Source organism: Actinocorallia longicatena (assembly GCF_039534125.1).
Taxonomy (GTDB): Bacteria; Actinomycetota; Actinomycetes; order Streptosporangiales; family Streptosporangiaceae; genus Actinocorallia; species Actinocorallia longicatena.
The window spans coordinates 117,489-174,573 of the sequence record NZ_BAAAUV010000011.1 but is presented as its reverse complement, the minus strand read 5'-3'; the positions used below and the strand labels follow the sequence as shown (position 1 = coordinate 174,573).

Genomic DNA, 57,085 nt, shown 5'->3' with positions numbered 1-57,085 from the left:
TCCGACCACGATGACGTCCTTGTCGGCGAAGCGCCGGAAGTCACGGTGGTCGCTGCTGTGGCTGACCAGCGCGGCGGACAGTCCGATCAGCTGCTCCGGGATGTGGGCGAACGGACGGGCGCCGAGGGCCATGGTCACCTTCGGGGCGAGGAGCTTCTTCCCGTCCAGGAGGGTGACGGTGAAACCTCCGGTGGCGAAGTCCACGGCGACCGCCTGCGTCCGCTCGATGTGGGGGATGTTCTTGGCGGCGAACCATTTGCCGTAACGGGTGAAGGTGTCGATGGGGATGGGCTGGTCCGGCGGGGCGGGAATCTTCTGGTCGCGGTGGTAGTCCTCCAGCCGGCTGCCTTTGGCCGGTGTTCCCAGGCTCGAGGCATGCCGTTCCGATTTGAGGCACATGCCCTCGGGCATGTGGTTGTCCCAGAACTGCATGGGGGTGCCGACCACCATGGTCTCCAGCCCGGCGTGGTTGGAGTAGGCGCCGACCGACAGGCCGTAGGGCCCGGCCCCCAGGACGATGGAATCGACCTTGCAGCTGCTCATTTCCGCTCCTTATTGCTTTCTAACGTCTCTTCTAGGGGTCTGGAGGACTGCCGGGGTCCGTCTATCCGCTGCGGCCGGGAAAGAACTTCCGCAGCCGTTCGATGATCGCATTCGTGCTGTGCGCGATCATCGAGATGAAGGGTTTGAGGTCGGCCGTGTCGAACCAGGCCAGTTCCCCGCGGCGGACGGCCCTGGCGAGCGCGCTGGGGCGGTATTTCCGCGGCGACCTGCGAACGTAGTGGTTCTCGACGAGGTAGGTGCGGCCGAACCGCGGGCCCGGCGAAGCGGGGAACGTTCCGTTCGCGATGTCGATGTGCATGGCGCGCACGGGGTCGATGCCGGAGCGGTCGGTGAAGAGCCTGAACTGTGCGCCCGCTCTGGGGTTGAAGTCCAGCAGGAAGTACTTCCCCGAGGCCTTGTCGTACCGGAAGTCCAGATCCACCAGGCCCTTGTGCCCGATGGACTCGACGAGCCGGTGTGCGACGTGCTCGATCTCCGGATTGTCCTTCCACTCTCCGAGCACGGTATGTCCGGCCTCCTGCGGGTGGGCCGCGATCTTGCGACCGACCCCGCCGAAGAGACATCGGGATGAGGAGCTGAAGTACCCCTGGAAAAACCAGTCGGATCCCGCTTCGGGGGCTATTTTGCGTTGCAGGATCAGTGGTGAGGCAGGGCTGCCTTCCGACCAGAGCGCATGGGCCTGTTCTCGCGTGCGGATCAGCATGGTGCTGCGCTGACCGGATCCCGCCGCGATGAGCCATGGCCGTGCCCATTTGGCGATGAGGGGTAGGCCGAGATGACCGACGGCTGCGTCGATCTCGGCCGGAGATGTCGGTACGTAGGTCTCTGGATAAGGTGTGCCAGACTTCTCGCAGTGATCGGCCAGTGTCGATTTATCGGCGAGCTGACGGGTTAGGGACGATTCTCCCGGAGAGATCAGGAAATGGTTTCCGACCTCGGGATTCTCGGCGATGAAGATGGCGGCCGCGTCATCCATGGGGATCAGCACGGCCGAGCGCCCGATGGCGGCGGCGGAGCGGGCCAGATCGTCCATGAGCTGCTGTGGCTCGGCCGAGCGCGGCCACGGGTGGGCCTGGTGGAGGTAGCGGGACCTGGCGATCGGGACACGCCGGTTCTCGACGTGGGCGTGCACCTCCACGCCCGCCCTGCCGAGCGATCGGATGGCACCGAGGGTCCCGTGATGGAAGGTGTTGGGGTGGGTGCGGAAGAGGAGCGCCGGGAACTTCACGTTCAGGCCGCTACCGTTTATGTGAGGAGGAGACACCGAAAGTACCGACAAATCCTTAGTCGAGGCTAACCCTGATATATCGAATGTTTGACCACAGTACAGAGATGGCTGCCAGGTGTTCAAAGCGAAGATCGATGGGCATGACACCAGCATGCTGAAGACCGGTATCGGCGTTGCACTGATCGCTTTGTCTGCTTTTCTGGGCGTTCCGCTGGCGATATCCGTATCCGGCTCGGACGCCGTGGCTCCGTCGCGGGAAGTTCCTCTGGGAGCCTTTCTCGGCTCGGGCGCCGAGGGGGTCAAGCGGATCGCCGGTTTCCAGAAATGGCTCGGGAGCCATCCGGTGACGGTCGGCCACACCTATCTTCCCGGGGAGGCATGGGGAGCGATCGAAGGCTCCTTCGACATCCTCGACCCGTGGACGGCCTGGAAGGCAGAGGATTCTCGCCGCATGCTTGTGGTGAACGTTCCCATGATGGCCTCGAATGAGATTAGGTTGCCGGACGTGGTCGTCTCTGACTTGCTTCAGGGCGGGGCCGCTGGTGCTTTTGACCGCCATTATCTGCGTTTGGCTGAACGACTCGTCTCAAGGAAGGCAGGCGATTCGATCATCGTTCTCGGCTGGGAGATGAACGGCGCCACTTACAGCAGCCGATGCCGCCCCAACCCAGACATGTGGAAAATCTATTGGCGGAGGATCGTCACGGTCATGCGCTCGGTCGCCGGAGCGAGATTCCGTTTCGATTTCACCCCCACACGAGGTATCGATGCCATTCCCTGGACCATGTGCTATCCCGGTGACGACGTAGTCGACATTATCGGCTCCGACGCCTACGACCAGCCCGCCGGGAAAAAATTTGACTACTTCATTCGGGAACCTTATGGTCTGGCAGCCCATGCGAAGTTTGCAAAAGTGCACAAGAAGCCCATGTCCTTCGCCGAGTGGGGCATGTTCTATAACGGCGACAACCCGAGCTATGTGCGCGGAATGTACAAGTGGATCCATTCTCACAATGTCGTGTATCAGACCATCAGCGACTACTGTCCGCATGGCGTCTGGCGATGCTCGGCGAACCCGCGAGCCTCATCGGTCTACCGGTCGCTGTTCGGTCAGCGGCCGGGAGCGCCGATCTCCAGGCCCTCCCTGACAACGGCGGTGCCGCCCTCCAGCAACCCGGCGGTCACCCCTGCCAGAAGTCCGAGTGATGCCACGACATCGAACTCCCCGGCGGCCAGCCCGGCCGCCACGCCCTCCCGGTCCGCCAACGACTTGTCGGTCAGCCTCTCCGACAGGGCCGAGGCCAGTCCGTCCACGTCATCGACCTGTACGCGCACTCCGACCTCGGGAGCGACGACCTCGGTGAGACCGGGGACATCGGTCACGACCAGCGAGCGGCCGGTGGCCAGGGCTTCGAGCGCGGTGAGCGGAAGCCCCTCCCAGCGAGAGGGCAGCACCACCACGTCCGCGCACTCGTACCAGCGCCGCGGATCATCGACCGCCGGCACCAGACGCGCCCCTGAGAAGGAGTCCTGCTGAGCCGCGCCGCCGGGCCACTGGCCGTCACCGACCAGGAACAGTTCGGCCCCGGGGCAGGCGCGCCGCACCTGCGGCCAGGCGGCGAGCAGGGTGTCCTGGCCCTTCTGCCGGGTGAGGCGGCCGACGCACACCGCGATGCGCGCGTCCGGGGAGAGTCCGAGCTCGCGCCTCGCGGCCGCTCTGGCGGCGTCGTCCGCGGGCCGGAACCTGTTCAGGTCCACGCCGTTGCGCACCACGCGGTAGCGGGCGTCGACCTTCTGGTCGTGTCCCAGCCACTGCTCTCCCGCCCCCACGCAGATCACGACGTCCGCACGCCGTGCGGCCGCACGCTCCCAGGCGACGCACAGCGCCCGCAGCGGGCCTCGGGCGGCCAGCCATGACCAGCCGTGCGGCTGGAAGATGGTCGGCTGCGCCGACCTCGTGATCCTTCCGGCGAGTCCGGCCTTGGCCGAGTGCAGGTGCACCACATCCGGCCGGTACCGCCGTATCAAGCGGCGCAGCTCGGCCGCCTCACGCAGAATCGTCGAGCCCGGCGACCGCTTCGCACGCCAGGGCAGGTGGCTGATGTTCCGGGCGGCGAGCGTCGCGGGAAGCCAGCCCGCATCCGGGCAGGCGACCGCTACCTGCCATCCCCGCTGAAGCTGATCCGCCGCGACGGCCGCGACGTAGACGGCGACCCCTCCGGTGGTCGGCTGCGTGACGTGCAGAATACGAGGCGTGCTCTCCGTCATCATCGCCTTCGCCGCGCCGTGGGCGTGCCGGCCCGGTTCCGAAGCCGGCGCAGCAGGGCGCACACGGCTCGACGACCGCGCAGCGCGGTCACATAGCACTGGGCCGAGTTCGTACGGCCAAGGATGATCCTCTCGTTGCACACGGCCTCCGGCAGCCACTTCTCCTTGTAGGCCTCGCCTCCTCGCAGCATGCTGAAGCGCGGCTTCTTCAGCGCCTGACCGAGATGCAGGTTCTGGCGCAGCAGAAGGAGAGAGACCTCGATGCGGTCGCGCAGGTCGGGAACGGCTCCGTAGAGGTAACCGCCGATCATGTCGTTTCCGATGATGACGAGATCTGCCGCGACGACGCGCCCGTCCAGCCGGTACTCGTGCAGCGCCGCCTGACCCTGCCGGATCATCTGCTCGGTCGACTGGGCGAGATGCCCCGCGAACCGGCTTCGAAGATGCTCCTGATTGACGCCGCGGCCCCGCCACTGCTCCTCATGCAGGCGCAGCAGCACGTGGACGGACGCCTCGGCGGCCTCGGGACCAACGGAGTCCACGATGATGCCGCTGGCCTGGATCGCCCGGAGGCGTGCGCGCATCTTGCCGGCCGTCCGTGAGGGGAAACGGCGCAGGAAGGCATCGGGTTCCATCACCGGAACCTCCATGCACAGCGACGCGGGCAGCACCCACGAGCCGCCCGGCCACCGCTGGGCGACCGCGTGGGCGACCGAGCCGGGACGGACCTCCCCCAGATCGATCGCCTGCCAGTGCCGCAGGCTCGTCAGGGCTCCGATGAGCGCCTCGAGCGCGCCGGGCCCCGCCTCCTCGTCCAGGAGCAGATCGGTGAAGTCGGCGAGCGCTCCGCCGAGCGGGAGGAGCACCGGCAGCCCGCCGCGTCGTGCGCTCATCAGCGGTGCCGCCGCCACGAGGCGGCCCTGGTGCCGGACCAGGACCAGGCGGAGGTCTCCCGACTTCCCGTAGTGGTTCCACCAGGAAGCCAGCCATCCCTGCGACTGGAAGGGGGTGGCAGCGGAGCATCGGCGGTAGAGATCGCGCCAGTCGTCCGCCAGGGTGATGAACGCGTCGTCATCGCGGTTGACCTCCACCACCCAGCCGGACTTCGGGTTCGACGAGGTGTGCCGGTCGACATCGGGAGCCAGAGTCATCGGCTGGTCTCCATGGCCTGTTCCCGCCCGCCATCGGTTCCCTCGACGATCTCGGCCGTGCTCTGCCCCGCCTGCCTCGGCACGGCACGGGCCGCCGGCCTCCTGTGCAGACCCGGCTGGCGGGCGATCAGCAGGACGGCCAGCAGCCCCCCGCTCGCGCCTCCGATGAGCACGCTGAGCATGAGGCCGGGCGAAACGGGCCGGGGAGACTCCACGGCCTGGTTCATCATCACCAGATGGACACCGGTCTCGGCGCGATGGGTGTTGGCGAACGTCACGAGAGCGCTCGCGGCGGTGTTGGCGTAGGCGACCGCGCGGTAGGGGCTGTCGGCCCGGGCGCCGAGCCGGATGAGCGGCGTCTCCGGGGAGGCGGAGGCCTTGACGTGCTCAGCGAGATCCACCGACGACGGCAGGATCGCCGCCGTGGCCGACCTCAGCGCACCCGACTGCGTCGCCAGCCGTCCGTAGACCTGGGCGAAGTTGACGGCGACGGGCGAGCCGGGGTCCTTGTCCGCCACGACGATCACGTCCGCGTTCGCCGCGTAGACCCGGGGGCTGAGGAGGCCGTACACCGTTCCCGCCACGACGCCGAGCACCAGCAGCGCCGCGGCTGTCCCGAACCTCCACCCCACGCCCCGCGACTTCAGGAGATTGCGCATCGTGTACTCCTAGACATTCTTCGTAGTGTTCGATGAGGACGGCAGAGCGGGCTCGGCCGCCGGAGCGGCGCCGTAGATCTCGAGAAGGCCGCTGACCTGCCGGGGCACTCCGTAGTGACCGGCGGCGGGCGGCACCGGGAGCCTGACCTGACCGCGTGCCCGCCGCCGCTCGAGCGCGCGGGCGATCTCCGCCGGATCATCGGTGATCTTCTCGGTTCCGGAGCACATCTCCGCGGGCAGGTCCTCCAGCGCAGGGCAGGCGTAATACAGGACCGGGAGTCCGGACGCCGCGCCCTCGAGGACGGCGAGGTTGAACGTCTCCTCCGCGGAGGTGGACACCAGCACGTCCATGGCGTCGAGCATGGACGGCACGTCGGCGACGTCGCCGGTGAACATCACGCGCCCGTTCAGGCCGTGCCTGCCGGCCAGGGCCTGGAGTCTCTCGCGTTCGGGACCGTCTCCGACGATGAGCAGGGTGCCGCAGCGCGTCCCGGCGAAGGCCTCGATGGCGAGGTCGACCCGCTTGCCGGCCGCGAGCCGCCCGACGATGCCGACGACGTAGTCGTCTTCGGCGATCTTCAGGCGGCCGCGGACCGCGGCGCGGCGATCGGGCCGGAAGCCGAAGCGCTGTTCGTCGATCGCGTTGGGGATCATCGCCAGGCGCCGGGGATTCACCCGCCAGGCGGCCAGCCGCCGGTAGACGGTCGGTGACACCGCGATCGTCATGGCGCCCAGCCGCTCCGAGGCCAGGTAGAGCATCTGGACGGCGAGGCCGGCCTTCCGGCCCTCCAGCAGGTTGTCGCCCAGCGAGTGCTCCGTGGCGACGATGCGGGGGGTGCGGGCCAGCCACGCCGCCAGGCGCCCGAAGACGCAGGCGCGGAACAGATGGGTGTGGACGACGTCGTAGCGGCCCCTGCGGATGAGGCGTACCAGGCGCGGCAGCGCGGTCAGATCGCGGTTCCCCCGCATGTCCAGCTGATGGACCCGGACGCCCTCGGCCCGGATGGCCTCGGCCACCGAGCCGGCGTCGCACAGGACCGCGACCTCGCAGTGGACCGGCAGATGACGCACCAGCAGCAGGAGCTGATGCTCCGCGCCGCCGGTCTCCAGGCCGGTGATGATGTGCAGGACACGCTTCATACTCGTGTCCTCCACCGGCATTCGTGGCGCAGGAACTTCGCCCGGAGCCGGTAGGTGGTGTCGCGCTCGCCGATGTAGGTGCGGGGCAGCGCGAACCGTCCCGTCTCCTCCGACGGCCAGATCGCGCAGGCGTAGTCGTATCCGGCCCGTTCGACGGCCTCGGCCTCCCGGGCCGAGACATGGCCGTAGGGGTAGGCGAAGCCCGTCACGGGCTCGCCGATGATCTCCTGGAGGACCTCGCGGCTGCGCACGAGTTCCTCCTCCACCTCGTGCTCGTGCGCCTCGGTCAGCGCGACATGGTTGAGACCGTGGGAGGCGACCTCCATTCCCGCTTCGGCCGCCTCGCGGATCTGCTTCTCGGTCATCAGCGGGCGCTCTCCGCCGTCCCAGGTGTTGTGGCCCCCGATGCGCTGGGCGACGACGAAGACCGTCGCCGTGTAGTCATGCTCGTGGAGGGCGCCGATGACCTGGTCGTTGAAGTCGGCGAACCCGTCGTCGAAGGTCAGGCCGACCAGCCCGCGGGCGTTTCCCGACTCCTTCGCCGTCAGCAGCTCCCGCATGCTGACCCCGCGCAGGCCCCGGGCCTTCAGCCACCGGAGCTGCCGCCCGAATCGGCCCGGCGTCACCGTGACCTGAAAGGGGTCCTCTTCGTACTCGTCGACCGAGTGGTACATCAGTACCAGCGGCATCTTGGCTGTCTTCATTGTGCTCTTTCTCGGAGTTCAGGCCCGGGCCAAGGCGGTCTTGTGCAGGCCGGCGATCGTGGTGACGCTGCCGAAGACGGCGGCGACCGCCGCGGCTCCCACGACCAGCACCAGCAGGGCGGGCGCCGACGGGGGGAGCAGGTGGGAGACGAAGTAACCGGCCGCCGACGCTCCGGCCGCGGTCAGGATGAGGCCGGCCAGCCGTGGCAGGACGCGCTGCGCCGACACGCGGATGGAGGACCGCAGGAACCAGAACAGCAGTCCCGCCGCCACGCTGATGCCCACGGCGTTGGCGAGAGCGAGGCCGATCGCGCCATAAGGACCCACGGTCAGCGCGGCGACGACGGCGGTGGCGATGAGCCCGCAGCCCGTACCGGCCGCGGGCTTCCAGTGCCGAGCGCCATCAGCGAAGAAGGCCCGCGCCAGAACGCCGATCATGGCCTGTCCCAGCAGTCCCAGTGAATAGACCCGCAGGCACAGGGCCGTGGCGGCGGTGTCCCGGCCGCTGAACCTGCCGTGCTCGAACAGCAGCTCGACCGCGGTCGGCGCGAGGGCCACCAGGAAGGCGATGGCGCTGAGCACGAGCGCACCCACCAGGAGCAGGTCGGCTTCCACCCGGCGGCGCACACCGTCGTGGTCGCCGTCGACCGAGGAACGCGCCAGTTTCGGGAAGGTGACGGTGACGATCAGCAGGGAGGCCACCATCGGCACCTGGGCGATCTTCTGGGCGTAGTTCAGGTGGGACAGCGACCCCGCCGCCAGTGATGAGCCGAAGAACCGCTCGACGAAGACCTGGGCCTGACGGCTCAGGGTGTAGGCCACGATCGGAACCACCGACAGCAGGGTCAGCGAGGTGACCGCGCCCCGCGTGACGGCCGGCACGCGTACGCGCCGGAGGAAGCTCGGCAGCTGGACGCCGACCATGAGGAGGCCCCCGATCGCCACTCCCAGGGCGGCCGCCACGACGCCGAGCGTGGAGTGCAGGGTGGCGATCGCCGCCAGGATGCCGATGTTGTAGGCGAGGTAGATCCTCGACGGAGGGCCGTAGTCCTCATGGGCCCGGAGCGTGGCGCTCATGTATCCCGCCAGGCCGAAGCAGGCGACCGCCGCGGAGGTGTAACGCATGCAGGTCGTCGCGAGGTCGTGCTGCGGAAGACCCGGCGCCAGCAGTTCGGCGATCTGGGGGGCCAGCCACGCCGTCGCCAGCATCACCGCGACCAGCGACGCGCTCAGCCGCGGGAGCGTGGCCCTGATCAACGGCCGGACGCTTCCGTGCTCCGCCACCGCTCGCGTGACGGCCGGCACCATGAGAAGGGCCATGGCGTCCTCGATCAACAAGGGCGAGACCGTTTCGGGGATGGTCCAGGCGACCAGGAAGGCGTCCGTGTCGCCGCTGGCCCCGAACAGATGCGCCATCGTCAGGTCCCGGAGGAACCCGAGCGCCGTTCCCGCGGCGATGAAGCTGCCGGACAGCAGCGTCGCTCGCAGAATCGCGTCGCGGCGGAACCGCTGGAGGGTGGCGTTCATCGGGTCGCTCCGTGACATGGGGAGGCGGGAAGGGAGGGCGTGGGCCGGGGACCTGCGGGAGGTGCCGCATCGTGCTCGGGCGTCCGGCGTTCGTCGGCTCGTGAGGCGATGGCCGCGCTGAGGCCGAGCACGGTGGCCAGCAGGACCGAGGTTGGCCCGCCGAGGTCGGAGTAGACGAAGTTGACCAGCAGCCAGGTGAGCAGGCCCGCCGCGATCACGCCGGGCATCTTGCCGGCGGAGCCGAGGCGGCGCCGCAGCCGGGCCAGGAGCGTCACGATCAGGGCGGCGAAGATCGAGGCCCCGACGATGCCCTGCTCGCACAGGATGAGGAGGTACTGGTTGTGGGGTGAGAGCAGAGGCTCGCGCACGAACCCGTTGACCGCGTCTTCGGTGTCGCTCGCGGCCGACAGGTCCAGGGGCGCGTAGGCGTCCCGGAAGGCGGCGAACTGCTTCGGCCCCGTGCCCGTGATCGGGTGGTCGACCCAGATGCGGTAGGCGGTGGACCACAGGTTGTAGCGGTCGCTGACCGACTGATCCGGGCTGCTGGTGAGGTCGGTGATGGACTGGAGCCGCGTCGCGATCAGGCCGGTTCCGTCAGCGGCGGGCAAGGCGCACACGACGAGCAGCGCACCACCGACGATCATGATGCGCAGGGCCCGATAGCCGAAGCAGACCAGGCAGACCAGGACGGTCGCGGCCGCCACGGAGATCCAGCTGCCGCGGCTCAGCGAGCACACCAGGGCGCCGATCTGGACGACGATGACGGCGAGGAGCGCGGCTCTCCGTCTTCCCCGCGCGGAGAAGAAGGAGCAGAGGGTGACGATGAAGCCGATGCCGACGACGGTCGCCATGCCCATGACGTCGAGGGCGCCGAAGGTGCCGACCGCCCTGACCGGCTCTCCGGCGTAACTGGCCCCGTTGCGGCTCAGCGTCTGCCAGATGCCCAGTGCCGCTTCCAGGAAGCTCGCCAGGCCCAGCGCTCCGCACAGGATGGCGACATCACGGCGATCCTCGATCGCCACGATCACGGCGGCGGGGATCGCGATGAAGATCTGCACGAACCGGATGTAGCCGGGCAGGCTGGTGGCGATGTCCTCCGAGGCCAGCGTGACGCATCCGGCCCAGGCGACGAGAAGGGACAGGAAGACGGCCGGGCCGGGGCGCATTCTCCGCCCGTGCCGAACGCCGGCCCAGCCCACCACGACCACGGCGGCCACCGAGGAGACATCCGCCGGGGAGACGTGGAAGGAGGCCTCCAGGTTCTCCCGGCCGGCCGGGACGCAGGCGCTGAGCACGACCGCGGCGATCGCCCAGATCGGTCTTCGCAGGACCGCCCGGCCGCACTCGCGCGCGGCCCGCCACAGGGACACCACGAGCAGGTCGGAGGAGTGGTTCCGCCATCGGGAGGAAGGGAGTGCGGGATTCATCGGGCCTCCTGCGCGGGCCGCGGTCGCGGGTCCGTCACTTCTCCGCCCTGCAGAAGACCTCTTTGACCGTCATAAGGATGATCTTGATGTCGGACCAGAAGGACCAGGTGTCGATGTACTGGTTGTCGAAGCGTGCGCGCAACGCGATCGAGGTGTTCCCTCGCATCCCGTTCACCTGAGCCCAGCCGGTGATCCCCACCGGCACGCGATGGCGTGCGTCGTAGCCCGGAATGATCTCGCTGAAGTGCGCCACGAAGTGCGGTCGTTCGGGCCGGGGGCCGACGAGGCTCATGTCGCCTCGGATCACGTTCCACAGCTGGGGCAGCTCATCGAGGCTCGTCCGGCGCAGGAAACGTCCGACCGGGCCGATCCTGCCGTCGCCCGAGATCGACCAGCGGGTCTCCGCCTCGTGGTCGTCGGCGGGCTGCATGGTGCGGAACTTCAGCACCACGAAGGGCCGGCCGTGCTGCCCCACCCGCGTCTGACGGAAGAGCACGCCCGCGCCTCCCTCCCACCGCACCGCCACGGCGCAGGCGAGCAGAAGCGGCCATACCGCGGCCATCGAGGCCGAGGCCGCCAGCACGTCGAAGGCCCGCTTCGCCGCGCGGGAGAGCCCGCGCGAGGCCGGTGGGCTCAAGGTGACGCAGGCGAAGCCGCCGATGTGCTGCACCCGCGAACGGGAGATCGCGCTCATGGCCAGCGGTGAGGGGATGACGCGCACGTCGATGCCGAGGGCTCTCGCCACCCGGACCGCCTCGGCGGCCTCGGCGTCGGTCACCTCCTCCAGCACGATGATGGCCGACTCGACGTCGAGGATCGGGGAGGGCGTCGCCGAGCCGCGGGCCGTCCGGCCGAGAAGTCCGTCGACGCCCGGCTGGGTGGGGTCGAGATTGCGCAGCCGGCCGATCGGAGCCAGGCCGTGTTCGGGACGGGCGTCCAGCGCCGAGGCGACGGCGTCCGCGACGGGTCCCGCTCCGACGATCACCACGGGCGTCCCGCTGGTGATCCTCGAACGATGCTGATCCAGAATCACCCGGCCCGCCACCGATGCCGTCGCGAACAGGGTGAGCATGCCGATGATCTGCGGACCCGCCGGCGGGGAGAGCAGGCCGGTCTTCGCTTCGTGCGCGATCACCAGTGATGCGGCGGCCAGGAGTGCCGCCCTGCTCAAAAGCGTGACCGTGTTGCGCACGGTCAGATAATTTCGCCGTCCGTACAATTGGGCTTCGAAATTTACGACACAAAGCAGAATCGCCGCCATTGCGGCCCATTCCAGACTTCCCGTGCCGAACCAAACCGCAACCGATGCGGCCGTGAGATCGACCGCGGCCGACCACAGGCCTCGCGCCAGGCGTGCCGATCGGCGCTTTCGCGATGAAGCGGGTGCCGGGACTGCGCTGCGTGGAGAAGGTACGAGGCCGGGCGCGGCAGCCGCGGAGTCGGCGCCCTCCTTCACGATCACACCAGCAGACGTTCCGTGCGCCACCATCTGGTCGTCCTCTCACATGCCCAGCCATGATCAGCGACGAGTTCGGTCCCGGCGGAGCGCCATAGAAGATTCATTCCGCGCTTCCATTTCAATCCCTCACACGATCCCGATTCTCGATTAGAGGCGAGCATTCCACTACGGGAGGACCGGGGGCCGGGATCGGCTGGAAGCTTTATCTAGTGAGAACTCAAACTTGAGCTTGCTCGCAGCCGGCCCGTAATCGTGAATCACGGGGCGTCTTCCGGGGCTTTGTTCGCTTCGGGCGATGCGTACCGTTCATCCGCTCGAAAGGACGCCCTGCGACTCCTACGGATAAGCGCGACAGCAATGAATTGACCAAGGAACGCCAATCCTGACTCTTTCCCCGACGGCGCTCCGCAGATCGTGTTATCAATTGACGCAGTTCGCATCTCCTCCCGGAGAACGAGCTGAATCGATCCCAAGTGAGCTGGAGGCTCAGAATGATGAAGCGGCTTGCTGCTACCGGCATCCTGACTGGTGCGATCGGTGGCGTCCTGTTCGGCGCCGCTGCCCCGGCGATGGCGGGCGACGACGACCCGAGCACCGTGCAGATCATCGGCGTTCAGACCTGCCGTGGCATCGACGTCGCCGGCATCGGTGCTGCCATCCACAACATCCTCGGCGTGACCGACGAGAGCGGCGACTGCGTCAACGGCTCCACGGTCGTCGACCGCGACTAACCTCAGCCGCGCGAGGGGAGGATGGCACCGCGCTCATCCTCCCCGGCTGATCAACGGCTGCGCTGACTGACCGTTCTCCTCGGTCGGCGCGGCCGTATTTTCATTTCCGCCGTCGCGTCGTCCTCTGGACGTCCGGCTGCGCCGCCCGGCCGCCCATGTCATCCGTGACAGTCAGCTTCATTTCCCGGCGCTCTCCCCCATGGCCGCCGATGCCCTTCTGCGCGTCGTGCCGATGAAGCGCCCCTCTCGAAACCGCGGCGGGTCTCCCCATCCCGGCCGCCGTGCCTCCTCGCCCTTCCGTTTCCGCCGCATCTCCCGGTCATCGGGCGAAGGGGCTCACGGAAACGCCGTCGCTCGTGGGCGACGTGGGCGCCCGCCTCCGGGAACGCGGACACCCCATCGGCACGCCTCCGGACGGCCTTCGCTCCGGTAAGCGGACCCAGCGGAGATCAGGGTCCAGAGACGACGGCGTCATCGCTTCCCGGAAACCGGGACGGCCTGTTCGGCGACGACGACCAGTCTCTTCGCGCTGGAACCGAGCGGATGACAGGTGACCAGCGTCAGATAACGGCCGCTAGAGCCTCGGAGCGTGCCGAAGGACCCCGGGTCGACGATCCTCCGGTCGCTGGAGGAGGTGACCCGGATCTCGACCACCTTGTAGGTGTAGGTGCCCGCGGAATCCGCCGCCTCGATCCTGTCCCCTCGCTTCAGGAGGTGCAGGTCGTGGAACGGCGCCGGGCGGGTGGTTCGGTGGCCGAGGGCGACGAAGTTGCCCGGCTCCCCGGCGGAAGCGGTTCCGGGGTAGTGCCAGGACCCCAGATCGAGGGACTCCTCGGTCCGGCCCTCGTAGACGGCGATCTCGCTCTTCGCTCCCAGCGCGGGGATGTGCAGCATCGCCATCATGACCGGCGCGCTCACCATCGCGGGTCGGCCGGGAACCGCCCGCCCGGGATCCGACGCCGCCGCCCGCGAGCACGAGGATCCGAAGAGGGATGCCGAGACCACCGTGGCGCTCATCAGGAGAAAGATCGATTTCTTCATGCCGCCTCCATCATTGAAGAACAAGAAAGGGGGCGCCCCCGTGGCGTCCCCTTCAACCGATCCCCAGGTCCCCGCCGTCAGGGAAGGCGGCGAGGACCCGGGATTCGACGATCATTGAGGCCTCTGCGGGGACGGCGTCGCCGCTCCTGCAGAGGCCTCGGTGTTTCTCATCCGCTTCGACCGGCTGAACGCCGGGTGGTTCTAGCCGAGGAAGCGCCCGCCACCGACCATGAGCGGCAGGCCCTGGACGAGCTTGTGGATCGGGTTGGCCTCGTCGGACTCGGACTGGCCGCCGTTGACCTCGGTGTCGGTCGGCACGGGCAGGATCTTGGAGACCGCCTCGAGCGGGTTGTGGTCGGCCTTCTTCGCGACGGCCTGACGCTGGGTCGAGGGCAGCGACCAGTGCTTGGTGCCGTTGGTGACGCTGGCGCTGCCGACGCAGCCGGCCTTGGAGGTGCCCAGGACCGCGGCGGCGTTGCCGCACAGGTTGACCGGCACGTTGATCGGCAGCTTCGCCTGGTTGCCGCCCAGGATCGAGCCCTTGCCGGAGCTCTTCATCTTGTCGTCGCTGCGCTCGTTGACGACGTGGGCTCCGCCGATGCAGCCGGCCTTGGCGGTGCCGAGGAGCGCGGCGGAGTTGCCGCAGACGTTGATCGGCACGTTGACCGGCACGTTGAGCTGGTTGCCGCCCAGGATCGAGCCCTTGCCGGAGGTCGTCATGCCGTGGTCGTCGTCGCCCCAGCTGGCCTTGCGCTCGTTGACGACGTGGGCTCCGCCGACGCAGCCGGCCTTGGCGGTGCCGAGGATCGCCAGCGCGTTGCCGCACAGGTTGATCGGGATGTTGATGGGGGCGTAGAGCTGGTTGCCACCCAGGATCGAGCCCTTGCCGGAGGTCGTCATGTCATCGCCGTCGGAGGCCTGGCGGGAGTTGTTCACCGAGGAACCGTGGACGGAGAAGGCGGACGACTTGCCGAGCGCCGAAACGGCGTTGCCGCTGACGTTGAGGGGAGCGGCCACGGGCGCCGTGAGCTGATTGCCACCCAGGATGCTGCCGGCGCCGTTGGACGTCGTGTCGGCGTTCGCCGCCCCGGCTCCCATGATGGCAAATCCAGCGGCCACGAGGGCGGCGCGGCTTGCGAACTTGATCCAGCTCTGCATGGTTTCTCCTTGATGTTGTCGAGCGGCCAAGATGCCAGCGCACAGCCGATGGATCTTGGCCGATCGAAAGTCTTAAGTATTCGTACTGTGGCGTCACCTTCATCGAGGTGTCTCGATGGGTCTCGCCTTCTCAGGACTCACGGCCGCCCGACGCAGACAGGCCGCGAGTGAGACCAACAGTTATGCCACTTCCGGGTGCCTCCATGCTGCTCATCAGAGCAGGCTTGATGAAAACTCGACTCATCGTGCCCGTTCTTAAAGCGCGCCTCCCGGAAAGCTGAACTCAGGACGATTTCGGATCTCTCACCTCAGGGATTGACGTGTCGGCCTGGTGTCCCGGCCGCCGCTTGCAGGGCGTCGCCCCTGATCGTCCAACGGAAGCTAGCACAGTTCATAAGTGTGATTCGGCCCCCGGGAGGGAGAATGGAAATGGATGCCCATTACTGGCTGGCCGTTTACTTTCTAGGCCCGCGTTTACCCCGGCCCCGGACGAAACAGACTTCTTCCGCCATCTTTGCCTTTTGGTCGATACCACTCGGCCAAAACCGCCAGAGGCCAGGTAATCGACCACGAGTAAACGGCCCCACAAGAGAATTGCATCTTTGGGCAGGCTGATCACGAATGGTTGACATCACACTTCCGCTGTCATCCAATTGCCGACAACCGCCGCCGGACCAGCGCATGGGGCATCGGCGGCCCTTCAACCCGAAGCAAAATGGAGACACCATGATCAAGCGTATGATCGCGATGACGGTTCTGGCCGCCGGCGCCGGCGCCGGCGCGCTGGCCTTCTCGGCCCCCGCCATGGCGGGCGACGACCCCACGACCGTGCAGGTCATCGGTGGCCAGACCTGCCGCGGCCTGGACATCGTGGGCGTCGGCGCCGCCATCCACAACGTCCTCGGCGTCACCCACGAGCAGGGCCACTGCGTCAACGGCTCGACGGTCGTCGACGACTAGAACCACTTTCCGAGCAGGGTGCCAGAGGTCGAACCTCTGGCACCCTGCTCGTGTTTACGGGGCCGGTTCCCGTACGGGGCCTGCGGGGCAGGGGCCCCAGGTGGTGCGGATGAGGGACTGTTCGGTCGTGGCGAGGTGGAGGGCCGCGGACAGCCAGGCGCGGGCGAAGGGGGTGGGATCGGGGTCGTTGAGGCGGCCGAAGGGGTCCCGGGTGCGGCGGTTCGCCTCGGTGGTGAGGGTGGTGGTGAGGGCGGCGGCGGTGCGGAAACCCGCCCGGTGGAGGAGGTGGGCGGTGGTGTGGGGGTCGGCGGCTCGGGCGGGTTCGGCCACCGCGCGGCGGCCGCCGGCGACCGCCAGTTCGATCAGGCGGCGGGCGCGCCAGAGGGGTGAGGTGGAGAGGGGGTCCTGGGCGGGCGGCATTCCGGGGGGCGGGGGGAGTTCGGCCACGGGCGGGAAGTGGGTGCCCTGGAGGCGGTCGTAGCCGAGGTCGGCGCGGTTCCGCCATTCCGGGGGAAGGCGGAGGGTGGCCTCGGCGTCCGGGACGGGTGCCACCGCCAGGGGGATCAGGGTGGCGGCGCGGTCGGGGTCCAGCCGGGCGATCACGCGGATGCGGAGCCCCGGACGGGAGGCCAGTTGACGGAGGTTGGCCGTGTGGGCCAGGTCGGGATGACGGTCGGCGGGGGTCAGGCGGACCAGGAGGGGGTCGGAGGTCTCCGAGGCCGGGGGGTCCGCCAGGGTCAGGATCTGGTCGCCGGAGGGGCCGATGACCGTCAGGTCGCAGGCGATCAGGTCGCGGGATCGGGCGGTGGCGGTGTCGGGGTCGGCGCCGGGGGCGGTGGAGAGGCGGGCGGTCACGGTTGCGGACAGGGGGCGGGCGAAGAGGGCCGAGGGCCAGTTCGTGCCGGGGATCGGGGTCGCCCGGACGCCCTTGCCCGAGCCCAGGCGGCCGTCGGGGGAGATCGTCGCTCCGGCGATCATCAGGCCGCCGCGGGACAGGCCTGCGTGGTCCAGGGTGGCGCCACCGATGGTCACCGGGGCGGCGGCCGCCCCCCGGGCCCGGGCGGGACCGCCGGGCTTGACGTCGGCGATCGTGAACCAGCGGCCGTCCTCGGCCAGGAGATGGGTGACCACGCCCGCGTACCCCGTCGCGCTGATCACCGGCTCGCGGCAGATCCCCTGGACGCGCAGGGCGCTCCCGGGCTCGTAGGCGCGGCGGGCGGTGCCGATCAGCGCCGGGTCGGGACGGGCCGCCGCCAGCAGGCCCGCGGTCAGGAGGAGCTCGCGCAGGTCGGCGGTCAGGTCGGCCAGACGGTGGCCGTCGCTGCGGGAACGGGCGGAGCGCAGGCCGCGGACGACGCGCAGGGCGGCCGCCTCCGCACGGAAGAGGCCCGCCAGCCGGGCGGTGTGGGCGGCGCGGAGCAGTTCGGCCTGCGGGACCGCGCCCGCCGCCGGGATTCCCGCGGCCAGCGCGGAAGCGGCGGCCGTCCACAGTGCGGCCGCCGCCGCGACCTGGGCGGCCGTGACGGCCACCGGCTCCTCCTCGGCCGTGTCGCCGGGCACCGTCACCGCGGAGGACTGCGGTTCCGCCGGGGCCTGCGCCTCGGGAACGGCGTCGGCGACCGGGCAGGCCACCAGGACGGCCGCACGGTGCAGGCAGCGGGGCGCGAGCAGGCAGGTGCAGGTCGCCTGCCCGGGATCGGTGATCGCGCCGGACGGTCCCGGGGCCAGGGTCACGGTGGCGTCCTCGCCGCAGAGGATCTCCACCGCGTCCTCCCGCCGGGTGACGGGAACCGTCCTGTACTGCTCGGCGGCCGCGTCCAGCTTCTTGCGCAGCCGGGAGGTGAGGCCCTCCACGGCGGAGGCGACCACGTCCGGTACGGCCGGCGGGAACGGGCTCAGGGCGTCAGAGGTCATCGGGTCTCCCCACGGAGGCGGTCGCCGACCCAGCGGGCCAGCGCGAGCGGGCTGAGGGCCGCCACCGGCATCCCGGCGGCGACGAGCTGCCGGGCCACGGGCTCGGAGTAGCGCGGGTTCCCGGTGTCGTCCAGGGCCGCGCAGCCCATCAGGTGGGCCCCCGACGCGGCGAGCGCCCGGACCTCGCCGAGCAGGCCGCCCAGCGGATAGCCCTCCTCGAAGTCGCTGACCACCGTGATCAGGGTCCGGCTCGGGACGGTCATCAGCGACCGCGCGTGGGCGAGCCCGGCCGCGATGTGGGTACCGCCGCCGACCTGCACCTCCAGCAGCAGTGACAGCGGATCCGTCACCCGGTCGGTCAGATCGATCACCTGGGTGGAGAACGCGAGGAAGTGGGTGGACAGGGTGGGCACCCCGCCCAGCACGGCGGCCGTGAGGGCCGACCAGATGACGGACGCCTCCATCGAGCCGGAGACGTCCACGACGAGGATCAGCCGCCAGTCGGCCTCCCGGCGCGACCGCGTGCTGAACACCGGGCGTTCCGGCAGCACGACGGTCCGGCCGTCGTCGAGCCGGTGGGTGTGGGCGAGGTTGGCGCGCAGCGTCCGGGGCAGGTCCAGCCGTCCGCCGGGGCGCCGGGTGGGGCGCGGCGTCGCGAGGCCGGTCAGCGCGGGACGCATCCGCGTGGCGAGTTCCCTGGCGAGCTCGTCCACGAGCCGGCGCACCAGCGGGCGCAGCCGGGCGAGCTGCTGCTCGGGCATGCCGCCCGCCAGGGAGAGCACGGACGTCAGCAGCTCGACCGACGGGCGCACGGACCCGGGATCGAGCTCGGCGAGCACGTCCGTGCGGCCGGCGTCGACGGCCTGGGCCAGGACCTCCTCCCGGACCTCCGCGCCGAACAGGGCGTCGAGTTCTTCCGCCCACTCGCGGGCGGTGGGGAAGGACGCCTCCTGTCCCGCGCCCGTCTCGGCGGCGAAGTCGCCCGCGCCCTCGCCCTTTCCCGCGCCGTACAGCTCGTCGAGGGCGTGGGCGTGGCGGCGGGCGCCGCCGGAGACCCGGTCGGTCTCCCGGCCGAGCAGCAGCCGCCACCGGTCGGTGGTGCTGAGCCGCCGGTCGGCGCCGCCCGCGGTGTCACGGCTCCGGGCCGGGGCGGCGACCGGCTCCCCGGCCTGTGCTCCGTCCTGCGGCCAGAGCGTGTCGAGCACCGAAAGGGCCTCCGCGTCGGCGGCGGCCCACAGGGCGAGCAGCTCGGCGGGGGCGTCGAGGGACAGGTCGATCCGGTCGCCGACGCGTTCGGTGACCGTCTCCAGCAGACGGCCGCGGGCGGCGGGCGCGAGGGCGTCGAAGCCTCCGCGCAACGCGGGCAGGCGGTCCAGGAACTGCTGGTCGGGCAGGCCGTCGATGCGGTCGATCATCGGGTCGAGGGCGGCCGGAGCGCTCTGCAGCAGCGGTCCCGCCGCGACGAGCAGGCCGCCGAGCCGGCGGGACAGGCGGCGGCGCCCGTCGGGTCCGGTGGCGTTGTCGATCCAGGCCGCGACGCGGACGCCGAGCGTCTGGGAGTCGTCCAGGTCGAGCAGCACCCGGACGGCCAGCGCGACGCCCTGCACCATCGGGGAGCCGACCCGCGCCAGGCTGTCGAGTTCCGCGCCCATCCGCAGGCCGAGATGGTGTTCGGCGGCCCGGGCGGCGAAGTCGACGAGCGCGACGGCGTCCTCGGGCCGGTCGCTTCCGGCCAGTCCGGGCAGCGTCCTGACGGCCGCCTCCAGCAGGGTCTCCGTCAGCCCGGACGCGTCCCGCAGGATCTCCGGGGTCGTGCCCGGCAGATGCCCCCTGAGCAGCGCTTCGAGCAGGTCGAGCCCCTCGATCAGCTCGGGGAGGGTTCCGGTGGCGGGGAGGGTGTCGGCGGCGGCCGCGAGCCTGTCCGCGACCAGGGCGGTCAGGTCGCAGTGGGCGGCGGCGCCGAGCCCGGTCAGGATCTGCGCGCAGGTGGAGCCGCCGTCCGCGGCCTCCCTGCGGAAGGTCTCACCGAGCGTTCCGGCCGCGGCCTGGGCCGCCGTGACGCCCCGCACCCCGGCCAGGTCGAGCCGCACCGGCACCGCGGGGGTCCAGGCAAGGCGCCACTTCGTGGAGAGCGCGGACCCGTCGCCGACCCCGCTGACCTGCACGGTCTCGCCGTAGCCGACCCCGCACACCGCGAGCCGCCGCAGCAGGATCTCGCGGCGCCGGTCCAGGTCGGACCTGAGCGGATCGAGCCGCACCTCCCGGGGCTCGGGCGCGTCGGGGCAGGGCAGGCGCAGGGCCGCGAGCTCCCCCTCCACCGACGGCCCCAGCCCGGAACGGGGGGTGCCGGGGGCCACCCGGCCGCGCTCGGTGCCGACCAGCACGGTCTCCAGCGCCCTGGCCAGCGCCCGTCCGCGGCCCAGGGGCTCGCCCTGCCCGAGGACCGTCGTCACCGCCTCGACCAGCTCGCCCCGGCCCGGCGCGGGCAGGCCGCGGAGCCGGGCCAGGTCACCGGCGAGCCGGAGGGCCTCGCTCGCCTCGCCGGTCCCCGCGGTGTGCCCGGCGGCCCGCAGCGCCCGGCAGACGCCGGTGATCGCCCGTGCCGCCGCCTCTTCGACCCGGCCGGGGTCCCCGCCGGACTCCAGGACGGCCTGCTGCCAGCGCGGATCACGGATCCCCGCCGGATAGCCCGACCGCGAGTCCAGCAGGTCGAACGTGTACGGAACCAGCGAGGTGGTCCGTTCCCCGCCCTCCTCGCCCTCTCCTGACGTGCTCGGCGTCGCCGCCAGGGCCGGGGCATGGAACGCCCCGATGACGGCCGCCACGCGCCGCCCCCCGGACGCGGCCCGTCCGATGACCCGGCGCATGTACGCCTCGCGGGCCAGATCCACGGGCGCGACCCCGGTCCCGGCCTCGGCGTCCTGTCTCAGCGCCCAGCCGACGCCGAGGGCGGCCCTGCGGACGGCCTCGGGCGCGCAGCCAGGAGCCAGCACCTCGACGGCCCTGTCCCACAGGTCGTCACCGTCGCGCCCGGTGCCGGACGCGGCGAGCGCCTCGGCGAAGGCGACCGAGTCCACTCCCCCGTCGACGGCCGGAGCCGACCCCGCCGACCAGCCGGGATCGCCCAGCGGAAGATCGCAGCAGAGCACCTGGACGCCGCGCTCGCGGGCCCAGCGGACCGCGGCCAGCTCCGGCGAGAAGTCGGCGAACGGATAGAACCCGAGCCGCTCGTCGGCTCCCACCCCGGCCAGCGCGACCGGTGCGACGGTGCCCTCGTCCGCGAGGTGGGGCAGCCACCGCTGGAAGTCCACGGGAAGCTCGACGCACACCACCTCGGCGCGGGCGGCGTCCAGCAGCGCGGGAACGACGACGGCCAGGGCGGGGCTGTGGTGCCGGACACCGACCAGGAACGGCTGCACGCCCTCGGCGAGGCCGTCGACGGCGGTGCGCGGGTCGAGGGCGCGCGAGTCAGCGGTGACGGTCAACGCAGGTCCTCCCGGAGATCCCAGAGCCGCCGCCACATCGCCGAGCCGTCCTCCGCCCGCCTGCGCACCGGCCCGTCCCAGTAGCCGAGCAGCCGGGCGTGGTCGGACGGGTCGTCCTTGCGCACGACGCCCAGCAGATGCCCGGGCACGAGGTCGAGGGCGTCGCCGTCGCTCAGGTAGGCCTTGGCCACCCCGAGCGAGGCGGCGACCTGGACGGCCTCCGCCGTGGACATCACCGTTCCCGGACGCTCCACGTCCCAGCCCTCGGCGGACCGCCCGGAACGCAGATCACGGAAGACCGTGACCAGTGCCTCCAGCACCGCGTCGTCCACGCCGAAGGACGCTCCGGCGTCGTGGACTGCGGCCGTGGCCTGGCTGCGGACCAGGGCCGTCTCGGCGTCGGCGTCGGAGATGGGCTCCACCGTCTCGAAGTTGAACCGCCGCTTGAGCGCCGCCGACATCTCCGAGACGCCCCGGTCCCGCAGGTTGGCTGTGGCGATCACCGTGAATCCGGGCCTGGCGGGGATCGTGGCGTCCGGGGTTCCGGCGAGTTCGGGCACGCTGATCCGCCGGTCGGACAGGATCGAGACCAGCGAGTCCTGGACCTCGGGCAGGCAGCGGGTGATCTCCTCGACCCTGGCCACCCGCCCGGCGCGCATCGCGGTGAGCACCGGGGAGGCGACCAGCGCCTGCGGGGTGGGGCCCTGGGCGAGCAGCAGCGCGTAGTTCCAGCCGTAGCGGAAGGCGTCCTCGGTGGTGCCCGCGGTGCCCTGCACGGTCAGTTCGCTGGTCCCGCAGACGGCCGTGGACAGCAGTTCCGAGAGCAGCGACTTGGCCGTGCCGGGCTCGCCGACCAGCAGCAGCCCGCGCTGGCCCGCCAGGGTGACGACGCATCTCTCGACGAGGGCGCGTTCCCCGACGAACTTGGGCGCCACCTCCATCCGGTCGGGCAGCGACTCATGGCTCCGGGCCAGCCGCAGCGGCTCGGCGGCTCCGCAGATGAACGTGGTGACGGCGCGCGGGGTCAGCTTCCAGCCCGGCGGCCTGGGGCCGTCGTCGTAGGCGGCCAGGAAGGCGAGTTCGGCGGCGTAGCGGTCCTCGGCCGGCAGCACCTGCCGGGCCGGGGCCTCAGCGATGGAGGTCATCGGGTCTTCCTCTCTCTGGGTTTCTCGGACGGGGGTCAGCGGCGGCGGCCGCGGCGGACCTTGAGCTCGGCGAAGCGCGGCACATCGCCGTCGGCGATCCGCAGGCAGGCCCTGCGGTACAGGTCCGCGACGGGTTCAGCCGGCACCGCCACGCTCAGCGGTGCTCCGGTGCCCTCCCCGACGAGCAGGTCGTACATCGGGAGCTTCCAGGCCTCCATCGGCAGCCGCGGCGACCGGGAGTCGGTCCAGCCGCAGGGCAGGAACAGCGTCCGCCCGGCGCGGCTGCGCTTGGCCTCGACCACGAGGTCCGTGGCCGCCAGCTCGGTCCTGGCCGCCTTGAGCCTGGCCGGCTTCCAGCCGGTCCACCGGGAGGTGGTGCGATCGGTGGGGTCGGGCATGGCGAGCAGGATCAGGTAGACGGTGGCGGCGTCCGCGCCGATCCCGTACCGGGCCGCCGTCTCGGCGACCAGCTCGGGAACCGACCGGGAGGGGTCCTGCGGCCACCAGGTGCCGTCGGCGGCCCGGTCTCCCGCGACCGGGTCGCCCGGGTCGGCGAGCAGCGCGGCGAACCTCTGGTCCAGGGCGATGCGCAGGGCCATCTCCGCCGGGAACGGCTGGGCGGAGTCGCCGCGCAGCGCGGGCAGGTAGGGATCGGCCCCGGCGGCGTCCAGCAGCGCCGTGCGGATCCCCGGCGAGGGCTGGTCGTCGGCGGTGGCCATGATGACCGCGCCGTAGCGTTCGAAGCCCTCGCCGATCTCGGTGGGCGCTCCGGCCACCTTGCGGAAGGCCGTCAGGCCGACGAACCTGTCGAGGTCCAGCACCAGCCCGGGAGCGGCCAGCCGCTCGCGGACGGCGGCCAGGGCGGCGGGCAGCGCGGCCCTGATCGGGTCGCCGGCCGGGAGCCGGTGGGCGAGCCAGGCCGTCAGCGCGACGGTGCCGATGAGCGTCCCCGCGGTGAAGCCGACGGCGTTCTGGTCCTCGGGGACCACCCGGTCGCCGCGCACCACCCACACCAGGTCGCGGCTCAGCCCCGGCTCCCCGGCCGGGTCGAGCAGGGCGCGCAGCGAGGTGGCCGCGTCCCCGTCGGTCCGCACCGCCCGGACCGTCTCCGCCAGCAGCGCCTCGGGCACCGCGGTCCGCCGGCCGACCTCGCGGTTCCACGCCTCGGCCGCGGCGGCGACATCGGGCCCTTCGGTCCACCAGCGGGCCGGGTCGGCGGGCAGCAGCGCCCCGACCACGGACCGCCGCACCCTGCCGTCGACCCGGCGGAGCTCGTCCCTGGCGACGGCAGCGTCGGCCGCCTTGATCCCGAGGACGGCCCGGATCTCGGGCGTCAGGAAGTTCCGCTCGCCGCTGTCGACGCACGGCAGACCGGCGACGATCAGCTTGGCCATGGTCTCGGTCACCCCGGTGAGCCGGGCGAACTCCTCCGCGGCCTCGGGACGCCACGACACGGGACCGGACGCCTCCCATCCGGCCAGGAACGCGGCCAGCCAGCCGGTGTTCCGCCGTTCGCCGACCGGCCTCGAGGAGCGCTCGGTGTAGGGGGCGGGCACCTCGAACCGGCCCTCAGGGTCGTGGTGCAGCGCGGTGAACTCGAAGCCGGGACTCGAGCCCCTGACGTCCAGTACGGCCAGGAAGGCGCCGCCGTCCAGGGGGAGGAGCCCGTGCCAGTGGCCGTCGCGCCGCTTCCCTGCGGCGTCGGTGAGCACCGTCTCGTCGAGGTGGAGCCCGACCCGGCGCCAGCGGGACGGCCGGTCCTCGGCGGTGACCGGGCCCAGGGCGTCGAAGGAGCGCAGCAGCTCGCCGAGCGCCGCCCGCTGCTCGGGGCCGGTGAAGGGGGACGCCGCCCGGACGGACACCGCCGCGCAGCCGTCGAGCATGGCGACCAGGTCCAGCCGGACCGCGGGGAACGGGAGACCGTCCAGATGAACGCCCGGCCCGCCCTCCTCGGCCCGGGGACCGGCGGCGACCGCCTGGTCGAGGGCCCGCAGCCCCTCGAAGACGGAGGTCCCGTCGTCGTTTCCGTACCAGGAGCCCGTGATGCCCAGCCCGTTGAGCGCCTTCTGGAGCAGGTCGTCCGAGGGGCCCGCGGGCTTGCTCTGCGGCACGCCTCCCGCGAGTTCCCGCTCCAGCCGCTCGGCCACCGAGTCCAGCAGCTTCTGCTGCTCCGCGGCATACCGGACGATCTCGGCGATCCCGGCCAGCAGGGCCTGGTGCCCGACCTCCGGCAGCAGGGTGCCCACGGTGGCGGGCAGGTCGTCGTCCGGGTGGGCGGCGGCCTTGAGCAGCGCCTCCGCCGTGGCCGGGTCGATCCTTCGCAGGGCGGCGGAACCCTGCGGATCGCGCGGGCGCAGGCAGTGCCAGAAGGACACCGGCGGCAGGATCGGCGTGCCCGCGGCGAAGCGGCCCGGCGCCATGTCGCTCTTCACCACGGAGGTGACGACACCGTCGGGGTCGACCAGCCGGACCCGGTAGCCGCCGTGGACGACGGACCGCGGCCGGTCGTCGCCGGGCACGAACAGCAGGCTGGACGGCTGGAGCTCCCGCAGGGTGACGGTGTGACCGGCCAGGTCCTCGCCGCGCACGGAACCGTCGGGAAGCTGGACGAGCCGCCAGCCGAGCAGCCCGTTCACCGGGGTGCCCGCCGGGGTCGCCTCCGCGCCGGAGGCGGGCAGCAGCCGCCCGCTGAGGAAGGTGCTCCCCTCGGGGGCGTCGCGGGTGGCGTCGGCGAAGAAGGCGGGCATTCCCCTGCGGCCCTGCCGCCCGCTCACCGGGTCGTGCTCGTGCCATCCGACGGTGTTCGGATCCGTCTCGTCCTGGGCCCAGACCCAGTACGACGTTCCGTCGGTGACGACCGCCCGCTCCCCCGGAACGACGGTGTCGCCGCGGTGCAGCACTCCGGCTCCGGTGGTGCGGCCCCCTCCGGGGACGGGCAGGGTGGCCTGGTCATGTCCCTGGTACCAGTACATGCGGCCGGTCCTGGACCCGGGCGCGTCCATGGTCTCCTGCCGGTCGGCGGAGGTGTGCCAGTAGCCGCGGAGCCCGCCGGACTGCCGGGATCCCCAGTAGACGAGCAGCGAGCCGTCCACGTAGTGGAAGCCGCGGGACCCCGAGTCGTCGGCGGCGGGGATGCGCAGGTCGTGGGTGAGCACGGTGCCCTCGGCGCCGATGACCCGGGCCTGGCCCGCCCCGGCGACGATCAGATGCGGCCAGGCGTCGGCGATGAGCAGGTCGTCGACGTCGGCGGCGCCGACGAGCCCGGCCGCGGCCTCCTCCCAGGCCGGCCAGGCCAGCTCGTCGAAGATTCCCGCCTGGAGCGTCCGGGCGAGGATTCCGGCGAGATCGGAGGTGGCGGCCTCACGGACGGCGTCCTCCGCCAGGGCCAGGACCTCGCCGGGCAGCCAGCCGAGCCGCTCCAGGGCCTCGGGCAGGTCCGGCAGGCCCACGGCGGTCGACCGGCGGGCGACCTCGCGCATCCACTCGGCGAGCATCGGACATCCGCCGGTCGAGGCGGCCAGCAGCCGGAGCCCGGCGAGACCGTCCCTGCCGTTGGAGAACTGGCCGATCCCTCGCAGGAAGGCGGGGCGGAACCGGGGGTCGGCCTCGATCGCCGTCAGGTCCCGGCGGTTCTCGCCTTCGGCCCACCGCGCCAGCGCCAGCGCGTCGTGCCTGCCCGGTTCGGTCACCGGGACGCCCAGCGCCAGCAGCAGATCGAGGAGGTCGACGTCCTCCGGAACCGCCAGCGGCGTCCCACGGTCGGCGATCTCGGCCCGCAGCCGGTCCGCCATCCGCTCGACCAGCGCGTTCAGGCCGGGCGGACGCTCGCGCCGCCGCCATCCCGAGCACCAGAAGGCCGTGAAGCGCTCGAACCAGCCGACGGTGCCGTCCTGCGGCCTGCTCTCCTCCGGGACGGCCGAAGGGTCACAGAGCGCGACGGTGGCTCCGGACTCCTCCAGGATCCCCAGCCAGAGGCTCGGAAGCTCGCCGTCGTCGGCGGCGGGCGTCAGGTTCAGCAGGGTTCCGCGCGTCTCCGGGCGCTGCCGGGCCAGGGTCATGATGGCGCCCTGGTGGGCCTTCCACCAGCCCATGGCCGCGCGCGGGGTCGCCGGAAGCGAGAGCACCTCGGCGATGTAGTCGAGCTCGACCGCCGCGGCGTCCTGACCGGCTCCGCGCGCCAGGCGTCGCAGATCGTTGGTCATCTGGGCCGACGGCGGCAGGCCGCCCGAGGTGCGGCGGACGCAGAGCCGGGTGAAGCGGCGCAGGGCCTCGCCGGCGGGCACCCGGGCGGCGAGCTCCCTGGCGTAGCCGGACAGGACCTTCACCGGAAGGGCGCCGGCCAGCGCGAACTCCAGGAACACGGCGTCGAGGCGCATCTCGTCGATGGCCAGGCCGTGCTCCGCCTCGGCGTTGCGGGCACGGGTGAACATCTGCGCCGCGTAGGTGGTGTTGTCGGCCGCCAGGAAATCGCGGCCCGCCTGCTCGAAGAACGTCGGGAGGAAGTGCGGGACCGCGGCGGCGAGCTGTGCGGCCAGCTCCAGGTAGGCGTCCAGGGCGGCCTTCGGCTTGGACTCGGTCCGCTTCGCCGTGCGCTCCAGCTCCGGGACGACGGCCAGCGCGTGGTGGCCGTCCTCCGGGTGGTGCACGAGCACCCATTCGGGGAAGCCGAGCGAGGCCCGCAGCCCGAGCCCGACCACTTCGGGGTCCCCGGCGAGCTCCAGCCCGAGGAAGCCGGCGGCCAGATCCTCGGCGGCGCCCAGCTCGGCGGCCACCAGCCGGACGACCGTCCGGTCGTCGAGGCCGGGGTGCCGGTAGGCGCGGGCCGTCAGGGGCACGGCCCGCTCCCCCGCTCCCTCGGTGCCGGGGAGCAGCACGGCGCCCGCGGCCAGCAGGTCCGCGGCCTCGGTGTTCACGATCGGCTCGCTCATGAGGTCTTGTCCTCCTCCATCACACGGCCCGCGTGCAGCGCAGCGGCCATCCGCATTCCCTCCGACCAGGCCACCGGCCCGACCTCCCGCAGCGCCAGCGCCCGCCCGTCCTGGTCGTGCCAGGTCAGGGCGCCGGTCTCGGTCTCTCCGTCCCAGTACGGCTCGCCGATCCAGACGGCCGCCTCGGTGGAGCGCCCGCCGTCCCGGATCTGGCTGGTGGCGTAACCGCCGGAGACCCGGTAGCCGAGGGAGCTCGCCCGTGCCGCCAGCCCGAACCGCGAGGAGAACCTGCCGCCGCTGAAATCCCGCACGGAGGTGGCCGCCTGGGCGAGCTCCTCGACGTCCGGCTTGCGCCAGGTGGCCCGGTAGATCTGCTCGACCCGCTGGGTCAGCCCCAGCTCGGCGGCGAACTCCCGCAGGTCCTCCAGGTCGGGGAGCAGCACCGGATGCGGCAGCCGCACCGTGCTCGGGGAGAGCCGGACGGTCTCGCCGTCCAGGTTCACCACGCGCAGTTCGCCGGACTCGGTCGCGTCCCGCAGGAAGCCCACCTCGTCGGGGTCGTCGCCGACCACGGCGATGTCGCGCAGCGCCGACCGCCAGGCCTCGTCGGGCCAGACCCGGCCCAGCAGCCCGGTCGGAACGGGCAGCGACGACACCATCCACGCGTCGACCTGCGCCACGCAGGACGCGGAGTGCCGGTCCAGCCACTCGCTCAGCCGCCGCAGCCGATCCACCTCGGGGTGCTCCCGCAGGGCCTTCGGCAGCGTCTTCAGCTGCCGCCCCGCCGCCCGTCCCGACGTGGCCCGCACGGCCACCCGCCCGTCCACCAGGGCGACCTCATGGCCGTCGCCCGCCTTCAACCAGCCCACGGAACCCGCCTCTCACCTGGAGTCACAGTCACTCTCCGTAGTCATCGACCCGCGCAGAGAATCGCGGCGCGAGGGTGCTCTGGAAACCGGAGGAGACCGGGAAATCCACCATCCCGCTCCGGCAGTGATCAGAACCTAGCGGGCATCACCGACAATCCGGGCCGGAACAAATGCAACGGCTCGATATGTCAGCGGACGGGCCCGGACGCCGGAGAGCCGGCCACCGGAAAGGCGGCCGGCTCGGCGTGGGGTACCGGCATGCGGGGGTCAGGCGAAGGGGGTGGGGGCGGCGGGGCCGAGGGCCTTGAGGAGCCGCTCGGGGAGGGGGACCTTGCCGGTGCCGTCGCGGGCGACGGTGACGTAGGTGATGGTGCCGGTGCAGGTGGGGGCGCCGTCCTTGGCGAAGGCGAAGGCGAGGGTGAAGCTGGTGCGGCCGATGTGGGAGGGGGCCAGGAGGACGTGCGGGGTGTCGTGGAGGCGGATCGCGGACGTCCAGTCGAGGTCGGTGTGGACCACGTGGACGTCGATGCCGGTCTCCTCCCAGGCCGGGTAGGGGAAGCCGATCGCGTCGAAGTAGCCGGTGATGGCGTCGTCGACGTGGCCCAGGTACCACATGTTGAACATGACGCCCTGGCTGTCGATCTCGAAGAATCGCGGGGTGATCGGGTGGGAGTAGGGGGGCAAAGCGGACCTCCGGGACGCCGCGACGTGGTCGGGCGAGCATCTCACGGCAGGTCGGGAGCCCAGAGGCCGGGAGCGCGGGGTCAGGAGCGCAGGAGGCGGAGGACGCCCCTGCCCATGGACCACAGGAGGTAGAGGCCGAGGGCCGCGGCGGCCAGGCGGAAGGGCAGGGAGCGGTCGCCGTTGTCGGTGGCGGCGCCCAGGATCAGGAGGGCGCCGAAGACCAGGCCGAGGAGGGTGCCCAGCCACAGCAGGACGCGCTTCATCCGAGGGGCTCCCATCGTCGTTTCCGACGAAGATAGCAAGGCCGGACGCCCTGTTGATCACCGGTCGGACACGGGTGGGACGCGATCTAAGCGCGCAGGGCGAGCATGAGGGACTCCACGGCCAGGAGCGGGTTGACGTTGGCCGACAGGCGTTCGCGGCAGGCCATGATCGCGTCCAGGCGGCGGACGGTCGACTCGGGGCGGGTCCGGGTGGCGAAGGTGCGGAGTTCGGGGTCGCGGTCGGCGTTGACGAGATGGACGCCGGAGCCGAGCTGGAGCGTCAGGACGTCGCGGTAGAAGGAGGCCAGATCGAGGAGGGTCCGGTCGAGGGAGTCCCGCTTGAGCCGGGTCGCCCGGGACTTCTGCCGGTCCTCCAGCTCCTTCATGGCACCCGCGGTGCCGCGCGGCATCCGGCCCTTCTCCGACTCGCCCAGCGCCTTGCGCATGCTGCCGGTCTCGGCCTCGTTCAGGGCCTCCGTGACGGCCAGCGCGTCCCCCTCGGCGGCCTTGACGACGGTCTCGGCGGCCATCACCGCGGCGCCGACCGTCGTGAGGCGGGCCGGGAGGTCCAGGACGAGGGAGCGCCGCTTGCGGACCTCGGGGTCATGGGCGAGCAACCGGGCCCGGTCGAGGTCGCCCTGGGCGGCCTGGGCGATCTGACCGGCCAGGACCGGGTCGACGCCCTCGCGCTGGTGCAGGACGCCGGCGACGGCCTCCGTCCGCGGCACCCGCAGCGTGACCAGGCGGCAGCGGGAGCGGATCGTGGTGACGAGGTCGTCGGGGGTGGGCGCGCAGAGCAGCCAGATCGTCCTCGGCGGAGGCTCCTCGATGGCCTTCAGCAGCGCGTTCGCGGCGGCCTCGGTGGAGCGCTCGGCGTTCTCGAAGAGGACGATCTGGAACTTTCCGCCGCTCGGGCTGGACGCCGCCCGCAGCACCAGCTCGCGCGTGGCCTTGACCCCGTAGGACAGACCCTGCGGCCGGACCACCTCGAGGTCGGCGTGGGTGCCCTGGAGCACCTGGTGGCAGTCGGCGCAGTGCCCGCACCCGGCGGGGTTCTCCCGGCACTGGAGGGCCGCCGCGAACGCCGCCGCGGCGGTCTCCCGGCCGGAGCCGGGCGGCCCGGTGAACAGCCAGGCGTGGGTCATCCCCGACGCCCCCGACCTGGCCGACTCCACCGCCGTCCGGAGCTGCGCGACGACCTCCTCCTGGCCCACCAGATCGTCGAAGACCGTCATGCCCCCAAGGCTATGACCTCGGGGGCGCGGATCATGCCGTAAGCGCGTCTCAGGCGTCGGTGATGGCCGGGAAGGTGGAGGTGATGTCCTCGGTCGAGGCCGGGACGGGGTCGGGGAGGATGCGCTGGACGCGGTCCTGGATGTGCCGGGTGATCACGGCCTGGTCCTGGGAGGCGTCGAGGACCAGGTAGCGGTGCGGCTCGGCCTCGGCGAGGGCGCGGAAGCCGCGGCGGACCCGGTCGTGGAACTCGGCCGGCTCGGACTCGATGCGGTCCGCCGGGGAGGCGAACCGGTTGAGCCCGAGCGACGGCGGGACGTCGAGCAGGACCGTCAGGTCGGGACGGAGCCCCGCGGTCGCCCACATGTTGACCTCGTCGATCTCCGCGACGGGCAGCTCCCGGCCGTAGCCCTGGTAGGCGAGATTGGAGTCGACGTACCGGTCGGTGATCACGACGGCGCCGCGGTCGAGCGCGGGACGGACCACGGCGTCCACGTGCTGGGCGCGGTCGGCGGCGTAGAGCAGGGACTCGGCGCGGTAGGACAGGGCGGTCGTCTCGCGGTCCAGCAGGATCGCCCGCAGCCGCATCCCGACCTTGGTGGCGCCGGGCTCGCGGGTCGTCACGACGTCGAAGCCGTGGTCGCGCAGCCAGATCGCCAGCAGCCTCGACTGGGTGGTCTTGCCCGCGCCCTCACCGCCTTCGAAGGCGATGAACAGGCCGCGGTCCTTCACTGGGGCAGGCGGTACGTAGGGCACGCCCGTCAGCGCACCATAAAGGTCGCGGGAGAGCGGGATGGCGCGCCGGTCGTCCATCTGGCGGTAGGCGCCGAGCCCGGTGAGCAGCGCGATCACCGCGCCGATCAGCAGCACGCCGTTGGCGCCGTCGAACCCGTAGTGGACGTCCCCGACGGCCGCCTCGTGCTGCCCGAGCGCGCCCGCCGCGAGCGGGGCGACCGCCAGCACCAGCACCAGCACGACCCGCACCAGGGCGATGACGAACGCGTGGGTCCTGGGCCGGAAGTCCTCGCGGACCTCCCGCTCGACCAGCTCGCGCCCGGTCGCCCCCGCGACGCCCGCCGCGGCGCCGAGCAGCGCCGCCAGCACGACGACCGCCACCAGGTTCTGGATCAGCGCCGCGAGCACGAGGACGAACGCGGCGGAGACGACCGCGAGCCCGAACAGGCGCCGGCGGCTGAAGCCGTCCAGCATCCGCGGCCCGAGGAAGAGCCCGAAGCCCGCTCCGGCGAAGACCGCGCCGAACACCGTGCCGTAGCCGGCGTCGCCGCCGCCCAGCGCCTCGACGTACATGCGGGCGACGCCGAGGACCACGCCGCAGGCCGCGAGCGCCCCGACGGTCCCGACGACGAGGCCGCGGCCGACCGGCGCCGAGCCGACGAACTTCCAGCCGTCGGCGACGGTCCCCGGCGTGGACGGGACCGAGATCCGGCGGCGCTCCCCACGCGGCAGGTCGCGCAGCGACAGGACCACCACGGCCGAGAGCAGGAACACCGCGGCCGTCACGTAGAGGGCGAGGTCGGAGCCCGGCATGACCATGTTCGCGACCAGGGCCGTCAGCGCGAAGACGACCGCGGCGGCCGGGGCGCTGCCGTAGGCGGCGAGCAGCGTGTACCGGCGGGCCTGGTCGAGGCGGGCCGGCGGCACCAGGCCGGAGCGGAGCGACTCCTGCGCGGGCGTCCAGAACAGGGCGCAGCAGGCCGTGAGGACGGTCGCGGCCAGCAGCCAGCCGAGCCGGCCGACGATCGGGACGGACACCAGCAGCCCGAAGCGGGCCAGGTCGGCGACGGCCATTGTCAGGCGCCGGTCAAGGCGTTCGGCGATGGCCCCGGCGACCGGTCCGAGCAGCAGGCCCGGCAGCAGCCAGGCGATCAGGACGGCGCCGATCGCGTACGACTGGGCCGCGTATCCGCTGGTCAGCTCGCGGGCGAGGGCCGTCAGCGCCAGAACGCCCAGCCAGTCGCCCAGGCTCGAGAGCGACAGCGCGATCCACAGCCGCCGGAACGACTTGAACGACAAGACGCCGGGATTGTTCATGCGCGTCAGGGTATCGGCGTGCGTGTCCGCGCGTACCGTTTCGGCCCTTCCCAGAAACCCTCCGAGCCGCAACCGCCCCTCCCGCCCCGGCACGCCGATCGCGTCCCCGCACGGACTGTCTCCGGGCGCGGGAGAACACCGTCCGCGGCTCTCCGAAGGGGCCCGTCAGGCGGCTTCGGCCGTCGCCGCCCGGCTTCTGGCACGCGTAAAGAGCCCCCGGCGAGGGCTCTTTACACGGTGGTCAGGCCTTGGCGCGGGTGGTGCGGGGCGCGGCGGGCTTCTTGGCCGCCGCGGCCTTGGGCTTGGCGGGGGCCCGCTTGCGGGCGGGCTTGGGGCCTCCGGCCGCGACCTTCTCGCGGCGCTCGGCGAGGAGCTCGGCGGCGCGCTCGATGGTGATCTTCTCGACCTCGTCGTCCTTGCGGAGGGAGGCGTTGGTCTCGCCATCGGTCACGTAGGGGCCGAAGCGCCCCTCCTTGACCGTCACCGGCTTCTTCGAGACCGGGTCGTCGCCGAGCTCGCGCAGCGGCGGCTTGGCGGCGGCGCGGCCGCGCTGCTTGGGCTGGGCGTAGAGCTCCTTGGCCTGCTCGAGGGTGACGGTGAAGATGTCCTCCTCTGCCGTCAGGGAGCGGCTGTCGGTGCCCTTCTTCAGGTACGGGCCGAAGCGTCCGTTCTGCGCCGTCACCTCGACGTCGTCGAGCACGCCGACGACGCGCGGCAGCGACATGAGCTGGAGCGCCTGCTCCAGCGTGACGGTCTCGGTCGACATCGACTTGAACAGCGAGCCCGTGCGGGGCTTGGGCGCTCCCGCCTTCTTGCGTCCCGAGGCGGTGGTCGTCAGCTCCTCGGGGAGGATCTCGGTGACGTAGGGCCCGAACCGCCCGTTCTTGGCGATGATCTCGTGGCCGGTCTCCGGGTCCCTGCCCAGCGAACGGTCCCCGCTGGGCTGGGCGAACAACTCGTCGGCCTTGGCCTTGTCGAGCTCGTCCGGGGCCAGGTCCTCGGGGATGTTGCAGCGCTCGCCGTCGCGGTCGAGGTAGGGACCGTAGCGGCCGACGCGGATCATCGTGCCGGGGTCGTCCTTCACCGGGAAGGAGGAGATCTCCTTGGCGTCGATCTCGCCGAGGTCGCTGACCAGCTCCTTCAGCCCGTGCTCACCGTGGTAGAAGCGGTTCAGCCAGTTCACGCGCTCGCCCTCGCCGCGCGCGATGGCGTCGAGCGACTCCTCCATCTGCGCGGTGAAGTCGTAGTCGACCAGGTTGCCGAAGTGCTTCTCCAGCAGCTGGACGACCGCGAACGCCAGGAAGGCCGGCACCAGCGCGGTGCCCTTCTTGAACACGTACTTGCGGTCGAGGATGGTGCCGATGATCGAGGAGTAGGTCGACGGGCGGCCGATCTCCCGGTCTTCCAGCTCCTTGATCAGCGACGCTTCCGTGTACCGCGCGGGCGGCCTGGTCGAGTGGCCCTCGGCCAGCAGCGACAGCGGGTTCAGCGGGTCGCCCTCGGCGAGGACGGGCAGCCGCGACTCGGCGTCGTCGGCCCCTCCCTCGTCGACGCTCTCGACGTAGGCCTTGAGGAAGCCGTGGAAGGTGATCGTGCGTCCGGAGGCGCCGAACTCGGCCGCCTCACCGGTCGAGGACTCGCCGACGATCCGCACCGACACCGACTGCCCGGCGGCGTCCTTCATCTGCGAGGCGATCGTGCGCTTCCAGATCAGCTCGTACAGCCGGAACTGCTCGCCCGTCAGGCCCGTCTCGGCGGGGGTCTGGAAGGTCTCGCCCGCGGGGCGAATCGCCTCGTGCGCCTCCTGGGCGTTCTTGACCTTGGAGGCGTAGACGCGCGGCGCCGACGGCACGTACTGCGGCCCGTACAGCGCGGACGCCTGGGCCCTGGCCGCGTTGATCGCGGTGTCCGACAGCGTGATGCTGTCGGTACGCATGTAGGTGATGTAGCCGTTCTCGTACAGCCGCTGGGCGACCTGCATCGCCTGCTTCGGCGACAGGCCCAGCTTGCGCGAGGCCTCCTGCTGCATGGTCGTGGTGCGGAACGGGGCGTAGGGCTTGCGCGTGTACGGCTTCTGCTCGACCGAGGTGACCTTGAACGGGCGCCCCTCCAGACGGGCGGCCAGACCGCGGGCGTCGTCCTCGTTGAGCTGCCGGATCCCGGCCTTGAGCACACCGCGGGCGTTGAAGTCGCGGCCCTGGGCGATCTTGTCGCCGTCGACCGAGACGAGCTTCGCGGTGAAGTGGTTGGGTTCCTCGTCCTTACCGGTGCCGAGGTCGGCGGCGACGTCCCAGTAGTGGCCGGCGATGAACGCGATCCGCTCGCGTTCCTTCTCGACGACCAGGCGGGTGGCGACGGACTGCACGCGTCCGGCCGACAGCCGGGGCATGACCTTCTTCCACAGCACCGGGCTGACCTCGTAGCCGTAGAGCCGGTCGAGGATCCGCCGGGTCTCCTGGGCGTCGACGAGCTGCAGGTTCAGCTCGCGGGTGTTGGCCGCGGCGGCGCGGATGGCGTCCGGGGTGATCTCGTTGAAGACCATCCGGTGCACCGGCACCTTCGGCTTGAGGACCTCGCGAAGGTGCCAGGCGATGGCCTCACCCTCGCGGTCCTCGTCCGTCGCGAGGAAGAGCTCGTCGGCCTCGGACAGGAGCTTCTTCAGCTTCGCGACCTGCTGCCGCTTGTCCGTGTTCACGATGTACACGGGCTCGAACTCGTGGTCGACGTTCACCCCGAGACGTCCCCAGGGCTCGGTCTTGTACTTGGCGGGCACCTCGGCGGCGTCGGCGGGCAGGTCCCGGATGTGACCGATGCTGGACTCGACGACATAGCCCTTGCCGAGATAGCCCGCGATCTTCTTCGCCTTCGCGGGCGACTCGACGATCACCAGGCGGGTGCCTCCCGGCTTGCTGCCGTTACTGGCTGGCACAGCGCTCCAACCTATCCATATCGCTTAGTTCCGAACATGATCGCTAACGCGAGCCCTCTTCCCCGACGGTACCCGCGGCGGACGACAAGCCGTGCCGCCCACCCACAGAGGATGACACGCTCCCGGGGAGACCCGAGAATAAAGGCTTATCACCTCCGGGGAAGCTCCAAACGGGTCCTTGGAGGATCGGGCGGCCGTCTGTCATCATGCCCATGATGGTGGAGTACACCTATCTCGTCCTGAATCTGCCGCGCGGGACCACCCGGGAAACCGCCAGGCAGGTCATGACCGAGCACGCCGAATACGGTGGCTGGGAGCTGCACACCGTCCGTCTCTACTCGGACGGCAGGCGCCGTATCCAGCTCCGCAAGAAGATCATTCGCGCCCGCAAGACCCTTCACATCGGCACGTAAAAAAGGCTTTGCCCGCCCCGGGCCGCGCTCCCGGGACGGGCAAAGCGTCTGTGGCCGACGCTCCGGCCCCCTGGCTCAGAGCGTCGGATACCTAGCCCCTGCGGACCAGGCGGCGGGCGAACGCCCCGGTCACCGAGGCGGCGGCCATGAGCGCGCCCACGGCCAGCACCCACGGCGAGCCGGACGACGAGCCGGGCAGGCCGGCCGAGGCCGACATCGGCAGGGCGTCGGTGAGTTCGGTCACCTGCTGGACCTGGTCGAGCGTCCCGCCCATGGCGGGCGCCTGCAGGTCGCCCGTGACGGGCAGGGACGGGGCGGGCAGGGACGGGGCGGGCACCCGTCCGGTGGGCAGCCCGCCGGGAACGCCGGCGGTGGGCAGACCGCCGAGCAGGCCGCCGAGGAGCCCGCCGACCGCGTCGGGCTTCGGGGCCTTGCGGAGCGGCAGGCCGGTGGCGGGGATGCCGCCGGACAGGCCGGACAGGTCGCCGCCGGGCAGCCCGGACAGCAGACCCGGGACGCCGTCCGCCTTGCGCATCGGCAGGGCGGAGACCGGAACCGCGCCGTTGAGCTGCTTGAGCGGCAGGACCCCGGCGGGGGCCTTGCGGACCGGCAGCGCGGGCAGGGCGCCCGAGACCGGCAGGGCCTTGGTCAGGCCCGGGACGACCGGCAGCCGCGACGGCGTGAGCTTCTCCTCCTGGCAGGAGGCGTTGGTGCCGCAGACCTCGACCGGGGCCTTCGCCGGGGCGAAGGCCTGGTTGCCGCCGCCGACCGAGTTCTTGCCGCCGGTGGTCGCGTGGGGGGCGCCGGAGCCGTCGGCCTCGACACCGCCCTCGCAGGAGGCCGCGGCCCCGAGCACGGCGTTGCCGCACACGGTGATCGGGGCGGTGATCGGGGCGTAGACCTGGTTGCCGCCGAGCACCGAGTGCTCGCCGTTGGTGTGCATGCCGCCGGGGACCGAGCTGTGCACGTGCGAGCCGCCCTCGCACATCGCGGCGGAGTCGCCGAGCACGGCGGCGGCGTTGCCGCACGCGCTGACCGGCACCGAAACGGGGGCGTGGACCTGGTTGCCGCCGCCGATCGAGCCCTTGCCCGACGGGTCGAGCCGGCCGGTGTTCTCGACGCTGGAGCCGCCCTCGCAGCCCGCGGCGGCCTTGCCGACCGCGTTCCCGCAGACGCTGACCGGCGCGGAGATCGGCGCGTCGACCTGGTTGCCGCCGAGGACCGAGTGCTCGCCGTTGGTCTCCATGCCGCCGGTGCCGCCGTGGTTGACGACCTTCGCGCCGCCCTTGCAGCCCGCGACCGCGTCGCCGAAGATCGCCGCGGAGTTGCCGCAGACGTCCACGGGCGCGGAGATCGGGGCGTAGATCTGGTTGCCGCCGCCGACGGAGCCCTTCCCCGACGTCACGTCGCCGTTGGAGCCTCCCTCGTTGATCACCTTGGAGCCGCCCTTGCAGCCCGCCTCGGACGATCCGAACAGCGCGACCGCGTTGCCGCAGGCGTCGACGGGGGCCGAGATCGGCGCCGTCACCTGGTTGCCGCCGAGGACGGAGTGCTTGCCGTCGGTCTTGTTGCCTCCGCCGCCGCCCTTGTTGACGACCTTCGCGCCGCCCTTGCAGCCCGCGTCGGCGGTGCCGAAGATCGCCACGGCGTTGCCGCAGGCGTTGACCGGGGCCGAGATGGGCGCGGTGACCTGGTTGCCGCCGCCGATCGAGTGCTTGCCGTCGGTCTTGTTCCCGCCGCCACCGCCGCCCTTGTTGACGACCTTGGAGCCGCCGGTGGAGGAGGCGTTGGCGTCGCCGAAGACGGCGAGAGCGTTGCCGCTGATGTCGATCGGCGCGGAGATGGGGGCTTCGACCTGGTTGCCGCCGAGGACCGAGCCGGTCCCGTCGGTGGTGTCGGCGAAGGCCGCCCCGGGCAGGACGCCCGCGCCGAGCGCGACGAAGCTGGCGGTGAGGAGAACGGTGCGACCGCTCTTGGCCCACGTACGCATGGGTGACTCCTGTTGGTGTTTGGGGAAATTTCGTGCTGAGTTGTGACCAGTGCAGGCGCGGCGTGTCTCGTGTGTTCGGCGATCACGCTGCGTGACGGCGTCCGGGCGTGAAGGGCCCGTGCCGCAGGGGCTGTACGCCTGCTAGTCGGGTGAGAAGGAAGGCTCGTCCACCACGGTGTTCACCGGGGGGAGACCCGCGCCGAGCCGCGGCGCGAGGACGAGCACGAGGCGCCGGGCCGTGCAGGCCCCGTGACGCCGGTGGGGAAGGGCGATCCAGCCGCCGGTGACGGCACCGCCGCCGTTGACGGCCGGAGGCAACGCGCCCGCCTCGGTCCGCGCGGGGGCCTGGGGCATCTCGTGCCTGGCCGCCTCGTGGCCGTGACGGGTCCGGTGAGCGGCCTTCTTCTCGGCCGCCCGGCCGCCGGGCACGGACTCCCCGACGCGGGAGTCCTCGGGCCCGGAAGCCCTGACGGGCCTGTTCCCGGCGCGCACGACCGTCCCGTGCGGGGACGGCGGCGTCCGGGCGCCTTCGTCTTCGGCCGTCTCCGCCGCGACGGCGCCGGGGGCCGTCGAAGAGGTGTCCGGGACGGCGTTCGGGACGGTGCCCGCCGTCTCGACGGCCTGCGGGACGGCGTCGTGCGCCGTCGCCACCGTGCCCGTCACGGCGTGGCCCGCCGCGACGAGGGTGTCCGGAACGGCCTGGCCGGCCGTCTCGGCTCCGTCCGCCCGCGCGGGGCGGTGCGCGGCGGCGTGGGCCGCCGGCGCGATCTCGGGGAAGGCCCCGGCGCCGGGAAGGGCGGGGGCCGCCGTCTCGACGGATCCGGCCGTGGTGCTCGCCTGGGGGACCGTGGTTCCGGTTTCCTCCCGCGCCGTCACGCGCAGGACCGCGGAGACCGCCTGGGACACGGTGTCCCCGGTCCGCGGCGGTTCGGCGCCGGCCTGTGCCGCTCCCGCGCCGCCGATCAGCCAGCCGACGGCCACGAGGCCGGCGACGGTGAGCACGCGGTGCAGGACGCGGCTCCGGGCGGCTCGCGACAGGGCGGCACGGAGGACGGTCATCGTCCTCGCCTGCGTCCGTGCCACGGAAACCTCCTCGGAACCGTAGGGAGAGTCCCTACGGTCGGTCACCGTAGCACCACGTATCGTTCAACCGCGAGTAATGAGAACCAAATGGTTATGCGTGGTCGAGGAATCTGTCGAGAACACGCGCCCCGAACTGCAGTCCGTCGATCGGGACGCGTTCGTCGACCCCGTGGAACATTCCGGAAAAGTCCAATTCCGGGGGCAGTTTGAGGGGGGCGAAACCGAAGCAGGTCATGCCGAGCTGGGCGAAGGACTTGGCGTCCGTGCCCCCCGACAGGCAGTACGGGACGGGGATGGCTCCCGGGTCGGCCCAGGTCAGGGCCTCCTCCATGGCTCCGACGATGCCGCCTTCGAAGTCCGTTTCGACGGCGATGTCGTAATGGACGAATTCGCGGGTGACTTTGTCGCCGAGGAGGGCGTCGACCTGCTCGAAGAAGTCCTTTTCCAAACCCGGCAGGAATCGGCCGTCGACCTCGGCCGTCGCCTCCTGGGGAATGACGTTCACCTTGTATCCGGCGTCCAGGCGGGTGGGGTTGAGAGTGTGACGGAGCGTGGCGCCGATCATGCGCGCGAGGCTGCCGAGGTAGGGCAGGCACGCCTCGGGGTCCCTGGGGTCGAACTCGACCCCGTAGGCCTCGCAGACCTGCTCGAGGAAGCGCTGGACGGTCTTGGTGAGCCGGATCGGGAACCGGTGCTCCCCCAGCCGCGCGACGGCCCGCGCCAGCTCGCTGACGGCGTTGTCGGAGTGGACCATCGACCCGTGCCCCGCCGTGCCGACGGCCTTGAGCCGCATCCAGGCCAGGCCCTTCTCCGCGGTCTCGATCAGGTACAGCCGCCGGTCCCCGGGAACGGTCAGGCTGAACCCGCCGACCTCCCCGACGGCCTCGGTGCACCCCTCGAACAGGCCCGGGTGGTTGTCGACCAGCCAGTGGGCGCCGAACTTGCCGCCGGCCTCCTCGTCGGCGAGGAACGCCAGCACCAGATCGCGCTTGGGTTTACGCCCCGTCCTGGCCCTGTCCATGACGGTCGCGAGGATCATCGCGTCCATGTCCTTCATGTCGACCGCGCCCCGCCCCCAGACACAGCCGTCGGCGATCTCCCCGGAGAACGGGTCATGGGTCCAGTCCGAGGCCTGCGCGGGGACCACGTCGAGGTGCCCGTGCAGCAGCAGGGCGTCCCGGGAGGGGTCCTCCCCCTCGATCCGCGCGATGACGGACGTCCTCTTGGAGTGCGACTCGAGCAGCGTCGTCTTGATCCCGACGCTCTCCAGCTTCTCCGCGACGTACTCCGCCGCCTTCCGCTCCCCCGGCCCCGAATGATCCCCCGGGTTACTCGTGTCGATCCGGATCAGATCCCGGCAAAGCTCAACGACCAGCTCGTCCACGCCAACCTCCAGGTACACGCCATCCCTCCGGAAATCCTATGCCCGCCCCCTCTCCCGCCCCCTCCCGAAGATCGAATCGCCAGCACCCCGCACCTTTGATACAGTTGCGAACGCCACCGCGGCCCAGCCGCGGAAGCACCCACGTCCGGGTGGCGGAATAGGCAGACGCGCTAGCTTGAGGTGCTAGTGCCCTTTGCGGGGCATGGGGGTTCAAGTCCCCCCTCGGACACCAACACCCAAAGAAGCTCCAGGTCTCTGACCTGGAGCTTTTTGCTTTTGGCAACCATAGGGGTCACCTACGGCTGCTTGAGAGACCACAGGTCAGCGCCATGGGGGTTCAAGTCCCGGTTATGCGCTCAGAGCATTGATCCGATGGCGTGTTGGGGTGGAGCCGCCGAGAGGAGACGTGTGCGCCTGCCGTCTTCACGGTCGTTCACTGGCCGGGGTGCCGGCATCGGTGTTCTGCGCGGCCCATGCGGCGAGGAGCTGGAGGCCGTCGCCGGAGGGAGTTCCCGGCTCAGCGGAGTAGGTGAGGAGGGTGAGGGGCGCTTCGCCGGGGAGTTCGAAGGCTTCGTAGTCGAGGGTGAGGTCGCCGACGGCGGGGTGGTGGAAGCGTTTGGTGCCGTGTTGGTGGACGTAGACGTCCTGGGCGGCCCACCAGGTGCGGAAGGGGTCGCTGCGCATCGAGAGTTCGCCGATGAGGCTGATCAGGTTCTGGTCGTGGGGGTTGCGGGCGGCGGCGATGCGGAGCGCGGCGACCGCGCCGTGGGCGACGTCCGTCCAGTCGGGGTAGAAGGCCTGGGCGTGGGGGTCGAGGAAGGTGAACCGCATGGAGTTGACCGGGAGCGCGGGTCCGGCGGTGAACATGGGGGCGTAGAGGGCGCGGGCGAGGGAGCTGGCGGCGAGGACGTCGAACCGGTGGTCGCGGATGAGTGCGGGGACGCCGGTCATCGATTCCAGGACGCGGCGGACGGACGCTCGGATCTCGGGAGCCTTGACGCGGCGCGTGCGGGTGGGCGGGGAGGCCGAGGCGCGGGCGAGGTGGTGGAGGTGGGCGGTCTCGGTCTCGTCCAGGCGCAGGGCGCGCGCGATGGCGGAAAGGACGCCGTCGGAGGCTCCGGTGAGGTTTCCGCGTTCGAGCTTGGTGTAGTACTCGACGCTGACGCCGGCGAGGGCGGCGACCTCGCCGCGGCGCAGTCCTTCGACGCGGCGGCGGCCGTGGGTGGGCAGCCCCGCCTGCTCGGGTGTGACCTTGGCCCTGCGAGTGGTGAGGAACGCCCGGACCTCGCTGCGATTGTCCATATTCCCAGGTTAGGCATCCCGACCGGAATGAGGGGGTCCCTGCCGGTACCCCTTCAGACGGTGACTGTCACCGGCCTCCGTTGCGCGGTTAGCTGGAAGCACAAGCCCTCGGCCTGCGGGAAGACCACAGTGACTGACCGGCGGCGGGTAGGGCAAAGCAACGTTTACCCAGTGACGACCAGCGGGACATTCCATGCCTATCGGGCAGGGGTAGGGCTCCTGACGGCGGCCCGGTTTCCCAGCGGAACGGTCGGCGAGGCCCAGCACTGGGAATGGGGAGTGGTCATGAAGCATGTGAAGCTCGGCGGCCTGGACGTGGGACGGATCGGGTTGGGTGCGATGGGCATGTCGCACGGCTATACCGGGTTCGGGACCGATGACGCCGAATCGGTGCGAGCGATCCATCGGGCCCTCGATCTCGGCGTGACATTGATCGACACGGCCGAGATCTACGGGCCCTACACCAACGAGGAGCTCCTCGGACGGGCGCTTGCCGGCCGTCGCGACGGCGTGGTGCTGGCGACGAAGTTCGGGCTGGTCTCCCATGCCGGAGGCGGTCCGGGGCATCCCGACAGCAGCCCGGCCAACATCCGCACCGCGGTCGAGGGATCGCTGAAGCGGCTCGGCACCGATCACATCGACCTGTACTACCAGCACCGCGTCGACCCGCAGGTGCCGATCGAGGAGACCGTCGGCGCGCTGGCCGAGCTCGTCGCCGAGGGGAAGGTCGGGGCGATCGGTCTGTCGGAGGCCGGTCCGGACACGATCCGACGGGCCCATGCGGTCCATCCGGTCGCCGCCGTCCAGTCGGAGTACTCGCTGTGGACGCGCGGGATCGAGGAGAAGATCCTGCCGGTGCTGCGGGAGCTGGGGATCGGCCTGGTGCCGTTCTCTCCGCTGGGCCGGGGCTTCCTGACCGGCATGGTCCGCTCACGCGAGCAGTTCGCCGAGGACGACTGGCGCAGGACCAGCCCGCGCTTCAGCGGCGAGAACTTCGACCGCAACCTGGCGATCGCCGACGAGGTCCAGGCCGTGGCCGCCGACGCAGACGCCACCGCCGCACAGGTCGCCCTGGCCTGGCTGCTCGCCCAGGGCGACGACGTCGCCCCGATCCCCGGCACCAAGCGGGTGGCACGGGTGGAGGAGAACACCGCCGCCGACGCCCTCACTCTCACCGCCGACCAGCTGGACCGGCTGTCCGCCCTGCCATCCGCCGCAGGCGACACCCACGCCGAGAACGACCGGCGTCTGCTGGAGCGCTGACCCCGGGACCCGTCCTCCAGTCCGGCTCATCATCTGCGAGAAAGGATCATCGTGCGGGCCGAGATGCTGGGAACCGTGCTCGGGCGGCGCCGTCTCGCTCCGAGCAGAGCGGTTCCGTGACTGCTTCGCAGATCCCCGAGCCCAGCGCCTCTGAGCGGTCAGGCCGGCCGGGGGCGGGGAAGGTGCTGCTGGCCTACTTTTCGCGGGCCGGGGAGAACTACCACTTCGGGGGGCGCAGGCGGTTGGAGGTCGGGAACACCGAGGTGCTGGCCGGGATGATCCGCGACCGGATCGGCTGCGAGGTGTACCGGATCGAGGCCGCCGACCCCTACTCCGACGACTACGAGGAGACGGTGGCCCGCAACGTCCGCGAGCAGAACACCGACGCCCGGCCGAAGATCGCGCGGGCTCTGCCCGACCTCGACGGTTATCCGACGGTCCTGCCGGCCAGCCCGATCTGGAACGTCCGCGCACCCATGATCATGACGACGTTCGCCGAGGGCCTCGACTTCACCGGCAGGACCGTCCTGCCCGTCACGACCTACGCCATGAGCGGCCTGGGCACCACCGAACGCGACTACACCGCCTCCTGCCGCGGCGCGACGATCGGTGAGGGCCTGGCCGTCCAAGGCGAGAAGGTCAGCGCCTCCGGCGGCGACCTCGACGGCTGGCTGCGCCGCAACGACCTGACCTGACGGCGACGACCGCCGAACGGCTTCCGAGACGACCACGTGAAAGAGAGATCATCATGAGGACGATCAGGCTGAACAACGGCGTTGAGATCCCGGCCCTGGGGTTCGGGGTCTTCCAGACGCCGCCGGACGAGACCCGCTCCGCCGTGACCGCGGCGCTCCAGACGGGGTACCGGCACATCGACACCGCCGCCGCCTACGGCAACGAGCGTGAGGTCGGCGAGGCGATCCGCGCGTCAGGGGTCGCACGCGAGGAGGTGTTCGTCGAGACGAAGATCTGGATCAGCGACTACGGGTACGAGCGGACCCTGCACGGCTTCGACAAGAGCGCGGGCAAGCTCGGCGTCGACCAGATCGACCTGCTGATCCTCCACCAGGCCCTGCCCTCCGCGTTCGACAAGACCCTGGACGCCTACCGGGCGTTGGAGACGCTGCTCGACCAGGGCGAGGTCCGCGCCATCGGCGTCAGCAACTTCATGCCCGACCACCTGACGCAGCTCCTCAAGGTCGCGTCGGTCGTCCCGTCCGTCAACCAGATCGAGGTCCACCCCTACTTCCAGCAGCGCGACGTCCAGGCCGCCGACGCCGAGCACAGCATCCTCACCCAGGCCTGGTCGCCGATCGGCGGGATCACCTTCTACCGCGAGGGTGAGCACACGAGCACGCTGGAGGACCCGACGATCGTCGGTATCGCCGAGACGCACGGCAAGAGCCCGGCCCAGGTGATGCTGCGCTGGCACCTCCAGCAAGGCCGATCCGCGATCCCGAAGTCGACCAAGCCGCACCGGATCGCCGAGAACTTCGACGTCTTCGGCTTCGACCTGTCCGCCGACGAGCTGGCCGCCATCGACGGCCTCGACACCGGCAAGCGCGGCGGCCCCGAACCCGAGGCGATCACCCTGGAAAGCTTCGGCCGCGACATCCCGGAGGCATGATCATGAGCACCACCACAACCGCACGTGTCGCGGTCGTCACCGGCGCATCGTCGGGCATCGGCGAAGCGACGGCACGCGCCCTGCACGGGAGCGGCTACAAGGTCGCGCTCCTGGCCCGGCGGCTCGACCGCATCGCCGCCCTGGCTGACGAGCTCGGCGACGGCGCCATCGCCGTCCAGGCCGACGTCACCGACCGCCCGAGTATCGTCGCCGCCGCAGAACGTGTGCGGAACGAGCTGGGCGGCGCGGACGTCCTGGTCAACAACGCCGGCGTCATGCTCCTCGGCCCGTTCGCCGCCGACCAGCGCGACGACTACCGGCAGATGATCGAGATCAACCTCCTCGGCGCCATCACCACCGCCGAGGTCTTCCTCGACCAGCTCAAGAACGGCGCCGCCGAGCGCGGCGGCGACATCGTCAACATCTCCTCGGTCGCCGGTCGAACCGCCCGTGCGGGCAACGGTGTCTACGCGGCCACCAAGTGGGGGATCAACGGCTGGTCGGAGTCGCTGCGGCAGGAACTGCTGCCCGATGTGCGGGTCACGCTCATCGAGCCGGGCGTCGTCGCCACCGAGCTCCCGGACCACATCACCCACGACCAGACCCGCGAAGGCGTGCAGGCGATGTATGACAAGGCCGAGGTCACCGCCGACGACATCGCCGAGATCATCGCTTTCACGCTCAGCCGCCCGCGCCATCTGGCGATCAACGAGATCCTGCTGCGCCCGGCAGGACAGCTCTGACCGGAAGAGAGACCCGGACAAGGGCGGCTCCGCGCCCCTCTGCTTCGTCGTCGCCAACAACGAATCGGCCCAGGACACCTTGGAGAGCGTCTCCTCCCCGATCGGCACCGCCCGAATCCTCGCTGGGCCTACCGAGATCCCCGGCAACCAGGTGACGGAGTTCCGCCCGGTCCCGCGCGTCATCCTGAAAGACCTCACCCAGGAACTCCCCGGGGGCTCCTATGCCACGTACGCCCCCTGCCCCGTGACCGCCACCGTCGCCTTCGTCGACCTCGACCTGTCGGCCTGCACCACCCCGGCAGGGCTGACCGAGCTCAGCGGCACCGGCACCTGGACGTTCACCGCCCTCTGAGGGCGCGACCTATCGGTCACCGTCGCGCGCGGATCACGGCATCGGTGAACGCGCGGTCGAGGGGCTGGAAAATACCGGGGCCGGCGGGGTAGACGTTGGCGGCGCCGATGACCTCGGTGGTGCCGGTGGTGTCGAGGAGGTGGCGGAGGCCGGGCTGGACGCCGACGAGGGCGAGGGTGCCGCCGGCCTGCTGGAGGGCGTGGGCGTGCTTGTGGAGGGCTTTGACGAGGGTGGAGGAGGGGACGTCGGGGACGGTGCGGAGCACGAGGATGAGGGTCGCTCCGGTGGCGTCGCCGGGCAGTCGCGGCCAGTGCTCGTTGATGCGGTTGAGCTCGGCGAAGAAGCTGACGCCCTGGTAGGTGAGGACCACGACGTCGCCGGGGCCGATCGCGTCGGGAAGCCCGGCGGGCGAGGTCTGCCAGGTGTTCGGCTCGTCGCCGGGGACCAGGCGCAGCAGGCGGCTCTGCCGGGCGACGCTGACGCAGTAGAGGATCAGCGACAGGACCGCGCCGAGGATGATGGCCTGCTGCAACGGCAGCTGGGTGGTCGCGAGGAATGTGACGGCCATCGCGGCGAGCGGCTGCCATCCGGTGTGGGCGACCAGGCGGATGTCGGGGATCCGGCCGAGGATGATCTCACCGCCGACGACGATGATGAGCCCGCCGATGACCGGCATCGGGATGTACTCGGTGTACTTCCCGGCCACCAGGACGATCAGGGCGAGCCAGAGCCCGGCGAAGACTCCGGCCCAGCGGGTGCGGGCGCCCGCCCCGGTGGCGACGCCGGTGCGCGACAGGGAGCCGCCCGTCGGCAGCGCCTGGAGGAAGGCTCCGGCGAGGTTGGCGGCGCCCTGGGCGGTGAAGTCGCGGTTCATGTCGGTGCGGGAGCCGTCGGGGTTGGGGACGGCCGCGCCGATACCGGCGGCCTGCGCGAGCGCGACCAGCGCGACGGCGGCCGCGCCGAGCAGCAGGTGCGGGGCCGCCGAGAGGTCCGGGATCGTGATCGACGGCAGGCTGGACGGCACCCGCGCGATGTCCCGGACGAGTTCGACGTCCGTACCGAGGGCCGTGACGCCGACGGTGACGATCAGCAGCGCCAGCAGCGTCGCCGTCGACTCGAGCCGGGGCACCGTGTGCGCGGCGGCCCACACCGCGACGGTCACGGCCGAGACGAGGACGGCCGACGCCTGCCACGAGCCGATGTGGGTGATCCAGTCGACGATCTGCCACAGCTTGTTGTGGCCCCGCGGCTTGTAGCCGGTGGCGTCCTTCAGCGACCCGGTGATGATCTGCAGAGCGATGCCGGTGGTGAATCCGGTCATGACCGCGTTGGAGACGAAGCTCATCGCCGCGCCGAACTTCAGCAGCCCGAACAGCAGCATCACGACGCCGACGAGCAGCGTCAGGGTGACGACGTTCCCGGTGTCATGCGGGTCGAGCCCCGCCTCGGAGAGAACGCTCTGCGACGACAGCGCGATCGCGCTGGTCAGCGTCGTCACCATGAGGACGGTGCGGGCCAGCAGCGCCCCGACGATCGTCGGCGCGACCCCGGAGAACAGACCGAGGACGGGACTGAACCCGCCGATGGAGGCGTACGCCATGCCCTCGGGGATGCTGAACAACCCGGTCACCAGGCCCGCGACGGCGTCCCGGCCGGTCGGTCTCCCCAGGCCCTTCACCAGATTCCCTCCCGGCCGGGCCGCCCGGCGGATCCGGGCGGCCATACGCTCGTGTCCGGTCAGGGCGTGACGATGTCGAAGCTCCGGTCGCCCTCGTCGAGCAGGCCGATCAGGGTGGCGAGGGCCTGGCGGTCACCGTCCGCCTGGATGCCTGCGAGGTCTCCGGTGGCGACGAGGCCGAGGAGCTGCGGTTTGGTCAGGGTGAGGGACAGATCTGCAGCGGTGCCGTCGTGGGCGCGGGTCTGGACGAGGACGCCGTTCCCGAGCTTGAGCCGGACCTCCTCCTTGAGGTCGGTGAAGTTCCAGTCGATCGTGACGTCGGTGCCGGCGGCGCGGGGGCCGTCGATGCGGATGGCGATGGAGTCGAAGACCTGCTCGATGCTGAGAGCCCGGGCCACGTCGGGGCTGGCTGAGTCGATGCTGGCGGCGGCCTTGTGGCCGCGCAGTTCGGCGGCGCCCTGGAGGTAGAAGTTGCGCCAGGTGCCGTTCTCGGCGCCGTGGCCGAGCACGTCGTACACCTTCGCGAGCTGCTCACGGGCGGCGGTGTTCGACGGGTCGGCGAACACGACGTAGTTGAGGACCTGGGCCGACCAGCGGATCTCACCCGCCTGGACGGACGCCTTCGCCTTGGCCAGGACCGCGTCCGCGCCGCCCATGAACTCGACGTGCTTCTTCGCCGACTGCTCGGGCGGCAGCGCCCACAGGTGGGCGGGATTGCCGTCGAACCAGCCCATGTACCGCTGGTAGATCGCCTTCACGTTGTGGGACACCGACCCGTAGTAGCCGCGGGCGTTCCACGCGGAGGCGAGCGCGGCCGGCAGCTCGATCGCCTCGGCGATCTCCGGCCCCGTCATCCCCTGATTGATCATCCGCAGGGTCTGGTCGTGGAGGTAGGAGTAGATGTCGCGCTGCGTCGTCATGAACTCGGTCAGCTCGGCGGTGCCCCACGTCGGCCAGTGGTGGGAGGCGAACAGGACGTCGGAGTCCGCCGCGAACAGCTCGATCGACTCGGTCAGGTACCGCGACCAGATCCGCGGGTCGCGGACCAGGGCGCCGCGCAGCGTCAGCACGTTGTGCAGGGTGTGGGTGGCGTTCTCGGCCATGCACAGGGCGCGGCGCTCGGGCAGGTGGAAGTTCATCTCGGCCGGGGCCTCGGTGCCCGGGGTCAGTTGGAACACGTAGCGGACGCCGTCGATCACCTCTTCCTGGCCGGTCTCGGTGATGTGCAGGTTCGGCTCGATCAGCGAGATCGTCCCGGTCGAGGTGGTCTGGCCCAGGCCCGCGCCGATCTGGCCCTCCGGCCCCTTGGCGAGTTCCGCGCCGTACATGTAGATCGCCCGCCGGTTCATCGCGGTTCCCGCGTACACGTTCTCGGCGACGGCGTGCTCCAGGAAGCCCGCCGGGGCGATGATCGGGACGTCCGCGCCGTCGTCGAGGACGCCGCGCACCCCGCCGAAGTGGTCGGCGTGCGAGTGCGTGTAGATGACGCCCTTCACCGGCCGGTCGCCGCGGTGCTCGCGGTAGAGGGCGAGGGCGGCGACGGCCGGCTCGGCCGACAGGAGCGGGTCGACGACCATGATGCCCTCGTCGCCCTCGATGAACGTGACGTTCGACAGGTCGAAGCCCCGCACCTGGTAGATGCCGTCCGCGACCCGGTAGAGGCCGTGCTTGGCGCAGAGCTGCGACTGCCGCCACAGGCTCGGGTTCGCCGTCTCCGGGCAGGGGCCGTCCAGGAAGGCGTAGGCGTCCAGGTCCCACACCACCCGACCCGACGCGTCCTCCACCCGGGGGTCGGCGGCGGTGCCGATGAACCCCCGGTCGGCGTTGGCGAAGTCGGTACGGTCCTCGAACGACGGCATGATGCCCATGGCGGTTGGCTCCCGAGTCGGCGTGATCCAGCCTCATCGGGCTACCCGCCCCGCACTCCCCGCTCGCCCACCCGACCGCCAAATGATCTCCAACTCGAGGCGGATCCGCGCGACGGATGCTCCACGACTTTCCTTGATCATGGCTGGACGAGGTGCGGGGCTTCTCCGTAAGGGGGGCATCGCAGTCCCATGGATGTGGCTGTTCCCGTTGGGCCGGCATGAAGCAGGAGGGGCCGATGTTCACCGAGATCCGTGACCGGCTGGTGCCGCAGGCCCAGCGCCGTACGCTGGAGGAGCTCACCGGGGATCTCGACCTGCGCGCCGGGGACCGCGCGTCCCGTTACTCGGCGTTCTGGACGATGCTGGTGCTGTCGGCGGTCATCGCGGCCGCGGGCGTCGTCGGCGACTCGACCGCCACCGTCATCGGCGCGATGATCATCGCGCCCCTCTCGACTCCCATCATGGGCATGGCGTTGGGACTGGTGAAACGCGCCCGGACGGGCGCAGGCTGGTTCGTCCTCGGCGGCGGCGCGACCGTCGTCGCGATCGGCCTGCTCGTCTCGCTCGCCCTGCCCCACTCCTACCAGCTGCTCGCCAACGGCCAGATCTCCGGCCGCACCTCACCCGGACTGTCCGACCTGCTCGCCGCCCTGGCCACGGGCCTGGCCGGATCGATCGCCCTCGCCCGCCGGGACGTCGCAGCGATCATGCCGGGCGTCGCCATCGCGATCTCGCTGGTGCCGCCCCTGGTGGTGGTCGGCGTCTGCCTCGGCGCGGGAGCCCCCGCCCTGGCGTTCGGCGCCCTGGTGCTGTTCCTGTCCAACATGCTGTCGATGGTGTTCATCGGAACCTTCGTGTTCGCCGCCCTCGGCTACGTGCCGGTGCCTGACAGCGGCCGAACCCGCCGCCGGGCGATCCTGGCCCTCGGCGGGCTCGCGACCATCGTCGTCGCCGTCCTGGTCCTCAGCACCGTCGCGAACTACCTGTTCGCCTCCTGGCGCAGCCAGGTCAAGACCGCCGCCTCCGAGTGGCTGGGCGACGCCTCCGGCGCCTCGGTCATCAACGTCACCACCGCCGCCACCACCTTCCGCATCGCCGTCCGCACCCCCGGCGACCCGCCGCCCACCGCCGACCTCCTCACCCGCCTCGGCAAGATCCTCCCCGACGGCTTCCCCATCGTCGTCGAGATCACCAAGGGCCAGTCCGTCAGCGTCGGCCGCATCGGCTCCCCGCCCTGACCCGCCCCGCTGATGCAGCGATAGCACAAGGCCCGCGCGTGCCCGCGACGGCAGCGCCTTCGGTTCGTGGAAGGGGCGCGTTCGGCGCACCGGGTGGGTTACCCGTGGGGGGCCGGTTCGGCGGGAACGGGGAGCTCGTCCAGGAGGGTGCGGACGTGGTGTTCGATGGCGTCGCGGATGGGGCGGATGGACTCGACGGTCTGGTCGGCGGGGTCCTCCAGGGGCCAGTCGAGGTAGCGCTTGCCGGGGAAGACGGGGCAGACGTCGCCGCAGCCCATGGTGATGCAGACGTCGGAGGACTGGACGGCTTCGGGGGTGAGGATCTTGGGGGTTTCGGCGGTGATGTCGATGCCGACCTCGGCCATGGCCTCGACCACGGCGGGGTTGACCGAGTCCGCGGGGGCGGATCCGGCGGAGCGGACCTCGATCCGGTCGCCGGCGATGTGGGTGAGGAAGGCGGCGGCCATCTGGGAACGGCCCGCGTTGTGGACGCAGACGAACAGCACGCTGGGCTTGTCGGACACCTGCTGGTCCTCTCGGAGGGCGGCCCGTGGCCGGCACGGACGGAGCGCTGCTAACGTATCAGCCTATGCTGACATCAGCGGTAACTGATGTCCCCTCGGTGGACGTCGACGGTCTCAAGGTCCTTGCCGACCCGTTGCGGGCGCGGATCGTCGCGCTGCTGGCGGTCGAGTCGTTGTGCGTGTGCCACATCGTGGAGGAGACCGGCGCCCAGCAGACCAACGTCTCCAACCACCTGCGGGCGTTGCGCCGGGCCAAGCTGGTCGAGACCGAGCGGGAGGGCCGCTTCACCTACTACCGGCTCAAGGCCGAGGCGATCGAGGCGCTGGCGGCTCAGCTCGGCGCGCTGGCGGCCGCGGCGCGTTCTCCCACCCGGAAGAGGGCCTGCCCGTGACCGGAGACGTCGCGATCGAGCCGGACGAGCTTCCGCTGCCGCGCCGGGCGCTGGCCGAGCTGGTCGGCACCGCGCTGCTGGTCACCGTCGTGGTCGGCTCGGGCATCGCGGCCGCCGAGTTGTCGCCCGACGACATCGGGCTGCGGCTGCTGGAGAACTCCACCGCGACCGTGTTCGGGCTGGCCGCCCTGATCCTGATCTTCGGGCCGGTGTCCGGGGCGCATTTCAACCCCGTCGTCACCCTCGCCGACTGCGTCCTTCAGGGCCGCAGCCCGCGCGACCTGCTCGTCTACGTGCCCGCGCAGGTGGCCGGAGCGGTCGGCGGGGCGATTCTGGCGAACCTGATGTTCGGTCTGCCCGCCGTCGGCTCCGCCCGGCACGATCGGGCACTGGGGCACCTGTGGCTCGGCGAGGTCGTCGCGACCCTCGGCCTGGTGCTGCTGATCTTCTCGCTCGTCCGCACGCACCGGACGGCGCTCGCGGCTCCGGCCGTCGGGGCCTACATCGGGGCGGCGTACTGGTTCACCTCGTCGACCTCGTTCGCCAATCCCGCCGTGACGGTCGGGCGGGCCTTCTCCGACACCTTCGCCGGGATCGCGCCCGGCTCGGTTCCGGGGTTCGTCGTCGCCCAGATCGTCGGTGCTGCGATCGGCATCGGCCTCGTGCTCGCCTTCTACCCGGGCAAGGCGGCGCCCGGACGTTGAGGCGGCCGGGCCTCAGCATCCGCGGGTGCCCGCGCAGGGGCCCATTTCCATGATCGCGCCTCGACGGTCGGTCCGGATCGGGCAGCACGCGTTCACCAGGCGGAACAGGCTCGCCCGGCCGCGCTGGACCCGTGACTTCATCCCCGGCACCGAGACGCCCGCAGCCCGGGCGGCGTGGGCCTGCTCGGCGGCGTGCATGTCGACGCGGCGCAGAGCCTCGGCCTGAGCCGCGGGGAGTTCTCCGAGCAGGGTCACCGCGCAGCGGGCGGCACGAGCGGCGTCGAGGCCGTCCGGTTCCCCGTCGGCGGCCGGCACCTCCGGAAGGGCCGCCGAGGGGGTCTCCCGAGCGGGGCGGCGGTAGTGGTCGGTGAGCACGTTGCGGGCGACCGTGAACAGCCAGGCGGGGTTCGCACCGGCCGGCGGGGTGCGGACGGCACGCAGGAACACCTCCTGGAGGAGGTCGTCGGCGTCGCGGGGGTCGTTGACCCGGCGCAGGAAGAAGGCGCGCAGGTCGGTGGCGTGGTCGCGGAAGAGCTGTTCGGCCATGGTGCGTCCTTTTCGGAGGGTCTCCGTCTGTGGGGATGTCCGATCACCCTTCACGGAGGTTCCGATGACCGCACGTCCCGCCGCCGATCCGCCCGCGCCCGCCTCGGCGAACGCGGCATGGTGCTCCAGCGCGGAGCTCTCGTCCTGCTGCGCGCCGGAGGCCAAGGACTCCTGCTGCGGCACCGCGGCCCCACCGGCGACCGAGGCGACCGTGCGGGGAGAGGCGTCGCCCTCGATCGTCCAGCCGGCCTGCGGCTGCCGGTGAAGGCGGCGGGTGTGGGCGGCGCTCCCGCTCACACCCGCGTCACCTGCTGGCCCAAGATCGCCGACAGGCGTTGCAGCGCCTCGGGCCTGGACCAGTAGTAGACCCACGTACCGCGCCGTTCGCAGTCGATCAGCCCGGCCTCGCGCAGCACCTTGAGGTGGTGAGAGATCGTCGGGCCGCTCACCTCGAACGGGCCCGTCAGATCGCACACGCACGTCTCGCCGTCGCGGGAGGCGATCAGGGACAGCAGGCGCAGCCGGATCGGGTCGCCGACCGCCTTGAACGCCTTCGCCAGAACGGCGGCGTCCTCGGCGCCGATCGGCTCCTGCGCCAGGGGCGCGCAGCAGACCGGGTCCATCAGGGGGAGCGCTTGCTTCGACATACGTCTAATTTGACACATCTCGATCCAGGAGGCCAAACTCCAACCAACAGCTACTTAGACAAACTTCGAAACAGCCTCGGATGTGAGATGACCGGCCTGATCAAGAAGCTGGGCGGGCGCCGCCTCGCCGAGGCCACCGCCGCTTTCGCCCCCCGCTTCTGAAACGAACCGACCACCCGGCACGAGGGAGAGACCAGCATGAGTGACCAGATCGAGGCGGGCTGCTGCGGCCCGGCCACCACGAGCTTCGAGACCCCGGCCCAGACCCCGCAAGCCGGTGCGAAAGAGGTCGCGCCGCGGGGCGAGCCGCCTGTCGTCGTGATCGGCGCGGGACCGGTCGGCCTGGCCGCCGCCGCCCAGCTCGTCGAGCGCGGCCTGGACTTCCTCGTTCTGGAGGCCGGCGACCGGGTCGGGGCCTCGATCCGCGAGTGGGGGCACGTCGGGCTGTTCAGCCCGTGGCGGTACTGCACCGACGCCGCCGCCCGCCGATTGCTGGAGGCCTCGGGCTGGACGGCGCCCGATCCCGACGGGCTGCCCACGGGGGCGCAGCTCGTCCAGGACTATCTCGTCCCGCTCGCCGCGCTTCCCCAGATCGCCCCGCGCGTGCGGACCGGATCGCGGGTCGAGGCGATCACCCGGGCGGGATACGACCGGGTGCGCAGTGCCGGACGGGAGAGCGCCCCGTTCGTCGTCCGGGTCCGCCGCGCGGACGGCACCGCCGAGAAGGTCCTGGCCCGCGCGGTCGTCGACGCCTCCGGTAGCTGGACCTCGCCCAACGTGCTCGGCGCGACGGGCCTGCCCGCCGACGGAGAGGCCTCGGCCGCCGCCTGGATCAGCCACTCCCTGCCCGACGTGCTGGGCGCCGACCGCAAGGACTTCGCGGGCAAGCACACCCTCGTCGCCGGGGCCGGGCACTCGGCCGCCACCACCCTGATCGCGCTGGCCGAGCTCGCCGAACAGGAACCGGGCACGAAGGTCACCTGGGCGATCCGCGGCGGAGACGCCTCCCGCACCTACGGAGGCGGCCAGGCCGACGAACTGCCCGCCCGCGGCCGCCTCGGCACCCTCGTCCACCACCTCGTCACCACCGGGAAGATCACCCTGCTGACCGGGTTCTTCACCGACGAGCTGATCCCCCAGGCCGACAGCCCGGACCTGGGCCGCGTCGAGGTCATCAGCCGCGACCCGGACGGGGTCGAGCAGCGCCTGACGGCCGACCGGATCGTCACCGCGACCGGCTACCGGCCCGACCACTCGATCGCCTCCGAGCTGCGCCTGGAGCTGGAGTCGATCATGGGGACCACCCCGGCGCTCGGCCCGCTGATCGACCCCAACCAGCACTCCTGCGGCACCGTCCCGCCGCACGGCGTCGACGAGCTCGCCCACCCCGAACCCGGCTACTACGCGATCGGCGTGAAATCCTACGGGCGGGCGCCCACGTTCCTGCTCGCGACCGGCTTCGAGCAGGCCCGCTCGGTCGTCGCGGCGCTGGCCGGGGACTGGGAGGCCGCCCGGGACGTCCGGCTCGAACTCCCCGAGACCGGCGTGTGCTCCTCCAGCAACGCCGTCGGCCTGGGCACCGGCATCAGCGGCGGCCTGCTCAACCTGCCCCTCATCACCGCCGACGCCTCCGTGTCGGGCGGCAGCTGCTGTGGCTGACCTTCGCCACGATGCGACCGCCCCGGCCCGCGACGGCCGGGGCGGCCGCGTCTTCTACGGGTGGCGGGTCGTCGCCGCGCTCGCCGTCTCCCAGACCGTCGGCGACCTCGGCCTGTCGCTACCCGTCGCGACCGGGGCCGTCACGTTGACAGATGAATTCATCGGGCGCAGAATTAAAAATCATCGCACGATGAATTAAATCCACGGCAGCGCGAACCCTCGTCAACCCGCAGATGGTCGTCCTGTCGATCCCCCCGGGAGCTCCCCATGACCGATGTCCCCCAGCACGCTCCGTCCGTCGCAGCACGGGACCCGCGCCGCTGGTGGGTGCTGGCCGTCGTCGGCATCGCCCAGCTGATGGTCGTCCTGGACGCCACGATCGTGAACATCGCCCTGCCCTCCGCGCAGCAGGACCTCGGATTCTCCGACGGCGACCGCCAATGGGTCGTCACGGCCTACTCCCTGGCCTTCGGCAGCCTGCTGCTGCTCGGCGGGCGGCTGGCCGACCTGTTCGGCCCCAAGCGGTTCTTCCTCGCCGGGGCCGTCGGCTTCGCCGGCTCCTCCGCCCTGGCCGGTGCCGCGGGAACCTTCGAGCTGCTGATCGCGGGCCGCGCCCTCCAGGGCGTGTTCGGCGCGATCCTCGCCCCCACCGCCCTGAGCCTGCTGAACATCACCTTCACCGAGGCCAGGGACCGGGCGAAGGCGTTCGGTATCTTCGGCGCCATCGTCGGCACCGGAGGCGCGATCGGGCTCCTGCTCGGCGGGCTGCTGACCGAGCACCTGAGCTGGCGCTGGACCCTCTACGTCAACCTGATCTTCGCCGCCCTCGCGCTGGCCGGCGGTCTGCTCGTGCTCCAACGCACCCGCCGCGACACCCGCCCTCGCCTCGACCTGCCCGGCACGGTGCTGGTGTCGGCCGGACTGTTCTGCCTGGTCTACGGGCTGTCCAACGCCGTCACCCGCGACTGGGGCTCACCGCTCACCTGGGGCTTCCTGATCGCCGGAGCCCTCCTGGTCGCCGCGTTCGGCTACTGGCAGACCCGCGCCGCCCACCCGCTCCTGCCGCTGCGCATCCTGCGCGACCGCGACCGGGGCGCCTCCTACCTGTCGATCCTCATCGCCTCGGTCGGCATGTTCGGCATCTTCCTGTTCCTCACCTACTACATGCAGACCACGCTGGGATACAGCCCCGTCCGCACCGGATGCGCGTTCCTGCCGATGATCGCCGCGCTCGTCGTGTCGGCCCAGCTCTCCACCAACGTCACCGTGCCCGGGCTCGGCACCCGCGTCGCCGTCCCGGCCGGAATGCTGCTCGGCGCCGCGGGCCTGGTCTGGCTCACCCGCCTCGGCCTTCACTCCGGATACGTCGCCGACGTCCTGCCTCCGCTGATCGTCATCGGCCTCGGCATGGGCCATGTCATGCCGCCCGCCATCGGCAGCGCCACCGCCGGAGTCGACCCGGACGACACCGGAGCCGCCTCCGCCACCGTCAACACCATGCAGCAGGTCGGCGGCTCGATCGGCACCGCCCTCCTCAACACCCTCGCCACCAGCGCCGCCGCCGACTACCTCGCCGGTCACGCTCCCGGCCCCTCGACCGCCGCGCAGGCGCGCCTCCACAGCTTCATCACCGCCTTCTGGTGGTCGGCCGGGATCTTCGCCCTCGGCGCCCTCGCCACGGGCCTGCTCTTCCGCAACCGCGACACCGCGCCCCAGCCCGACCAGGCCAAGACCCCGGCGCACCTCTGACGGCCGGAGCAGGCTCCGCGGACGGGACATCAGGCCGTCGAGCGGGGTCATCCGATCCGGCTCGACGGCCTTCGCTTCCCCGAACCCGGCGGACCGCGGAGCGAGACGGCCGGAAGGTGATCAGGAAGTCGTGACGCAGAGGGTGGAGACCGTCACGTCGGAGGAACCGGCGCCGGCGTTGTAGAACCGCATGACCCAGCTCTCCCCGACTCCCTTGACCGATCGGACCGCGTTGATCTGGTCGCTGTCACCGGCGGTGAACGTGGCGCCGACCGCGTACGAGCCGACCGCGCACGTCGCACCGTTGACGTCGGTGAAGCCGAGAGGCGCCACCGCGGTCGGGGTCCCGGCCGCGAACGTCGGAGCGCTCAGCAGCGGCGCCGGCCCTGTCGGGCCCGTCGCTC

48 protein-coding genes, 1 tRNA gene and 1 pseudogene (1 of these 50 running past the window's edge) are annotated in these 57,085 nt (G+C 71.4%); 18 read left to right on the top strand and 32 right to left on the bottom strand.

The window, feature by feature from the left end; genetic code table 11:
• Positions 1-543, bottom strand: the 5' portion of a protein-coding gene (locus ABD785_RS22870) for an NAD(P)-binding domain-containing protein (RefSeq protein ID WP_344831706.1). 654 nt of this gene lie to the left of the window's left edge; only the first 543 of its 1,197 coding nucleotides appear in the window; its start codon is at positions 541-543; the stop codon falls past the left edge of the window.
• Between the two features lie 61 nt (positions 544-604).
• Complete coding sequence (locus tag ABD785_RS22865; protein ID WP_344831704.1) at positions 605-1,792, bottom strand: carboxylate--amine ligase; 1,188 nt, start codon at positions 1,790-1,792, stop codon at positions 605-607.
• Between the two features lie 151 nt (positions 1,793-1,943).
• Between ABD785_RS22865 and ABD785_RS41360 the strand changes: the two are divergent.
• Positions 1,944-2,648 (top strand): annotated as a pseudogene (locus ABD785_RS41360) (glycosyl hydrolase); the annotation flags it as partial.
• A 254-nt stretch (positions 2,649-2,902) separates the two neighbouring features.
• Here the strand turns inward: ABD785_RS41360 and ABD785_RS22860 are convergent.
• Genes ABD785_RS22860 through ABD785_RS22825 form a run of 8 tightly spaced genes read right to left on the bottom strand, consistent with a single transcriptional unit; the run spans position 2,903 to position 12,157 of the window.
• Positions 2,903-4,063 (bottom strand): glycosyltransferase, encoded by a 1,161-nt coding sequence (locus ABD785_RS22860; RefSeq protein ID WP_344831702.1) that lies wholly within the window; start codon positions 4,061-4,063, stop codon positions 2,903-2,905.
• Positions 4,060-5,211 (bottom strand): GNAT family N-acetyltransferase, encoded by a 1,152-nt coding sequence (locus ABD785_RS22855; protein WP_344831700.1) that lies wholly within the window; start codon positions 5,209-5,211, stop codon positions 4,060-4,062. Before ABD785_RS22855 ends, ABD785_RS22860 begins: the two co-directional genes overlap by 4 nt.
• A complete protein-coding gene (locus ABD785_RS22850) occupies positions 5,208-5,870 on the bottom strand; it encodes a YveK family protein (protein WP_344831698.1) in 663 nt (220 codons plus the stop codon). Before ABD785_RS22850 ends, ABD785_RS22855 begins: the two co-directional genes overlap by 4 nt.
• Positions 5,871-5,879: 9 nt before the next feature.
• Entirely contained in the window at positions 5,880-7,010 is a 1,131-nt protein-coding gene (locus ABD785_RS22845; protein ID WP_344831696.1) for a glycosyltransferase, read from the bottom strand.
• On the bottom strand, positions 7,007-7,714 hold the full coding sequence (locus tag ABD785_RS22840) for a polysaccharide deacetylase family protein (RefSeq protein WP_344831694.1): 708 nt from the start codon (positions 7,712-7,714) through the stop codon (positions 7,007-7,009). Before ABD785_RS22840 ends, ABD785_RS22845 begins: the two co-directional genes overlap by 4 nt.
• A gap of 18 nt (positions 7,715-7,732) precedes the next feature.
• Positions 7,733-9,241 (bottom strand): murein biosynthesis integral membrane protein MurJ, encoded by a 1,509-nt coding sequence (murJ, locus tag ABD785_RS22835; RefSeq protein WP_344831692.1) that lies wholly within the window; start codon positions 9,239-9,241, stop codon positions 7,733-7,735.
• Positions 9,238-10,668: an O-antigen ligase family protein gene (locus ABD785_RS22830; RefSeq protein ID WP_344831691.1), complete on the bottom strand. Its 1,431-nt coding sequence runs from the start codon at positions 10,666-10,668 to the stop codon at positions 9,238-9,240. Before ABD785_RS22830 ends, murJ begins: the two co-directional genes overlap by 4 nt.
• A gap of 34 nt (positions 10,669-10,702) precedes the next feature.
• On the bottom strand, positions 10,703-12,157 hold the full coding sequence (locus ABD785_RS22825) for a sugar transferase (protein WP_344831689.1): 1,455 nt from the start codon (positions 12,155-12,157) through the stop codon (positions 10,703-10,705).
• Between the two features lie 461 nt (positions 12,158-12,618).
• On the opposite strand from ABD785_RS22825, the gene ABD785_RS22820 reads away from it, so the two are divergent.
• Positions 12,619-12,858, top strand: coding sequence for a hypothetical protein (locus tag ABD785_RS22820; RefSeq protein ID WP_344831687.1), 240 nt, complete (start codon positions 12,619-12,621; stop codon positions 12,856-12,858).
• Positions 12,859-13,329: 471 nt separating this feature from the next.
• Here the strand turns inward: ABD785_RS22820 and ABD785_RS22815 are convergent, their stop codons facing one another.
• Positions 13,330-13,761, bottom strand: a complete 432-nt coding sequence (locus tag ABD785_RS22815) for a sortase (protein WP_344831685.1) — start codon at positions 13,759-13,761, stop codon at positions 13,330-13,332.
• On the opposite strand from ABD785_RS22815, the gene ABD785_RS22810 reads away from it, so the two are divergent.
• Positions 13,760-14,017, top strand: a complete 258-nt coding sequence (locus tag ABD785_RS22810; protein ID WP_344831683.1) for a hypothetical protein — start codon at positions 13,760-13,762, stop codon at positions 14,015-14,017. The two genes, ABD785_RS22815 and ABD785_RS22810, sit on opposite strands and share 2 nt — an antisense overlap.
• Before the next feature lie 83 nt (positions 14,018-14,100).
• Here the strand turns inward: ABD785_RS22810 and ABD785_RS22805 are convergent, their stop codons facing one another.
• On the bottom strand, positions 14,101-15,057 hold the full coding sequence (locus ABD785_RS22805; RefSeq protein ID WP_344831680.1) for a chaplin family protein: 957 nt from the start codon (positions 15,055-15,057) through the stop codon (positions 14,101-14,103).
• 726 nt (positions 15,058-15,783) lie between these two features.
• On the opposite strand from ABD785_RS22805, the gene ABD785_RS22800 reads away from it, so the two are divergent.
• Complete coding sequence (locus ABD785_RS22800) at positions 15,784-16,017, top strand: hypothetical protein (protein ID WP_344831679.1); 234 nt, start codon at positions 15,784-15,786, stop codon at positions 16,015-16,017.
• A gap of 54 nt (positions 16,018-16,071) precedes the next feature.
• Here the strand turns inward: ABD785_RS22800 and ABD785_RS22795 are convergent, their stop codons facing one another.
• The 10 genes from ABD785_RS22795 to topA form a co-directional block, all read right to left on the bottom strand.
• Positions 16,072-17,931: a hypothetical protein gene (locus tag ABD785_RS22795; RefSeq protein ID WP_344831677.1), complete on the bottom strand. Its 1,860-nt coding sequence runs from the start codon at positions 17,929-17,931 to the stop codon at positions 16,072-16,074.
• Positions 17,928-21,416, bottom strand: coding sequence for a vWA domain-containing protein (locus ABD785_RS22790; protein ID WP_344831675.1), 3,489 nt, complete (start codon positions 21,414-21,416; stop codon positions 17,928-17,930). The genes ABD785_RS22795 and ABD785_RS22790 overlap by 4 nt, the downstream gene beginning before the upstream one ends.
• Positions 21,413-22,561, bottom strand: a complete 1,149-nt coding sequence (locus ABD785_RS22785) for an ATP-binding protein (RefSeq protein WP_344831673.1) — start codon at positions 22,559-22,561, stop codon at positions 21,413-21,415. Before ABD785_RS22785 ends, ABD785_RS22790 begins: the two co-directional genes overlap by 4 nt.
• 35 nt (positions 22,562-22,596) lie before the next feature.
• Positions 22,597-27,489 carry a DNA-binding protein gene (locus tag ABD785_RS22780; RefSeq protein WP_344831672.1) on the bottom strand — a complete coding sequence of 1,631 codons (4,893 nt, stop codon included), beginning with the start codon at positions 27,487-27,489 and terminating at the stop codon, positions 22,597-22,599.
• On the bottom strand, positions 27,486-28,358 hold the full coding sequence (locus ABD785_RS22775; RefSeq protein ID WP_344831669.1) for a DUF4132 domain-containing protein: 873 nt from the start codon (positions 28,356-28,358) through the stop codon (positions 27,486-27,488). Before ABD785_RS22775 ends, ABD785_RS22780 begins: the two co-directional genes overlap by 4 nt.
• Before the next feature lie 267 nt (positions 28,359-28,625).
• Positions 28,626-29,042: an acyl-CoA thioesterase gene (locus ABD785_RS22770; RefSeq protein WP_344831666.1), complete on the bottom strand. Its 417-nt coding sequence runs from the start codon at positions 29,040-29,042 to the stop codon at positions 28,626-28,628.
• An 80-nt stretch (positions 29,043-29,122) separates the two neighbouring features.
• Positions 29,123-29,305 carry a hypothetical protein gene (locus ABD785_RS22765; protein ID WP_344831663.1) on the bottom strand — a complete coding sequence of 61 codons (183 nt, stop codon included), beginning with the start codon at positions 29,303-29,305 and terminating at the stop codon, positions 29,123-29,125.
• A gap of 86 nt (positions 29,306-29,391) precedes the next feature.
• On the bottom strand, positions 29,392-30,540 hold the full coding sequence (locus tag ABD785_RS22760; RefSeq protein ID WP_344831661.1) for a DNA polymerase III subunit delta': 1,149 nt from the start codon (positions 30,538-30,540) through the stop codon (positions 29,392-29,394).
• Between the two features lie 49 nt (positions 30,541-30,589).
• Positions 30,590-32,590 carry a dTMP kinase gene (gene tmk / locus ABD785_RS22755; RefSeq protein WP_344831659.1) on the bottom strand — a complete coding sequence of 667 codons (2,001 nt, stop codon included), beginning with the start codon at positions 32,588-32,590 and terminating at the stop codon, positions 30,590-30,592.
• A gap of 241 nt (positions 32,591-32,831) precedes the next feature.
• Positions 32,832-35,519 (bottom strand): type I DNA topoisomerase, encoded by a 2,688-nt coding sequence (gene topA, locus ABD785_RS22750; protein WP_344831657.1) that lies wholly within the window; start codon positions 35,517-35,519, stop codon positions 32,832-32,834.
• 206 nt (positions 35,520-35,725) lie between these two features.
• On the opposite strand from topA, the gene ABD785_RS22745 reads away from it, so the two are divergent.
• Positions 35,726-35,932 (top strand): DUF5703 family protein, encoded by a 207-nt coding sequence (locus tag ABD785_RS22745; RefSeq protein WP_425547806.1) that lies wholly within the window; start codon positions 35,726-35,728, stop codon positions 35,930-35,932.
• A 91-nt stretch (positions 35,933-36,023) separates the two neighbouring features.
• Here the strand turns inward: ABD785_RS22745 and ABD785_RS22740 are convergent, their stop codons facing one another.
• The 3 genes from ABD785_RS22740 to ABD785_RS22730 all read right to left on the bottom strand — a co-directional run bounded on the left by ABD785_RS22740 (position 36,024) and on the right by ABD785_RS22730 (position 40,407).
• The gene (locus tag ABD785_RS22740; RefSeq protein ID WP_344831654.1) at positions 36,024-37,922 is read right to left on the bottom strand and encodes a chaplin family protein; all 1,899 of its coding nucleotides are present in this window, start codon (positions 37,920-37,922) and stop codon (positions 36,024-36,026) included.
• 141 nt (positions 37,923-38,063) lie between these two features.
• Positions 38,064-39,005 carry a hypothetical protein gene (locus ABD785_RS22735; RefSeq protein WP_344831651.1) on the bottom strand — a complete coding sequence of 314 codons (942 nt, stop codon included), beginning with the start codon at positions 39,003-39,005 and terminating at the stop codon, positions 38,064-38,066.
• A gap of 91 nt (positions 39,006-39,096) precedes the next feature.
• On the bottom strand, positions 39,097-40,407 hold the full coding sequence (locus tag ABD785_RS22730) for a M20/M25/M40 family metallo-hydrolase (RefSeq protein ID WP_425547805.1): 1,311 nt from the start codon (positions 40,405-40,407) through the stop codon (positions 39,097-39,099).
• A gap of 125 nt (positions 40,408-40,532) precedes the next feature.
• On the opposite strand from ABD785_RS22730, the gene ABD785_RS22725 reads away from it, so the two are divergent.
• Positions 40,533-40,621 (top strand) — tRNA-Leu (locus tag ABD785_RS22725).
• 191 nt (positions 40,622-40,812) lie between these two features.
• Here ABD785_RS22725 and ABD785_RS22720 read toward each other — a convergent pair.
• Positions 40,813-41,691: a helix-turn-helix transcriptional regulator gene (locus tag ABD785_RS22720; RefSeq protein ID WP_344831648.1), complete on the bottom strand. Its 879-nt coding sequence runs from the start codon at positions 41,689-41,691 to the stop codon at positions 40,813-40,815.
• A gap of 285 nt (positions 41,692-41,976) precedes the next feature.
• On the opposite strand from ABD785_RS22720, the gene ABD785_RS22715 reads away from it, so the two are divergent.
• The 5 genes from ABD785_RS22715 to ABD785_RS22695 all read left to right on the top strand — a co-directional run bounded on the left by ABD785_RS22715 (position 41,977) and on the right by ABD785_RS22695 (position 45,676).
• On the top strand, positions 41,977-42,954 hold the full coding sequence (locus ABD785_RS22715; RefSeq protein WP_344831645.1) for an aldo/keto reductase: 978 nt from the start codon (positions 41,977-41,979) through the stop codon (positions 42,952-42,954).
• Positions 42,955-43,070: 116 nt separating this feature from the next.
• Positions 43,071-43,649, top strand: coding sequence for a flavodoxin (locus ABD785_RS22710; RefSeq protein ID WP_344831643.1), 579 nt, complete (start codon positions 43,071-43,073; stop codon positions 43,647-43,649).
• A gap of 53 nt (positions 43,650-43,702) precedes the next feature.
• Positions 43,703-44,581, top strand: coding sequence for an aldo/keto reductase (locus tag ABD785_RS22705; RefSeq protein ID WP_344831641.1), 879 nt, complete (start codon positions 43,703-43,705; stop codon positions 44,579-44,581).
• 2 nt (positions 44,582-44,583) lie between these two features.
• Positions 44,584-45,324, top strand: a complete 741-nt coding sequence (locus tag ABD785_RS22700; RefSeq protein WP_344831638.1) for an SDR family oxidoreductase — start codon at positions 44,584-44,586, stop codon at positions 45,322-45,324.
• 79 nt (positions 45,325-45,403) lie between these two features.
• Positions 45,404-45,676 (top strand): hypothetical protein, encoded by a 273-nt coding sequence (locus tag ABD785_RS22695; protein WP_344831635.1) that lies wholly within the window; start codon positions 45,404-45,406, stop codon positions 45,674-45,676.
• A 16-nt stretch (positions 45,677-45,692) separates the two neighbouring features.
• Here the strand turns inward: ABD785_RS22695 and ABD785_RS22690 are convergent, their stop codons facing one another.
• Both ABD785_RS22690 and ABD785_RS22685 read right to left on the bottom strand, forming a co-directional pair.
• The gene (locus ABD785_RS22690; RefSeq protein ID WP_344831633.1) at positions 45,693-47,354 is read right to left on the bottom strand and encodes a SulP family inorganic anion transporter; all 1,662 of its coding nucleotides are present in this window, start codon (positions 47,352-47,354) and stop codon (positions 45,693-45,695) included.
• A gap of 59 nt (positions 47,355-47,413) precedes the next feature.
• Positions 47,414-49,222, bottom strand: a complete 1,809-nt coding sequence (locus tag ABD785_RS22685) for an alkyl/aryl-sulfatase (RefSeq protein WP_344831631.1) — start codon at positions 49,220-49,222, stop codon at positions 47,414-47,416.
• Between the two features lie 236 nt (positions 49,223-49,458).
• On the opposite strand from ABD785_RS22685, the gene ABD785_RS22680 reads away from it, so the two are divergent.
• Positions 49,459-50,460, top strand: a complete 1,002-nt coding sequence (locus ABD785_RS22680) for a DUF389 domain-containing protein (protein WP_344831629.1) — start codon at positions 49,459-49,461, stop codon at positions 50,458-50,460.
• 98 nt (positions 50,461-50,558) lie between these two features.
• Here ABD785_RS22680 and ABD785_RS22675 read toward each other — a convergent pair whose 3' ends face one another.
• A complete protein-coding gene (locus tag ABD785_RS22675; RefSeq protein WP_425547809.1) occupies positions 50,559-50,927 on the bottom strand; it encodes an arsenate reductase/protein-tyrosine-phosphatase family protein in 369 nt (122 codons plus the stop codon).
• A 122-nt stretch (positions 50,928-51,049) separates the two neighbouring features.
• Here ABD785_RS22675 and ABD785_RS22670 point away from each other — a divergent pair, with 122 nt between their 5' ends.
• Both ABD785_RS22670 and ABD785_RS22665 read left to right on the top strand, forming a co-directional pair.
• Positions 51,050-51,376, top strand: a complete 327-nt coding sequence (locus tag ABD785_RS22670) for an ArsR/SmtB family transcription factor (RefSeq protein WP_344831626.1) — start codon at positions 51,050-51,052, stop codon at positions 51,374-51,376.
• Entirely contained in the window at positions 51,373-52,080 is a 708-nt protein-coding gene (locus ABD785_RS22665; protein ID WP_344831624.1) for an aquaporin, read from the top strand. Before ABD785_RS22670 ends, ABD785_RS22665 begins: the two co-directional genes overlap by 4 nt.
• Before the next feature lie 12 nt (positions 52,081-52,092).
• On the opposite strand, the gene ABD785_RS22660 is transcribed toward ABD785_RS22665, so the two are convergent.
• Complete coding sequence (locus ABD785_RS22660) at positions 52,093-52,626, bottom strand: sigma factor (RefSeq protein ID WP_344831622.1); 534 nt, start codon at positions 52,624-52,626, stop codon at positions 52,093-52,095.
• Positions 52,627-52,690: 64 nt separating this feature from the next.
• Here ABD785_RS22660 and ABD785_RS22655 point away from each other — a divergent pair, with 64 nt between their 5' ends.
• Positions 52,691-52,891 (top strand): hypothetical protein, encoded by a 201-nt coding sequence (locus tag ABD785_RS22655; protein ID WP_344831621.1) that lies wholly within the window; start codon positions 52,691-52,693, stop codon positions 52,889-52,891.
• Between the two features lie 28 nt (positions 52,892-52,919).
• On the opposite strand, the gene ABD785_RS22650 is transcribed toward ABD785_RS22655, so the two are convergent.
• Positions 52,920-53,273 carry a metalloregulator ArsR/SmtB family transcription factor gene (locus tag ABD785_RS22650; RefSeq protein ID WP_344831619.1) on the bottom strand — a complete coding sequence of 118 codons (354 nt, stop codon included), beginning with the start codon at positions 53,271-53,273 and terminating at the stop codon, positions 52,920-52,922.
• Between the two features lie 198 nt (positions 53,274-53,471).
• Between ABD785_RS22650 and ABD785_RS22645 the strand changes: the two genes are divergently transcribed.
• The 3 genes from ABD785_RS22645 (at position 53,472) to ABD785_RS22635 (ending at position 56,681) form a co-directional block, all read left to right on the top strand.
• Positions 53,472-54,932 carry an FAD-dependent oxidoreductase gene (locus ABD785_RS22645; RefSeq protein ID WP_344831617.1) on the top strand — a complete coding sequence of 487 codons (1,461 nt, stop codon included), beginning with the start codon at positions 53,472-53,474 and terminating at the stop codon, positions 54,930-54,932.
• Complete coding sequence (locus ABD785_RS22640; RefSeq protein WP_344831616.1) at positions 54,925-55,131, top strand: hypothetical protein; 207 nt, start codon at positions 54,925-54,927, stop codon at positions 55,129-55,131. The genes ABD785_RS22645 and ABD785_RS22640 overlap by 8 nt, the downstream gene beginning before the upstream one ends.
• Before the next feature lie 68 nt (positions 55,132-55,199).
• Positions 55,200-56,681 (top strand): MFS transporter, encoded by a 1,482-nt coding sequence (locus ABD785_RS22635; protein WP_344831613.1) that lies wholly within the window; start codon positions 55,200-55,202, stop codon positions 56,679-56,681.
• Between the two features lie 120 nt (positions 56,682-56,801).
• Here the strand turns inward: ABD785_RS22635 and ABD785_RS22630 are convergent.
• Positions 56,802-57,085: hypothetical protein (locus tag ABD785_RS22630; protein WP_344831611.1), on the bottom strand; the 284-nt coding region annotated here is incomplete at its 5' end.

Coding starts and splice junctions, on each gene's coding strand:
- ABD785_RS22860 (WP_344831702.1), bottom strand. CDS start 4,063: ATGATGACGGAGAGCACGCCTCGTATTCTGCACGTCACGCAGCCGACC.
- ABD785_RS22855 (WP_344831700.1), bottom strand. CDS start 5,211: ATGACTCTGGCTCCCGATGTCGACCGGCACACCTCGTCGAACCCGAAG.
- ABD785_RS22850 (WP_344831698.1), bottom strand. CDS start 5,870: ATGCGCAATCTCCTGAAGTCGCGGGGCGTGGGGTGGAGGTTCGGGACA.
- ABD785_RS22845 (WP_344831696.1), bottom strand. CDS start 7,010: ATGAAGCGTGTCCTGCACATCATCACCGGCCTGGAGACCGGCGGCGCG.
- ABD785_RS22840 (WP_344831694.1), bottom strand. CDS start 7,714: ATGAAGACAGCCAAGATGCCGCTGGTACTGATGTACCACTCGGTCGAC.
- murJ (WP_344831692.1), bottom strand. CDS start 9,241: ATGAACGCCACCCTCCAGCGGTTCCGCCGCGACGCGATTCTGCGAGCG.
- ABD785_RS22830 (WP_344831691.1), bottom strand. CDS start 10,668: ATGAATCCCGCACTCCCTTCCTCCCGATGGCGGAACCACTCCTCCGAC.
- ABD785_RS22825 (WP_344831689.1), bottom strand. CDS start 12,157: ATGGTGGCGCACGGAACGTCTGCTGGTGTGATCGTGAAGGAGGGCGCC.
- ABD785_RS22820 (WP_344831687.1), top strand. CDS start 12,619: ATGATGAAGCGGCTTGCTGCTACCGGCATCCTGACTGGTGCGATCGGT.
- ABD785_RS22810 (WP_344831683.1), top strand. CDS start 13,760: ATGACCGGCGCGCTCACCATCGCGGGTCGGCCGGGAACCGCCCGCCCG.
- ABD785_RS22815 (WP_344831685.1), bottom strand. CDS start 13,761: ATGATGGCGATGCTGCACATCCCCGCGCTGGGAGCGAAGAGCGAGATC.
- ABD785_RS22805 (WP_344831680.1), bottom strand. CDS start 15,057: ATGCAGAGCTGGATCAAGTTCGCAAGCCGCGCCGCCCTCGTGGCCGCT.
- ABD785_RS22800 (WP_344831679.1), top strand. CDS start 15,784: ATGATCAAGCGTATGATCGCGATGACGGTTCTGGCCGCCGGCGCCGGC.
- ABD785_RS22795 (WP_344831677.1), bottom strand. CDS start 17,931: ATGACCTCTGACGCCCTGAGCCCGTTCCCGCCGGCCGTACCGGACGTG.
- ABD785_RS22785 (WP_344831673.1), bottom strand. CDS start 22,561: ATGACCTCCATCGCTGAGGCCCCGGCCCGGCAGGTGCTGCCGGCCGAG.
- ABD785_RS22780 (WP_344831672.1), bottom strand. CDS start 27,489: ATGAGCGAGCCGATCGTGAACACCGAGGCCGCGGACCTGCTGGCCGCG.
- ABD785_RS22765 (WP_344831663.1), bottom strand. CDS start 29,305: ATGAAGCGCGTCCTGCTGTGGCTGGGCACCCTCCTCGGCCTGGTCTTC.
- ABD785_RS22760 (WP_344831661.1), bottom strand. CDS start 30,540: ATGACGGTCTTCGACGATCTGGTGGGCCAGGAGGAGGTCGTCGCGCAG.
- tmk (WP_344831659.1), bottom strand. CDS start 32,590: ATGAACAATCCCGGCGTCTTGTCGTTCAAGTCGTTCCGGCGGCTGTGG.
- ABD785_RS22745 (WP_425547806.1), top strand. CDS start 35,726: ATGCCCATGATGGTGGAGTACACCTATCTCGTCCTGAATCTGCCGCGC.
- ABD785_RS22740 (WP_344831654.1), bottom strand. CDS start 37,922: ATGCGTACGTGGGCCAAGAGCGGTCGCACCGTTCTCCTCACCGCCAGC.
- ABD785_RS22720 (WP_344831648.1), bottom strand. CDS start 41,691: ATGGACAATCGCAGCGAGGTCCGGGCGTTCCTCACCACTCGCAGGGCC.
- ABD785_RS22715 (WP_344831645.1), top strand. CDS start 41,977: ATGAAGCATGTGAAGCTCGGCGGCCTGGACGTGGGACGGATCGGGTTG.
- ABD785_RS22705 (WP_344831641.1), top strand. CDS start 43,703: ATGAGGACGATCAGGCTGAACAACGGCGTTGAGATCCCGGCCCTGGGG.
- ABD785_RS22700 (WP_344831638.1), top strand. CDS start 44,584: ATGAGCACCACCACAACCGCACGTGTCGCGGTCGTCACCGGCGCATCG.
- ABD785_RS22685 (WP_344831631.1), bottom strand. CDS start 49,222: ATGGGCATCATGCCGTCGTTCGAGGACCGTACCGACTTCGCCAACGCC.
- ABD785_RS22680 (WP_344831629.1), top strand. CDS start 49,459: ATGTTCACCGAGATCCGTGACCGGCTGGTGCCGCAGGCCCAGCGCCGT.
- ABD785_RS22675 (WP_425547809.1), bottom strand. CDS start 50,927: ATGGCCGCCGCCTTCCTCACCCACATCGCCGGCGACCGGATCGAGGTC.
- ABD785_RS22670 (WP_344831626.1), top strand. CDS start 51,050: ATGCTGACATCAGCGGTAACTGATGTCCCCTCGGTGGACGTCGACGGT.
- ABD785_RS22660 (WP_344831622.1), bottom strand. CDS start 52,626: ATGGCCGAACAGCTCTTCCGCGACCACGCCACCGACCTGCGCGCCTTC.
- ABD785_RS22655 (WP_344831621.1), top strand. CDS start 52,691: ATGACCGCACGTCCCGCCGCCGATCCGCCCGCGCCCGCCTCGGCGAAC.
- ABD785_RS22650 (WP_344831619.1), bottom strand. CDS start 53,273: ATGTCGAAGCAAGCGCTCCCCCTGATGGACCCGGTCTGCTGCGCGCCC.
- ABD785_RS22645 (WP_344831617.1), top strand. CDS start 53,472: ATGAGTGACCAGATCGAGGCGGGCTGCTGCGGCCCGGCCACCACGAGC.
- ABD785_RS22635 (WP_344831613.1), top strand. CDS start 55,200: ATGACCGATGTCCCCCAGCACGCTCCGTCCGTCGCAGCACGGGACCCG.